The sequence below is a fragment of the Methylotenera sp. genome, assembly GCF_030684185.1.
Taxonomy (GTDB): domain Bacteria; phylum Pseudomonadota; class Gammaproteobacteria; order Burkholderiales; family Methylophilaceae; genus Methylotenera.
Map to the genome: position 1 here is coordinate 57672 of NZ_JAUXOY010000016.1, position 57671 is coordinate 115342.

At 43.7% G+C, this 57671-nt stretch carries 51 protein-coding genes (2 of these 51 cut by a window edge); 25 read left to right on the top strand and 26 right to left on the bottom strand.

Going from position 1 to position 57671, the window contains the following annotated elements:
• From hflC to gltX, 5 genes are all read right to left on the bottom strand, one after another.
• Window positions 1-667, bottom strand: the 5' portion of a protein-coding gene (hflC, locus tag Q8J82_RS07110) for a protease modulator HflC (protein ID WP_304890487.1). It extends 206 nt beyond the left edge of the window; 667 of the gene's 873 nt are visible here — the first part of the coding sequence; its start codon is at window positions 665-667; its stop codon lies off the left edge, out of view.
• Window positions 668-676: 9 nt separating this feature from the next.
• Window positions 677-1870 carry an FtsH protease activity modulator HflK gene (gene hflK / locus Q8J82_RS07115; protein ID WP_305328022.1) on the bottom strand — a complete coding sequence of 398 codons (1194 nt, stop codon included), beginning with the start codon at window positions 1868-1870 and terminating at the stop codon, window positions 677-679.
• Between the two features lie 102 nt (window positions 1871-1972).
• Window positions 1973-3115 carry a GTPase HflX gene (hflX, locus tag Q8J82_RS07120; protein ID WP_305252342.1) on the bottom strand — a complete coding sequence of 381 codons (1143 nt, stop codon included), beginning with the start codon at window positions 3113-3115 and terminating at the stop codon, window positions 1973-1975.
• A 12-nt stretch (window positions 3116-3127) separates the two neighbouring features.
• Complete coding sequence (gene hfq / locus Q8J82_RS07125) at window positions 3128-3364, bottom strand: RNA chaperone Hfq (RefSeq protein ID WP_304890482.1); 237 nt, start codon at window positions 3362-3364, stop codon at window positions 3128-3130.
• Between the two features lie 180 nt (window positions 3365-3544).
• Window positions 3545-4954 carry a glutamate--tRNA ligase gene (gene gltX, locus Q8J82_RS07130; RefSeq protein ID WP_305328023.1) on the bottom strand — a complete coding sequence of 470 codons (1410 nt, stop codon included), beginning with the start codon at window positions 4952-4954 and terminating at the stop codon, window positions 3545-3547.
• Between the two features lie 207 nt (window positions 4955-5161).
• Here gltX and Q8J82_RS07135 point away from each other — a divergent pair, with 207 nt between their 5' ends.
• Window positions 5162-6871, top strand: coding sequence for a hypothetical protein (locus tag Q8J82_RS07135; protein ID WP_304890484.1), 1710 nt, complete (start codon window positions 5162-5164; stop codon window positions 6869-6871).
• Between the two features lie 81 nt (window positions 6872-6952).
• On the opposite strand, the gene Q8J82_RS07140 is transcribed toward Q8J82_RS07135, so the two are convergent.
• Genes Q8J82_RS07140 through Q8J82_RS07150 form a run of 3 tightly spaced genes read right to left on the bottom strand, consistent with a single transcriptional unit; the run spans window position 6953 to window position 12773 of the window.
• A complete protein-coding gene (locus Q8J82_RS07140; RefSeq protein WP_305328024.1) occupies window positions 6953-8392 on the bottom strand; it encodes an efflux transporter outer membrane subunit in 1440 nt (479 codons plus the stop codon).
• Complete coding sequence (locus tag Q8J82_RS07145; protein ID WP_305328025.1) at window positions 8392-11535, bottom strand: efflux RND transporter permease subunit; 3144 nt, start codon at window positions 11533-11535, stop codon at window positions 8392-8394. The genes Q8J82_RS07140 and Q8J82_RS07145 overlap by 1 nt, the downstream gene beginning before the upstream one ends.
• A gap of 5 nt (window positions 11536-11540) precedes the next feature.
• Complete coding sequence (locus Q8J82_RS07150; RefSeq protein ID WP_304908185.1) at window positions 11541-12773, bottom strand: efflux RND transporter periplasmic adaptor subunit; 1233 nt, start codon at window positions 12771-12773, stop codon at window positions 11541-11543.
• Window positions 12774-12996: 223 nt separating this feature from the next.
• On the opposite strand from Q8J82_RS07150, the gene Q8J82_RS07155 reads away from it, so the two are divergent.
• Window positions 12997-13617, top strand: a complete 621-nt coding sequence (locus tag Q8J82_RS07155; RefSeq protein WP_304892112.1) for a TetR family transcriptional regulator — start codon at window positions 12997-12999, stop codon at window positions 13615-13617.
• Window positions 13618-13689: 72 nt separating this feature from the next.
• The gene (locus Q8J82_RS07160; RefSeq protein WP_304908184.1) at window positions 13690-14013 is read left to right on the top strand and encodes a hypothetical protein; all 324 of its coding nucleotides are present in this window, start codon (window positions 13690-13692) and stop codon (window positions 14011-14013) included.
• Between the two features lies 1 nt (window position 14014).
• On the opposite strand, the gene Q8J82_RS07165 is transcribed toward Q8J82_RS07160, so the two are convergent.
• Window positions 14015-14563: a flavodoxin family protein gene (locus tag Q8J82_RS07165; RefSeq protein WP_304892110.1), complete on the bottom strand. Its 549-nt coding sequence runs from the start codon at window positions 14561-14563 to the stop codon at window positions 14015-14017.
• A gap of 129 nt (window positions 14564-14692) precedes the next feature.
• Here Q8J82_RS07165 and Q8J82_RS07170 point away from each other — a divergent pair, with 129 nt between their 5' ends.
• Window positions 14693-15097: a helix-turn-helix domain-containing protein gene (locus Q8J82_RS07170; protein WP_304892109.1), complete on the top strand. Its 405-nt coding sequence runs from the start codon at window positions 14693-14695 to the stop codon at window positions 15095-15097.
• 38 nt (window positions 15098-15135) lie between these two features.
• On the opposite strand, the gene Q8J82_RS07175 is transcribed toward Q8J82_RS07170, so the two are convergent.
• The 3 genes from Q8J82_RS07175 to Q8J82_RS07185 all read right to left on the bottom strand — a co-directional run bounded on the left by Q8J82_RS07175 (window position 15136) and on the right by Q8J82_RS07185 (window position 17964).
• On the bottom strand, window positions 15136-15489 hold the full coding sequence (locus Q8J82_RS07175) for a glutaredoxin family protein (RefSeq protein WP_304892108.1): 354 nt from the start codon (window positions 15487-15489) through the stop codon (window positions 15136-15138).
• A gap of 2 nt (window positions 15490-15491) precedes the next feature.
• A complete protein-coding gene (gene rimO, locus Q8J82_RS07180; protein WP_304892107.1) occupies window positions 15492-16829 on the bottom strand; it encodes a 30S ribosomal protein S12 methylthiotransferase RimO in 1338 nt (445 codons plus the stop codon).
• A gap of 220 nt (window positions 16830-17049) precedes the next feature.
• On the bottom strand, window positions 17050-17964 hold the full coding sequence (locus Q8J82_RS07185; RefSeq protein WP_305328026.1) for a ZIP family metal transporter: 915 nt from the start codon (window positions 17962-17964) through the stop codon (window positions 17050-17052).
• A gap of 166 nt (window positions 17965-18130) precedes the next feature.
• Between Q8J82_RS07185 and ygiD the strand changes: the two genes are divergently transcribed.
• Window positions 18131-18916 (top strand): 4,5-DOPA dioxygenase extradiol, encoded by a 786-nt coding sequence (gene ygiD / locus Q8J82_RS07190; RefSeq protein ID WP_305328027.1) that lies wholly within the window; start codon window positions 18131-18133, stop codon window positions 18914-18916.
• A 9-nt stretch (window positions 18917-18925) separates the two neighbouring features.
• On the opposite strand, the gene pgeF is transcribed toward ygiD, so the two are convergent.
• Window positions 18926-19669: a peptidoglycan editing factor PgeF gene (gene pgeF, locus Q8J82_RS07195; RefSeq protein ID WP_305328028.1), complete on the bottom strand. Its 744-nt coding sequence runs from the start codon at window positions 19667-19669 to the stop codon at window positions 18926-18928.
• Window positions 19670-19672: 3 nt separating this feature from the next.
• Window positions 19673-20767 carry a 23S rRNA pseudouridine(1911/1915/1917) synthase RluD gene (gene rluD, locus Q8J82_RS07200; RefSeq protein WP_304908181.1) on the bottom strand — a complete coding sequence of 365 codons (1095 nt, stop codon included), beginning with the start codon at window positions 20765-20767 and terminating at the stop codon, window positions 19673-19675.
• 40 nt (window positions 20768-20807) lie between these two features.
• Between rluD and Q8J82_RS07205 the strand changes: the two genes are divergently transcribed.
• The 12 genes from Q8J82_RS07205 to moaA all read left to right on the top strand — a co-directional run bounded on the left by Q8J82_RS07205 (window position 20808) and on the right by moaA (window position 36902).
• Window positions 20808-21611, top strand: a complete 804-nt coding sequence (locus Q8J82_RS07205; protein WP_304892102.1) for an outer membrane protein assembly factor BamD — start codon at window positions 20808-20810, stop codon at window positions 21609-21611.
• A 53-nt stretch (window positions 21612-21664) separates the two neighbouring features.
• Window positions 21665-21997, top strand: a complete 333-nt coding sequence (locus Q8J82_RS07210; protein ID WP_304892101.1) for a hypothetical protein — start codon at window positions 21665-21667, stop codon at window positions 21995-21997.
• Between the two features lie 647 nt (window positions 21998-22644).
• On the top strand, window positions 22645-24084 hold the full coding sequence (locus tag Q8J82_RS07215; RefSeq protein WP_305328065.1) for a type IV pili methyl-accepting chemotaxis transducer N-terminal domain-containing protein: 1440 nt from the start codon (window positions 22645-22647) through the stop codon (window positions 24082-24084).
• A gap of 28 nt (window positions 24085-24112) precedes the next feature.
• Window positions 24113-24775 carry a response regulator transcription factor gene (locus tag Q8J82_RS07220; protein WP_304892099.1) on the top strand — a complete coding sequence of 221 codons (663 nt, stop codon included), beginning with the start codon at window positions 24113-24115 and terminating at the stop codon, window positions 24773-24775.
• Between the two features lie 165 nt (window positions 24776-24940).
• Complete coding sequence (locus Q8J82_RS07225; RefSeq protein ID WP_305326502.1) at window positions 24941-26203, top strand: nitrate/nitrite transporter; 1263 nt, start codon at window positions 24941-24943, stop codon at window positions 26201-26203.
• A 17-nt stretch (window positions 26204-26220) separates the two neighbouring features.
• Window positions 26221-27831, top strand: coding sequence for an antiporter (locus Q8J82_RS07230; protein WP_304890868.1), 1611 nt, complete (start codon window positions 26221-26223; stop codon window positions 27829-27831).
• A gap of 77 nt (window positions 27832-27908) precedes the next feature.
• Window positions 27909-31658 (top strand): nitrate reductase subunit alpha, encoded by a 3750-nt coding sequence (locus Q8J82_RS07235; RefSeq protein WP_305328029.1) that lies wholly within the window; start codon window positions 27909-27911, stop codon window positions 31656-31658.
• Between the two features lie 20 nt (window positions 31659-31678).
• Window positions 31679-33217, top strand: a complete 1539-nt coding sequence (narH, locus tag Q8J82_RS07240) for a nitrate reductase subunit beta (protein WP_305328030.1) — start codon at window positions 31679-31681, stop codon at window positions 33215-33217.
• Window positions 33218-33227: 10 nt separating this feature from the next.
• A complete protein-coding gene (gene narJ, locus Q8J82_RS07245) occupies window positions 33228-33746 on the top strand; it encodes a nitrate reductase molybdenum cofactor assembly chaperone (protein WP_304891565.1) in 519 nt (172 codons plus the stop codon).
• A gap of 24 nt (window positions 33747-33770) precedes the next feature.
• Window positions 33771-34469, top strand: a complete 699-nt coding sequence (narI, locus tag Q8J82_RS07250; protein ID WP_304891564.1) for a respiratory nitrate reductase subunit gamma — start codon at window positions 33771-33773, stop codon at window positions 34467-34469.
• A 9-nt stretch (window positions 34470-34478) separates the two neighbouring features.
• A complete protein-coding gene (locus Q8J82_RS07255; RefSeq protein ID WP_304891563.1) occupies window positions 34479-35882 on the top strand; it encodes an alginate export family protein in 1404 nt (467 codons plus the stop codon).
• 9 nt (window positions 35883-35891) lie between these two features.
• Window positions 35892-36902 carry a GTP 3',8-cyclase MoaA gene (gene moaA / locus Q8J82_RS07260; RefSeq protein ID WP_305252629.1) on the top strand — a complete coding sequence of 337 codons (1011 nt, stop codon included), beginning with the start codon at window positions 35892-35894 and terminating at the stop codon, window positions 36900-36902.
• Window positions 36903-37149: 247 nt separating this feature from the next.
• Here the strand turns inward: moaA and der are convergent, their stop codons facing one another.
• The 11 genes from der to ndk form a co-directional block, all read right to left on the bottom strand.
• A complete protein-coding gene (gene der / locus Q8J82_RS07265; protein ID WP_304908358.1) occupies window positions 37150-38604 on the bottom strand; it encodes a ribosome biogenesis GTPase Der in 1455 nt (484 codons plus the stop codon).
• Window positions 38605-38665: 61 nt separating this feature from the next.
• Window positions 38666-39856: an outer membrane protein assembly factor BamB gene (bamB, locus tag Q8J82_RS07270; RefSeq protein WP_305328031.1), complete on the bottom strand. Its 1191-nt coding sequence runs from the start codon at window positions 39854-39856 to the stop codon at window positions 38666-38668.
• A gap of 55 nt (window positions 39857-39911) precedes the next feature.
• Window positions 39912-40535, bottom strand: coding sequence for a tetratricopeptide repeat protein (locus Q8J82_RS07275; RefSeq protein ID WP_305328032.1), 624 nt, complete (start codon window positions 40533-40535; stop codon window positions 39912-39914).
• A 79-nt stretch (window positions 40536-40614) separates the two neighbouring features.
• Window positions 40615-41418 (bottom strand): ATP-binding cassette domain-containing protein, encoded by an 804-nt coding sequence (locus tag Q8J82_RS07280; protein WP_304890553.1) that lies wholly within the window; start codon window positions 41416-41418, stop codon window positions 40615-40617.
• A complete protein-coding gene (locus Q8J82_RS07285) occupies window positions 41415-42338 on the bottom strand; it encodes an ABC transporter ATP-binding protein (protein ID WP_304908355.1) in 924 nt (307 codons plus the stop codon). Before Q8J82_RS07285 ends, Q8J82_RS07280 begins: the two co-directional genes overlap by 4 nt.
• Before the next feature lie 44 nt (window positions 42339-42382).
• On the bottom strand, window positions 42383-43693 hold the full coding sequence (gene hisS, locus Q8J82_RS07290) for a histidine--tRNA ligase (RefSeq protein ID WP_305328033.1): 1311 nt from the start codon (window positions 43691-43693) through the stop codon (window positions 42383-42385).
• Window positions 43694-43744: 51 nt separating this feature from the next.
• Window positions 43745-45061: a flavodoxin-dependent (E)-4-hydroxy-3-methylbut-2-enyl-diphosphate synthase gene (gene ispG / locus Q8J82_RS07295; protein ID WP_305328034.1), complete on the bottom strand. Its 1317-nt coding sequence runs from the start codon at window positions 45059-45061 to the stop codon at window positions 43745-43747.
• 3 nt (window positions 45062-45064) lie between these two features.
• Window positions 45065-46120, bottom strand: a complete 1056-nt coding sequence (locus Q8J82_RS07300) for a helix-turn-helix domain-containing protein (RefSeq protein ID WP_305328035.1) — start codon at window positions 46118-46120, stop codon at window positions 45065-45067.
• Entirely contained in the window at window positions 46117-46902 is a 786-nt protein-coding gene (gene pilW / locus Q8J82_RS07305; RefSeq protein WP_305328036.1) for a type IV pilus biogenesis/stability protein PilW, read from the bottom strand. The genes Q8J82_RS07300 and pilW overlap by 4 nt, the downstream gene beginning before the upstream one ends.
• The gene (gene rlmN / locus Q8J82_RS07310) at window positions 46902-48002 is read right to left on the bottom strand and encodes a 23S rRNA (adenine(2503)-C(2))-methyltransferase RlmN (RefSeq protein WP_304890547.1); all 1101 of its coding nucleotides are present in this window, start codon (window positions 48000-48002) and stop codon (window positions 46902-46904) included. The genes pilW and rlmN overlap by 1 nt, the downstream gene beginning before the upstream one ends.
• Before the next feature lie 145 nt (window positions 48003-48147).
• Window positions 48148-48552, bottom strand: coding sequence for a nucleoside-diphosphate kinase (gene ndk / locus Q8J82_RS07315; RefSeq protein ID WP_304908350.1), 405 nt, complete (start codon window positions 48550-48552; stop codon window positions 48148-48150).
• A gap of 128 nt (window positions 48553-48680) precedes the next feature.
• Here ndk and Q8J82_RS07320 point away from each other — a divergent pair, with 128 nt between their 5' ends.
• Genes Q8J82_RS07320 through Q8J82_RS07350 form a run of 7 tightly spaced genes read left to right on the top strand, consistent with a single transcriptional unit; the run spans window position 48681 to window position 55776 of the window.
• Window positions 48681-49961, top strand: a complete 1281-nt coding sequence (locus Q8J82_RS07320) for a formylmethanofuran dehydrogenase (RefSeq protein ID WP_304890010.1) — start codon at window positions 48681-48683, stop codon at window positions 49959-49961.
• Window positions 49958-51646: a formylmethanofuran dehydrogenase subunit A gene (locus Q8J82_RS07325; RefSeq protein WP_305252633.1), complete on the top strand. Its 1689-nt coding sequence runs from the start codon at window positions 49958-49960 to the stop codon at window positions 51644-51646. Before Q8J82_RS07320 ends, Q8J82_RS07325 begins: the two co-directional genes overlap by 4 nt.
• Before the next feature lie 34 nt (window positions 51647-51680).
• Window positions 51681-52340, top strand: coding sequence for a pyridoxamine 5'-phosphate oxidase family protein (locus Q8J82_RS07330; protein WP_305252634.1), 660 nt, complete (start codon window positions 51681-51683; stop codon window positions 52338-52340).
• 28 nt (window positions 52341-52368) lie between these two features.
• Complete coding sequence (gene fhcD / locus Q8J82_RS07335) at window positions 52369-53292, top strand: formylmethanofuran--tetrahydromethanopterin N-formyltransferase (protein ID WP_304890013.1); 924 nt, start codon at window positions 52369-52371, stop codon at window positions 53290-53292.
• Between the two features lie 13 nt (window positions 53293-53305).
• Window positions 53306-54121, top strand: coding sequence for a formylmethanofuran dehydrogenase subunit C (locus Q8J82_RS07340; protein WP_305328037.1), 816 nt, complete (start codon window positions 53306-53308; stop codon window positions 54119-54121).
• Between the two features lie 60 nt (window positions 54122-54181).
• Window positions 54182-55114: a rhodanese-related sulfurtransferase gene (locus Q8J82_RS07345; protein WP_305328038.1), complete on the top strand. Its 933-nt coding sequence runs from the start codon at window positions 54182-54184 to the stop codon at window positions 55112-55114.
• An 8-nt stretch (window positions 55115-55122) separates the two neighbouring features.
• Entirely contained in the window at window positions 55123-55776 is a 654-nt protein-coding gene (locus tag Q8J82_RS07350; protein ID WP_305328039.1) for a hypothetical protein, read from the top strand.
• A gap of 93 nt (window positions 55777-55869) precedes the next feature.
• On the opposite strand, the gene Q8J82_RS07355 is transcribed toward Q8J82_RS07350, so the two are convergent.
• The gene (locus Q8J82_RS07355) at window positions 55870-57114 is read right to left on the bottom strand and encodes an adenylate/guanylate cyclase domain-containing protein (RefSeq protein WP_305252636.1); all 1245 of its coding nucleotides are present in this window, start codon (window positions 57112-57114) and stop codon (window positions 55870-55872) included.
• 201 nt (window positions 57115-57315) lie between these two features.
• On the opposite strand from Q8J82_RS07355, the gene Q8J82_RS07360 reads away from it, so the two are divergent.
• Window positions 57316-57671, top strand: the 5' portion of a protein-coding gene (locus Q8J82_RS07360; protein ID WP_304891507.1) for a cysteine hydrolase family protein. Its footprint extends 256 nt past the window's final position; 356 of the gene's 612 nt are visible here — the first part of the coding sequence; its start codon is at window positions 57316-57318; its stop codon lies off the right edge, out of view.

A 57671-nucleotide genomic window follows, 5' to 3' on the forward strand; every position in this document is an offset into this window, starting at 1 on the left:
AAGCTTCAGCGATAATCACTTCGCGTTGTTTGTCAGCATCAGCACGAATTTTTTCAGAGGCTGCTGAACCTTCTGACCTGAGCTGATTTGCAAGACGCTTACGTTCTGCAATCATACGATCAAATACAGATTTACTAATTTCTTCAGCATAATCCACGCGTTTTAAACGTACATCAACCACCTCAATACCCATTTGGCGTGCTTCTATATCGGCCTTCTTACGTAAATTATCCATCACAACACCACGCTCACCAGCAATGACATCATGCACGGTACGTTTACCAAATTCGGTACGCAATCCAGCATTTACCACTTTTGAAAGCCTATCTTCTGCCGCAGCCTCGCCGCCTTCTTTGATAGAAACATAGTATCTTGCAGGATCAATAATGCGCCATTTTACAAATGAATCTACCATCATATATTTATTTTCACTGGTAATAAATTTGGCAGGCTGCTCCCAATCCAGGGTAAGAATGCGATTGTCAAAATACTTTAAATTATCAATTAATGGCACTTTGAAATAAAGCCCAGGTACTTTTTTAACAGAAACTATTTCACCCAAGCGCTGCACCAATACATATTGTGTCTGACTTACCGTAAAGGCTGATGCCGACAACAATAAAATTGCAGCAAATATCGCAATAAGAATACTCGTAAAATTTTTCATCATAATCCCTTACCTGGTTTCTCTGTCACGGCCACGAAAAGCATCACGTGTACGATCAGTGGTTGACGCTGACTCTGGTACTGTAGGCGCCTGCGGGTTTAGAGATTGCATTGATTGCGACTGCTGAGATGGCGTATTGCCAGTAGCACCGATTAACTTATCAAGCGGCAGATACAACATGCTGTTTCCTGCTTTTTGATCAACCACGACCTTGCTCACATTAGACAAAATTTGTTCTTGTGCATCTAAAAATAAACGTTGACGAGTGACTTCTGGCGCATTGTTGTATTGCGTTAAAATCTGATCAAAACGACTGGCATTACCTTTAGCTTCACTTTCAATTTTTAGCTTATAACCTGCAGATTCAGCTAATAACCGAGATGCCGTACCGCGCGCTTTTGGTATCACGTCATTGGCATAGGCTTGACCTTCGTTAATCTGACGTTGATTATCCTGATTAGCACGGTTCACATCTTCAAATGCTTCTTGTACCTGCTCAGGCGGTTGAGCACTTTGTAGAGACACACTGATGATTTTGACACCCGCTTTATAGCTATCTAAAATAACTTGCATACGCTCTGATGTGTCTTGCAAACCTTTTTGTAGCAAGTCATCTAACTTATTCTTACCTACCACTTCGCGAATGGCAGTTTCAGCCGCAGACATAACAGCAGCATCTGTTGAGCGGTTCTTGAATAAATAGTCTTTAGCATTTTTAAGGTTGTATTGAACCGCAAATTGCAAATCAATGATGTTTTCATCTTCGGTCAACATCAAAGCTTCTTTTGGCTGCTTGGTTTTACCACCGCCACTCTCGCTACTACTTCTATAACCGACTTCAAGTCTGCGCACCTGCTCCATATTAACCACGGTGACTGTCTCAATCGGGTAAGGTAAATGCCAGCGCGGGCCAGGTTCTGTTGTCTCATCAAGCGCTTTACCAAAGCGCTGCACCACACCCAACGAACCTTGATCAACAATATAAAATCCAGTGGCTAGCCAGATTAAAGCAACAATCACGATAATGGGTAATACTGGCAGATTCACACTATTGATTCTTGGAATGTCTGGCTGACGATTGGGTTGATTACCACCGCCTTTACCGAATAAGCCATTAATTTTGCGGCTTATATCACGCATCACTTCATCTAAATCAGGCGGGCCTTCATTATTTTGTGCTCGCCATCCAGGGAATTTAATCATTTATCACTCCAAAAACTTTCCATTTAATATTTTAAACAATCGCAGCCAGAGCATACCAAAAACCGATATTTAGACCGCTGATAAACTCCGAATACGATTGTTTTACGCGTAAGCGCTTTCTTCTGTACTTAACTTCTGCAGATGCTGGTTGTACTCTGCCATTGCCAGCCTTAACAAATCCATTCCTTCACCCGTTTTAGCAGATGCATGTATAGTCACGATTCTACCATATTCGTCCCGGCTAATAGAGGGCGATAAGCCCACTCTGTCTATTTGGTTGTGAACCAAAATCTGCGGCACATTTGCTGCACCAATCTCAAGCAATACTTTATTCACTTGTGCGATTTGCTCATCGCGGTTACTACTAGCCGTATCTACAATGTGTAATAGCAAGTCGGCCTGAGCCGCCTCTTCTAACGTTGCGCCAAACGCCTCCACTAAAGCATGTGGCAAATGCTTAATGAAACCTACCGTATCTGAAAGTACCACCGCACCACAATCTTCGACATAAATCTTATGGGTTGTGGTATCTAGAGTGGCAAATAATTGATCGGCCACATATAAATCAGCTTTTGTTAAACGATTAAATACCGTAGATTTACCCGCATTGGTATAACCTACCAATGATACTGTCATTACGTTTGAGCGTTTACGGGCCCTACGCTGCATACCACGCTGCGCTTTAAGTTTAATGAGTTTCTCACGCAACTGCCTAACACGCACGCGCAACATACGGCGATCTAGCTCTAGCTGAGTTTCGCCTGGCCCGCCACGCACGCCGATACCGCCTTTTTGACGTTCCAAGTGGGTCCAGCCGCGCACCAATCTTGTAGACAGATGCTCTAGCTGAGCTAACTCAACTTGCAGTTTACCTTCATGGCTCTGTGCACGCTGGCTAAATATATCAAGAATTAAGCCCGTTCTATCCACCACACGCGCTTGTAGCAGCCGCTCTAAATTTCGTTGCTGCGAAGGGGATAAATCATGATTGAATACCGCAATATTAGATTCGCTGGCCTGCATCATTTGTGCAAGTTCATCAGCCTTACCACTTCCGATAAAAAGCTTAGCGTCAGGTGTCGAGCGCTTACCCTCTATTGTGCCGCGTATCGCCAGCCCAGCGCTAATACTCAACTGACGAAGTTCGTGTAGACTTTCTTCGTAATCAGTATCACCAAAATCCACACTCACCATAATGGCAGCATCGCCGTGGCCTGATATATCAGAACCAGGCCTTTCAAACATATCTTTCAACGCTTATTCATCACCTTCTGGCAAACTGATATTTACCATACGTGCAGGCACAATCGTTGAAATAGCGTGTTTATAAACCATTTGAGTAACGGTATTTTTAAGTAGAATCACGTACTGATCAAATGAATCAACCTGACCTTGTAATTTAATACCATTGACGAGATAAATAGATACAGCGACATGTTCTTTACGTAAAGCGTTAAGAAATGGGTCTTGTAACATTTGCCCTTTTTGAATCATGACTTCTCCTATTGCTTGGAGTTAAATAAATAATACGTAGCATCAGCTACATTGCTGATATTACTCTAGTTGAGATTAAGAACAATGCATTTTGTTCAATTACTTCTACCCAATTCCTCTACTTCACAACTGATATGAGGTAATTGACGGTGATTTCAATAGTCTTGAGAAATATAACGTCTAATTTAAAGTCATATTCATTCTTGCAAGCACTTCATCTTTCCCTAATATCGCCATTACCGCATCAATACTGGGTGATTGCGCTCCGCCTGTGAGCATTACACGTAACGGCATAGCCACCTTGGGGAATTTAAGCGCATTGCTGGTCACCGCATATTCTATAGCGGCATGTATAGCTTCAACAGTCCAATCTATACTCACCAATTGCGTTGCCAAGGTGTTGAGTACTGGTAAAATATCTGCAGTAATATGTTTCTCTTTGGCCACTTCATCAATTTGCGGCTTACTATAAAAATACGCAATGCTTTGCGCTAATTCATTCAAAGTATTGGCGCGGTCGCGATATAAAGCAATCGCCTCTTTAATGGCGGGTTGTGTTGCAATCGCTATACCCATGCGCCCAAGACGCTGGGTAATGTCTTTTGCCAACACCTCCAGATTTGCAGCTTTGATGTAATGGTTATTCAGCCAATTCAATTTTTCAGTATTAAATTGCGCTGCAGATGGCGTGATATGGTCTAAATCAAACCATTCTGCGAATTGTTGCTTACTAAACACCTCTTCATCACCATGACTCCAGCCTAAGCGTGCTAGATAATTAATCACAGCTTCTGGTAGATAGCCGTCTTCATCATATTGCATCACGCTCACAGCACCGTGTCGCTTGGATAGCTTTTGACCATCATTACCTAAAATCATCGACAAATGCGCGTATTGCGGAACGATAATAGTTGAATCAATTTCAGCCAATGCCTTTAGCAGGTTAATTTGGCGCGGCGTATTATTAACATGATCATCACCACGAATCACCTGCGTAATACCCATATCACTATCGTCGACCACCACACAAAAGTTATAAGTCGGCGTACCATCGGCGCGGGCAATAATTAAATCATCAAGTTCGCTATTGGAGATTTCGATACGGCCTTTTACCATGTCATCCCAAGCCACCACACCGTCTTGAGGATTCTTAAAGCGAATCACAGGCGGGACATCTTTAGGAACAGCAGGCAAAACCTTACCCGCCTCTGGACGCCATTTTCCCTCATAGCGTGGCTTTTTCTTATTCGCCATTTGCTGCTCACGCAAGGCATCGAGCTCTTCTTTACTGCTGTAGCAATAATACGCACTTCCAGCATCCAACATAGTTTGAATCACTTGCTTGTAACGATCCATACGCTGCATTTGGTAAAAAGGACCCTCGTCATAATCCAATCCCAGCCACTGCATACCATCCAATATGGCCTGTACAGCCTCTGGTGTACTGCGGGCAACATCGGTATCCTCAATGCGTAAAATAAAAGTTCCGCCATGTTTTTTTGCAAAAGCCCAGGAAAATAACGCGGTACGAGCGCCACCTATGTGAAGAAAACCTGTAGGGCTGGGAGCAAAACGTGTGCGAACAATCATATTTAACAGTAATTAACAAAAACAATAATGTTGCTATTTTATCATGGCTGCGAATTTAGCTCTAAGGTAATCATGGCTTTATCGTAAGTCAAAATTTTCGCCTAAAAATTCCTACGCAATAATTGGCACGCCATTTGCTTAATATTACTTTGTTAAGTGTCATAGATCATATTGCTTAAAATAATATACAGATAGAAAGCACTCAAAATGGAATTTCTTCAAAAAATATTTAATCATTCAAAAGCACCAAAACACTTGGACGTTTTGGCTTGGGGCAATGAATTGGATGGGATGGATGATATCTCGGCTATTGAGCATTCCACCAAACGATTAAATGAAGACTCCAAAAAGAATATTTTTCAAGATGATCAATATCTGGAAGCGCTTTTTTCGATTGACGAAAAAACACACATTATTGTCGAGAGAATTACAGCACATTACATCAATATCGACAATATGAGCATTGAGCTTGAAGAGCGCATCGCTAATGCTGTCTTTTTATATTACCGCCAACAGTTTTTAATTTACTACACACTCATTGAAAACCTAGCAGCGTTTCAGCCAAAATCTTTGCTATTAATGTTGGTGCGCGCAATTAACCATGCAACGCAAATGATAAAATGGCGTTATTACAACTATCAGAGCGCCCCCGCAAATGTTTGGTCTCAGCTATCAAAGTTATATTTGATAGCTGAGAAACAAGCAATTCTTGATAGTTACGTTCGCACTTACAACGATCAGGAAATATCTACCATTTCATCAGGCTATATTCAAGCCTGCATGCTTGGCAGTTTAGAAAGCCTAAGCTTTCAGCGCAAGCAGATTGAACTGGTCAGTAAAATGCTGGCCAGCTGGACACCAAAAATTCTTATCCAAAATAAATATGATCAAAATAAACATTTATTTTATGTGGATACTTCTAGTGACAGCCCTGCTAAACGTATTAGAAATTTTAAACCATCCGATAGCTGCCGATACTGGTGTTTTGATAGCGTCAACCTGAAAGTTGAGCTCTGTTTGTCATTGATTGAATACAACATCTCTCCTAAACAACAAGAGATGAAAGACTTTATTACAGATAAATATGCATTAGCCACTTTAGGAATTTTGCGTACTGAGTGGTCTCGCATTGAATATAAACGGCAGCGCAGGAACATTGAGCGGGTAAAGACAACCAAATATGCGACCACCACCTTTGGCTTTGAAGACACTTGCTACCATATCAAACAACATGAAAACATTCGTGTACAACGCTCGGGGAAATCATACCAAGGCAACAAGTCATTTGATGAACGATTAGCTACACATTCGCTGAGCAAAGACCAAACTGAACCTAACGTCATCTACTTAGACTTAGGCGCGGGTCAATCTAAAATTATTGACGAAAGCAGCCAAGGTATTGGCATGTACACAAATAAGCCAGCTCATGAAGTAAGCTTAGGTATGCTGGTTGGCGTTTCAATTACCGATGAAAAAATAGACACTAAAATTGGTGTCATACGCAGCATCAAACCAGTAATCGGACATGAATTACACATTGGGATAGAGTTGTTAAGCACTTCAGCTTTTTGTGTAGAAGCTGAAAATATCAGTTTAACCACGTCTAAATCTTCCGGTGCTACAGGCGCTGGTGATAATAATAACAGTGCAAAAACTTCCAGCTTTACCAGAACCCCCCCTGTGAACTTAAACGGCATTGCTTCAAGTTTCACTTGCTTATTCTTACCTAAAGTGTTCACCAACTCTAAACAAGAATCTATACTTGTGCCACGGCTTCATTACAACAAAAATGATGTATATAAAATCAACCTCTCAGGTAAAGACTTTCAAGTTAAATTTACCGAAACATTGGAGTACCACGATAACTGGTTACGTATTGTTTATGCTGAAGTCGAAGAAAAACAACTTGTCGCATAATGTTCTAATCGAATAAATCTTTTATGGCCAAGCATCTTGTGGTGCTTGGCCGCCAATTATTTTAAGTCAATTCGCAAGCAGCTACTTAACTTGCTGTACATCACTCTCCTGCCAGCCGCCACCAAGCGCTTTAAATAACTCAACTGTCGCAACTAGCCTTACCTGACGACTTTGCACATAAGACAAGGCAGCATCGTTATAAACTCTCTGCGCATCTAGCACATCTAAATAGGCAGAATAACCCGACTGATAGCGATTTTCAGATATTTCTAATGCTTTTTTTGCTGCTTGTTGACTTGTATTGAGTGCCGTTTCTCGTTCAGTGTTTTGACGCAAATTGACCAGCGCATCGTTTACTTCCCTAAAGGCGCTTTGGACTGCGCCCTCGTAACTGGCTAAAGCTTGTTTTTGCTTGGCGCTAGCTTGCTCAACTTTTGAATTCAATCTTCCTGAGTCAAAAATTGGCAAATACAAATTCAAACCACCTGTCCAAATACGTGCAGCTGATTTAAGTATATCGCCCAGTTCCAGGCTTTCACCACCAAGACCTGCTGTAAGTGAGATAGTAGGATACAAGGCAGCTTTTGCCACACCAATTTTTGCATTGGCTGCAATCATCTGCTCTTCAGCCTGGCGTATATCCGGACGTGCTTCTAATAAACTTGAAGGTAAGCCTGCGGGCGGCGTTGGCGGTATTGGTAAAGATTTAATATCAGCGCTTGCGATATTAAGATTTAAGTCCCCTGTCAGCAAAGCTAACTGGTGCAGACTCAATGCTCTCAATCTTGTCAATTCTGCTAATTGAGCACTTAAGTTCGCACTAGCCACCTCAGCCTGATGCACGTCCAAAGCTGATGAAACGCCCCCTTCTAAACGTCGTTTCGTCAATCCAAGACTTGCTTCACGGCTTTTAATATTGTCTTGCAAGATAACAATTTGCGTATCTAAACTTCGCAATATTAAATAATTACTTGCCACCAAACCGGATAATGAAAGTGCGACAGTATCTTTTGCATACTGAGTAGATAAAACTTGCGCACGTGCTGACTCTTTAGCACGGCTTAATTTTCCCCAAAAATCAATCTCAAATGACGTACCCAATTGGGCTTTATAGTTACTTCGTGGGTTACGGCTGACTGGATTGGCGCCAAGTTCTGTGACACGTGTTCGGCTAGCGTCTGCGTTTAAATCTATCTGTGGAAATGTCGCAGCGCCGACCTCGCGCGCCGATGCTTCGGACTCTTCAATACGTGCTACCGCCAACTTTATGTCTGTATTATTCTGCAAGGCTTTATTCACCAGATCATTTAACAGCTGATCTTGATACTGCGTCCACCAAGTATTAGAAATCTTGTTTGGCGCTTGATCTGCAGCCTCGGTAAATTGAGCTGGCACAACCAACTCTGGGCGCTCATAATTTGGCCCTACAATTTGACACGCTGAAAGTAAAAAAGCAGGTATTACCAAGCCAATAAGTTTTATGCCTAATGGCTTGGTTTGATTGAGATATAAACTAAACATCACACAGTTTCCTTTGCTTTGATTTCCATTTCTAATTTACCGTGATGCCTGACATGCTTTCCTGATAACCATGTAAAAAATAAGGGGATAAATATCGTAGCGATAAAAGTCGCTAATATCATGCCACCGAATACGCCTGTACCCATTGAACGGCGAGCCGCCGCACCAGCCCCAGTGGCAAAAACCAGCGGCACGATACCTAACACAAACGCCATCGAAGTCATCACAATGGGTCTAAACCGCATGCGGGCCGCCTCCAAAGCAGCTTGTGCAACAGGCATACCCTGCTCCATTTTCTGGCTGGCAAATTCCACAATTAAAATGGCATTTTTAGCCGCTAACCCTATCAACGTAATCAGCCCAATCTGGAAGTAAATGTCGTTAGGCATACCACGCAATAGCACCGCCAAAAAAGCCCCTGCAAGTGCAAACGGTACAGCCATAATGACGGCTAATGGCAGTGCCCATGTCTCAAATTGCGCTGCTAATATGAGAAACACCATGACAATGGCAAAACCGAAAGCAAACATTGCCGCTGAACCCGTACGTTTCTCTTGATAAGCTTGCGCCGTCCAGGCAATTTGGTAACCATCTGGCAGGCTAACTTTAGCGATTCTTTCAACCGTGCTAATCGCATCGCCAGAGCTTACCCCTGGTGCGCCGCTACCAAACACTTTTGCCGAAAGCAAGCCGTTGTAACGCTCAAGTTGTTCAGCACCAACTATGGTACTCACTTTACTTAAAGCAGAGAGCGGAATCATGTTACCTTCAGGAGACAAAGCACTAGGCTGACTGCGCACATAAACTTTTCCCAAATCCTCCTGCTTCATTCTGAATTGAGGTTCAGCTTGCAGTTGCACTCTATATGTGCGCCCATTTTTATTAAAATCATTCACATAGAATGACCCCATGGTGCTTTGCAAAGTAGCATATATGTCAGAAATTTTAACGCCTAATGAAATCGCTTTCGCTTCATCCACCTCAATTTTCAGCTGTGGCACGGTCGGACGGAAAAAAGTATTTAACCCGGTTAGTTTTGGTTCTGCTCTCAACGCATCTATGAAATTATTCATTATTTGCGCAAGCTTAATCGGGTCAGTGTCCCGCAGGCTTTGCACATACACTTCAAAGCCGCCTGCTGAACCTAAGCCACGAATTGCTGGCGGGTTTACCGCAAAACCCATACCGTCAGGCTGACTCATCCCAATACCAAACAATTTACCTACAATATCGTCTGCAGTAGTTGTACGTTCACTCCAATCTTTAAGCCGCACAAACATGGTAGCGGCATTGGTTTTATTCGCACCAGTCAGCAGTTCCAGACCATTCACGGCAAACTCGTGAGCAACTGCCGGGTCTTGTGCAATGGCTGCGCGAATATTTTCAGTTGTTTTAGTGGTACGGCTTAATGTTGCACCGTCAGGCATCACAACAATCGTCACGACATAACCCTGATCCTCAGCTGGCACAAAGCTACCTGGTACTTTCATAAACAAGAAGATCATTGCAATCAAAATACCACCAAATGCCAAACCGCCAATAATTCTATGCTTGAGTGTTAAACTCACTGTATCTGTATAAAAATGTGTGAACTTATTGAACCCGCTATTAAATTTTTCAAAAAACCAGCTTGTGCGATGCGTTTTCTTCAAAATCAGGGCGCAAAGCGCAGGCGTTAAAGTTAAAGCGACGATCCCGGAAATCACCACAGAAATGGCAACCGTCACCGCAAATTGCCGATACAACTCACCTGCGATTCCGCCCTGAAAAGCGACAGGCACAAATACGGCACACAATACCAGTACAATCGCCACTACCGCTGCTGACACCTGGTGAATCGATTTAATCGCAGCAGACAATGGATCTAGATTTTCCTCCCGCATCAATCGCTCAGTGTTTTCAAGCACCACAATCGCATCATCCACCACGATACCAATCGCCAAAATCATGGCAAAAAGCGTTAGCAGGTTAATAGAAAAACCAAAAACATAAAGTCCAGCAAAAGTACCAATCAGAGAAATTGGCACTGCAATAATAGGAATTAGCGTTGCGCGCCAGCTTTGTAAAAATAAAAATACGACTAAAACGACTAATACCAAGGCTTCGCCGAACGTTTTTAACACCTCTTTAATGGTAGCTTTAACAAAATCACTCGTATCATAAGGAATGGTGTATTGCATGCCCGCCGGAAAGTTGACTTTAAGTTCTTCAATTTTGGCCTTAATACCTTTGGCTGTATCCAAAGCGTTGGCACCACTTTGCAAAAAGATAGGGATAGCCACACCCGGCTGACCATTCAGTGCAGATGTAACATTGTAACTTTGAGCGCCTAGCTCAATGCGTGCCACGTCTTTTAGATAAAGAATTCCGCGCGGCCCATTAGCTTTAATAATAATATTGCCGAACTGTTCAGGGTCGACCAATCGACCCTTGGCAGTCACTGTATATACTAACTGCTGGTCTGCAGGTGCTGGCTCTTGACCAATTTTTCCCGCAGCATATTGATTATTTTGTGCACTAATTGCAGAGGCAATATCACTGGTACTCACCCCTAACTGCGCCATACGGTCCGGGCGCAACCAAACACGCATTGAATAATCTTGCCCACCGAATATCAACGAGTCACCTACGCCTTTAACACGCTTAAATTCATCCAATACGTTTAGTGTGGCGTAGTTACTTAAAAATAAACGATCATGCTTTACATCTTTTGAAGTCAGCATCACCACTAACAAAATATCGTTCGACTTTTTCTGCACAATCAGACCGTTACGACGCACATCATCTGGTAGGCGTGGCGTGGCGATATTCACACGATTGCTTACATTAAATGTCGCTTGGTCAACATTGGTCCCCACTTCAAAAGTGGCAGTAATCACCAGCGTGCCGCTAGAATCTGCGCTGGAATTGAAATACAACAAATTATCAACACCACTTAACTGTTCTTCAATGGGCCCTGCAACGGTTTTAGAAAGCGTTTCAGCACTCGCACCTGGATAGGATGCGGTAATAGTGACAGTAGGCGGCGCAATTTGGGGGTATTGTGCAATTGGCAACTTGAATGCCGCTGCCAAGCCTGCCAATACGATAATGATTGAAAGTACAGAGGCGAAAATCGGCCGCGTGATAAAAAACTTGGTCATGTCTTTTATCCTTTTTTAGCGGGGTTATTTGCAGTTGGCATAGCTGCTGGCGCCGAACCCAATGGATGTGGTTTAACAGCGGCACCTGGGCGAACTTTAATCAAGTTATCAGCAATCACCAGCTCGCCAGCCTTTAAGCCACTCAATACGACCCAATCCTTGCCTTGCCAGCCACCCTCTACAATTGGGCGCATGGCTGCTACAGTTTGACCTTCTTTATCTTTTTCTGCCACAAAAACAAATTTACCTTGATCATTCGTTAATATTGCGGTTTGCGGCAATAAAAACACCCCTTCACGTGTGCCTGTGGCCACACGAATGCGCACGAACTGCCCAGGCAGTAAGCGTTTATCTTCATTTTCGAATGTTGCGCGTAGTTGCTGCGTACCAAGCTGCGGGTCTATTCCACTTGCCGCAAAATTTAATTGTCCTTTTTTATCATACGTCGTTCCGTCAGCCAATACCAAAGTCACATCTTTAACATTTGCAGGGGATACATGGCCGCCAAGTGCCGCAAGCTCACTGTCAGACAAACTGAAACGCACCCATATCGGGCTAATTTGGCTTACTTTTGTGAGTAAGCTTGTATTCGCATTAACCAGTGCCCCTTCAGAAAACTCAAAGCGGCCTGCAATGCCTGACAATGGCGATGTCACAGTTGTATATGATAAATTCAGTTGCGCTTCACGCACGCCAGCATCATATTGTGCAAGCCCTGCACGAGCCATACTATGGTCTGATGATGCATTATCAGCCTCGCGCTTACTAATCGATTGTGATGCTAGCAAACTATCTAAACGTGTCGCTTCGCGCTGAGTCTGTACTACGCGTGCCTCTTGCTGCGCCAATTGTGCCTTGGCATTTGAAAGCGCAATCTGGTATGGCACAGGATCAATTAAAAACATCGCCTGGCCAGCCTTAACAGTCGATCCCTCTTCAAATAGTTTTTTCAGTAAAATGCCACCCACACGCGGACGAATCTCTACTTCTTTAGCACCCTCAGTTTGCGCGACAACTTCCGCACTAATAGGTACGCTGGTTGCCTTCAGCTCTATCACACCAACTGGCATGGCAGGCATAGAGCCTCCCGCTTTCGCTGACGGATCATCCGTTTTACCACAACCAGTTAAAGCCAAACCGACCATCAGGGCTACGGCAGTGGACTTTACTGACCATGCTAAAAATAGAGTATTTATGAGGTTTTTTGAAGGGCGTTGTTGTGCGTTGTCGAATAACATTAATAGCTCCACGTATTAATTAGCTTTTTGCTTATTATGCTGATAATTAATATAGTTAATTTAAATATCTAAGGAATGCACGCTTGCTTACATTCACATTTGTATGTATATTATATACAAACAAGAATGTATGTATATAAGTTTTTACATTTTTCTAAAAAATTTATTTTATAGTTTGCCAATTAAAAACAAGCGAACTATTTGAATGAAAAGAGCAATATAAATGGTAAGAAAAACTAAAGAAGATGCTGAGCTGACGCGAAAACGCATTATTAATGCGGCACGCGAGGTATTTTTAACACGTGGAGTGAGTCGCTCCACCTTAGAGCATATTGCAACACAGGCTGAAGTGACGCGCGGTGCGGTATATTGGCATTTTAAAAATAAAACCGAGATTTTCCATGCAATACGTGAACAAGTATTATTGCCTCTCATCGACCGCATGGACGACAGCCTCACCTTAGAAGGTAATGAAGACCCGCTCACCCAAATTGAATATAGCCTTTGTCAAACTATTGATGACCTCAATGAGAACATCGAAATGCGTCAAACGTATGAAATCATGATGATTAAATGCGAATATGTAGATGAGTTTTCAGCAGTACTTCAACAAATTCTGGATAACTGCTCAAGCATCACAGGAAAAATTAAGCTTGCCTACGAGCGCGCACAAACACAAAATCTTTTAGCTGGTTCACATACCCCCCTTGAATTAGCACTCGATACTCATTTGTTCTTTAGCGGACTACTCCACATGTGGGTTAAAGACTCGGATGGCATCAGGTTTCGTTATCAAGCAAAAGATCTCATCAAATCACATATTAATCTACGTAGAAAGCAATAATTCATAAGCAAAAACTTGTTAATCGCTGATTGCGGCGATAATATAATGATGCACTAAGCTTAGGGGGACATTGTGGAAATTCATATAGGCGAGATTTACGGCAAACAAACTACAGCTAAATTTGTAATGTACAACGTACTAAAGATTAGTAAAGCCGTGGTTACATTGCAAAATATCGATAACCCACTCAGCCTGTTTGAAACCACCGCACAAAAACTTGCAAGTTCAGGCTATATACGCGTCAGTCAAACGCCATTCATTGACCTAGAAGCAACAACTCCTAAGCGTCGCAAAGCTGCAAAAAAACCAACCCGCTGCCCACTCACCGTGGATTTTCTAGAAGAGCGCGCTGACAGTCAGCGCCCCGCCCCCATACACCAAGACTTATTCGCTTAACTTATGCTTTAGCTGCAAATTCAGCAACACGTACACCTAATAGTTTCGCAGTTTCCAAATCACCTTTATTTACCTCATCTGGCGAAGAGTCACTAGGTGAAGTCATTAACGCACCAGAAAAACCTCCTACATAATTCACGTCACCATGCTTGGCTGCTTTTGCATTTGCTGGCATTAAGCCAGTACCCACCCAAACACCTGAGTGCTGCATAGCAAGCGTAATTAAATACTGAATCGTCGAAAATTTATCGCCATTCATCGTGGCAGAATTGGTGAAACCTGCAAATATTTTGTTTTTCCATTTTTGCACGAACCAAGCTTTAGAACTGGCATCCGCAAACTTTTTAAACTGCCAACTGACAGAGCCCATATAAGTTGGCGAGCCCATGATAATGGCTTTAGCAGCATCTAATTTTGCCCAGTCTGCTTCTGTAATATCACCATTCGCATCAATGGCGACTAAATCTGCCTTTGCACCTTCGGCAACTGCTTCGGCCTGTTTTTTCGTATGTCCATAACCACTGTGGTAAATCACTACAATAGCTGCCATGTGATATTCCTTTTTATAGATTGTTTAAAAGATGGAGCAGAGTATAATCCCATTAGTTACTTTAAGTAAGTAGGCACCAAAACATTATATAGGCACTTTTTAGATACCTGTATAAAATAAGGATACAGTATGGACACTACAGAAAACCAATCTACCCAACCGCAGGCATGCGCATTTAATGCAGACTGCCCAACGCGTTTGATACTCAATAGAATTGCAGATAAATGGACTGTACTTGTCATGATATTACTAGAAAGCGAAACCAAACGCTTTAGCAATCTGCAACGTGAAATAGGTGGAATATCGCAAAAAATGCTCACTCAAACTTTACGCGGCTTAGAGCGTGACGGCTTAGTCAGCAGAAAAGTATATGCTACCGTACCTCCAAAAGTAGAATATGCGCTCACCCCGCTTGGGCACACGCTTAAAGATTTACTTTACGCCATTAAAACCTGGTCTGAAACCAATATTGAAGAGGTCTTAACTGCACAAAATAGCTATGATCAGTTAAACACAAAGCAACTCATCGCTTAATGGTGTGTAAGTTAAATAATTTTTGCACGGCCTATTCGCTAATTAATTCTATTTTCATAGATTGCCGCTAGTAAACCATCTTTATCATAGCCAAAAATAACGGCATCCCCGACTTTTATTACAGGGACACCTTTTCCACCCAATGCAGCATGTTGCCTGCGACCCTCTTCGGACTTTTCTATATCGTACTCAGTAAAGGCTATATTTTGTTCTGCTAACAGCTCTCTTGTTTTTTTACAATATCCGCACCACGAAGTGGTGTAAAGAATCACTGGATTCTTTGTGTATGATTGAGTGGCTGAAATTGTTTGTTCATCATTAAACAATGGTTCGATTCTGTACCAGTTTTGATATATCGCAAGCATTGCAAATAAAAATATTATCTTTTTCATGCTCAACTTCTCGGTGGCCCGCCCCGTAAATCATGCCCATCCGCACTATAAATCTCAACCTCAACAAAATCACCCGGCGTTAAACCATCCGCATCTTCCATATACACTACACCGTCAATTTCAGGCGCATCGGCTTTAGTACGGCCTATTGCTTCAATGTTACCTTCAGAATCAGAGACAATTTCATCGACTAACACTGTCTGAATGCTACCGATTTTGCTGTGTAACTTAGCGGCACTAATACGCTCTTGTACCGCCATAAATCGGCTTAAACGCTCTTGTTTAACTTCTTCTGGCACTGGATTAGGCAACTCATTGGCTTTTGCGCCGTCCACCGCAGAATAAGCAAAGCAACCAACTCTATCCAATTGCGCTTCTTCCAAGAAGTCGAGCAATATTTGGAAGTCGTCTTCGGTTTCACCTGGGAAACCCGCAATAAATGTACTTCTTACGGTAATATCCGGGCAAATTTCACGCCATGCTTTGATTCGCGCTAGATTGTTCTCTGCATGCGCCGGGCGCTTCATAGCCTTGAGAATGCGTGGGCTGGCATGCTGAAAAGGTACATCCAGGTAAGGTAATATCAAGCCATCTGCCATTAGAGGAATCACTTCATCTACATGCGGATAGGGATAAACATAGTGCAAACGCGTCCATACACCCAACTCACTCAAACTTTGGCAAAGCTCGGTCATGCGCGTTTTAACAGGGCGGCCATTCCAAAAACCTGGACGATATTTCACATCTACACCATACGCAGACGTGTCCTGTGAGATCACTAAAATCTCACTTACACCTGCCTTCACTAAGTTTTCAGCCTCATTCAACACCTCACCAATCGGACGACTTACTAAATCGCCACGCATGCTTGGAATAATGCAGAAACTACAGCGATGATTACAGCCTTCAGAAATCTTTAAATATGCATAGTGGCTAGGCGTTAAACGTATGCCTTGCGGCGGAACTAAATCAATAAAAGGTTCGTGCAATTTTGGCAAGTTAGCATGCACGGCGGACATCACTTCCTCTAGTGCATGCGGTCCTGTCACGGCCAGAACACTAGGATGCGCCGCTTCAACCACGCCTTTTTTCGCTCCTAAACAGCCTGTGACAATCACCTTGCCATTTTTTTTAATAGCCTCACCAATCGCATCAAGCGACTCTTCAACCGCACTATCAATAAAGCCGCAGGTATTCACTACCACTAAATCAGAATCTTCATAACTGCCTGAAATCTCGTAGCCTTCAGCTCTCAATTGGGTGAGGATACGTTCTGCATCAGAGCCTGCCTTAGGGCATCCGAGCGAGACGAAGCCAACTTTTGGATTTGATAAACTCATTGTTACTCACCAACCTTTAAATTAAATTTATAACTTATGTACATTACTGCAATTGCTTGGCTCTCTGTCACCGTTCTCAGGCAGTAAAAGAAAAACCATCACTTCATACTTGCTGACATTTATATTTTACGGACGATTACCGTGCGCTTTATTACTTTTGATACTTGGCGTAAAGCATCGTCTATTTATTAAAGACAAAAAGCCCTTACTCAAGAACCAATCATTCCAAAACAAGGTGCGCGATCCAGATGGTTCCAACACCAATCGAGATGAGTAACACTTGAGCGATGGTTGCTCTTAATTCCGTACGTTTATGCAGACCTGGAATTAAATCTGCCACGGCTACATACAGCAAGCTGGAAGCTGCCAAAGCTAAAATAATCGGTATCCAGCTTTGTACGTACTGCAGCGCGAAATAGGCGATTAATCCACCCACCAAAGTGGCTACGCTAGAAACCAGATTAAATATTAACGCTTGTTTTTTGCTGTAGCCTGAATGCAGTAAGATTAAAAAATCCCCTACTTCTTGCGGAATCTCGTGCGCGATAATCGCCAATGCTGTCACGACACCTAATTTAATATCTACCGTAAAAGCTGCGGCTATTAAAATACCGTCAATAAAATTATGAAAAGTATCACCTATCATAATCATCAAACCGCTACGCCCGCCATCATGCGCATGTGAATGGGTGTGGCCGCTACTTAGTAGCACAGAAGGTTGCTGGGCGGCTACCGCTTTATATTTTCTGCCGCTATCATCAACGGCTTTTTCCGGGTGAGTGACCGGACAATTCTCTTCAGAATGGATTGCATGCACTTCACAATGATCACCATGACAATGCCGCCAAATCACTAATTTTTCCAAAACAAAAAATAACAATAATCCTAGCAATAAGGTAGCGGAAACTGTTTCTACACTACCCGCAATGCTAAACGCATGCGGTAAAATCTCTAAGAATACAGCGCCTAACATGGCGCCGATGGCGTAGCTCACTAGCATAGGTATCCATGCTGTGCGGACATTAAGGGCAAACAAGGCAGCCAAAGTAACGCTCATCACTCCGCCCAACAGGCTGACTAGAATAATCCATGAGAGTACAGATAATGGTGCCGAAGTGATTGCAAGGTTTAACATAAAATTCTGGGTTCAATATAAATTAAAGATAGTCTAAAACAACTCGCCTAAACTAACTTTTGAAGTGTGTATTATAAACGACCAAAGCCATAGCCGTAATTTATTGCTTGTTAAAGGCAGCTATCAACCCAATATTTAGTTTATGAATGAATAAATCAACATGATCATGAAAAACAAAGAAAACACTACACGTATGCCAGCCATGTTCATTGGTCATGGCAATCCGATGAACGCCATTACAGAAAACCCTTACCGTGAGGCATGGCTAGCGTTAGGAAAAACCTTGCCGAAACCAAATGCGATTCTTTGTATTTCCGCACACTGGCAAACACATGGTACACAAGTATGCGTAGTCGAAAAACCTAAAACCATTCATGATTTTGGTGGCTTCCCTGCTGAGTTATTCGCTCAGCAATACCCTGCGCCTGGCGCACCTGAATACGCAAAAATGGTCCGTGACTTATTTCCTGCTAATACCATCACAACTTCACAAGATTGGGGTTTAGATCATGGTGCTTGGTCGATATTACAATCGCTGTTTCCTGAAGCAGATGCGCCTGCTTTTCAGCTAAGTTTAAATGTAAATTTAGCTTTTGCTGAGCACTTTGCACTTGCCAAGCAACTGGCTAGCCTGCGTGAGCGCAGCGTAATGATCATTGGCAGCGGCAATATCGTGCATAATTTAGCCAGATTGAATATGCAAGGCACAACCCCTGACTGGGCAACAAATTTTGATACCTATATCAAAAATGCTCTTGAGATTAGCGATGAAGCAGCCTTATTAGACATTACTCATGCTGGCGATTCAGCCAAATTAGCCGTACCAACAGACGAACATTACTTACCTCTGTTATATATTGCAGCAGTGCGCCATCAAGATGACCATATGCAGTTCTTAACCGATAGTTTTGATTTAGGAAGCTTAAGTATGCGCAGTGTGATTTATAAATAATTTTTGTGATTATTCCGCTAGCCAAATTAAGCTAGCCATACGCCCCGTGACGTTATCGCGTCTAAATGAGAAAAAGCGCGCTTCATCTGTATAAGTGCAAAAATCTTCATTGCTGCTACCACCGTAAATTTGCGTAACGCCAACTTTACTCAAACGTTGCTGTGCAATCAAATACATATTGCACAGCCATTTATCCCCAAGTTTTTTAAACGCCGATGCAGCTTGATTGTCGTGTTGTATAAATTGCTCACGCACATCATCTCCAACCTCAAAGGCACTTGGGCCGATTGCTGGGCCAAGCCACGCTAAAATCTCGCTTTTTTCTACAGGTAATTTATTCACCGCTGCTTCAATGGCGCCATCACACAGGCCGCGCCAACCAGCGTGCACGGCTGCAATCACAGTACCGGCCTTGTCGCAAAGCAGCACTGGCAAACAATCGGCCGTCATGGTCACACAAACCACATTTGGTTTAGTGGTAAACGAGGCATCAGCATTTTGCAAACAAGTACTTTTAGCTGCATCAATCACTTCAATACCATGCACCTGATTCACCCACACAGGCTCGCTTGGCAAATAAGGGCTGAGCAATTGACGATTTTTAGCAACAGCAATAGAGTCATCATTCACATGCGCACCCAAGTTAAAGCTTGCATACGGCGCATGGCTAACGCCGCCAGTACGCGTAGTTTGCAGCGCTTTTACATTTGCCGGGGCTGGCCAATCAGGAATAATGAAATTCAACTCTTGCACGATTTACTCTTCGTCTTCCAACTCTAAATCATCATCGTCTTCACTAAAGTCTTCATCGTCCTCATAATCTTCATCAGATAAGTACGGTTCCATGCTGAATTCAAATTCTTCCTCATCGTCTTTGCGCGGATCTTCATGACGCATGGCCTCCAGCAAGGCTTTCATGTCGTCTGCCAGTTCAATCTGCCATTCTACAAACTCATTGGTCGCAGGGTGCATTAAACCAAGTTTAATCGCATGCAACGCCTGCCTGTTAAATCGACTCACTTCGTCGCGCAAAGTTTGCGTCATCACGCGAATAGGAATAATGCCTCGGAAACCATAAATAGGGTCCCCCACGATAGGTGCTTTTAAAAACTGCATGTGTACACGAATCTGATGTGTGCGGCCAGTTTCTAAGTTACAGCGCAAATAAGTCTGTACTGAAAAACGCTCCAATATCTCGTAACGCGTAATTGCTGGTTTACCCATACGGTTAATCGCCATTTTGGTACGTGAACGCGGGTCACGCCCAATCGGCTGGTCTACTACGCCGTTACGCCACAACTGCCCCCACACAATAGCTCGATACTCTCGCTTAACGGTTCGTGCCTGTAACTGACGCACTAAGTTAGTTTGTGCTGCTAAAGTTTTTGCAACCACCAGTAAGCCGCTGGTGTCTTTATCCAACCTATGCACAATACCTGCGCGCGGCACATCTGTTAATTCTGGTGCATGAAACAGCAAGGCATTTAACAGCGTACCGCTCCAATTGCCTGCCGCAGGGTGAACCACCATGCCCGCTGGCTTATTGACAACCAAAATATGCTCATCTTCAAATACAATATCAAGCGGAATATCTTCTGCGGTAAATGTATAGTTTTCAGGTTTGGCTTGCACCTGTACAATGACTTGCTCGCCTCCCCATACTTTGGTTTTAGAGGTGCTTAGTTGCATGTCTACTGTCACCAGACCACTTTTAATCCAGGCTTGTAAACGTGAGCGTGAGTGGTCTGGCAACATGCGTTGCAAAGCAACATCAAGACGCAATCCGCCTAAATCATGTGGGATAGTGAGCGTAAGAGTATTACTAAGAGGTTGTTGGGTAGTGTCTGTCATCGGTTATAATTATTACTAATTTCTTAAAGTAGGTTTTGGCATGAAGTATATCTTAATTTTAATGTTTGCCTTGTTAATCAATGGTTGCGCAATATTCGGTGCCCCTACTGAGCTTGACGACACCAAAGGGTTGACGGCTGAACGCATCTACCAAATGGGTGAAGAAAAAATGCGGAATAAAGACTATGATAAAGCCATAGTCTACTTTGGCAAGCTGGAGTCACGCTATCCAAATGGCCGATACGCGACACAGGCCCAGCTTGAAACTGCCTATGCACACTATAAAAAACAAGACCCAGTGTTAGCCGTAGCCGCAGCAGATCGTTTTATTAAACTGCATCCTAACCACCCTAATGTTGATTACGCTTATTATTTAAAAGGTTTAGCTGTATTTAACGAGCGTGGGATACTTGAAAAACTTACGAAACAACAAATTAGTGATCGTGATCCTCGCTCGTTACGTGATTCTTTTGTGACATTCAAAGAACTGGTTACGCGTTACCCAAACAGCCGCTATACAAAAGACGCCACTCAGCGCATGATATATCTAGCGAACAGCTTATCTGAACACGAACTGGACGTTGCACGCTACTACATGAAACGCCAAGCCTACCTAGCCGCCATTAACCGCTGTAAATATGTATTGGAATACTTTCCTCAAACACCAGGCGTTGAAGAAGCGCTGGTCATCATGATTAGCGCTTATGATTTATTGAGCTTGGATGACCTTAAAAACGACACCTTGCGTATTCTTGAAAAGAACTACCCAAACAGTGCCATGCTAGGCAAAGGCGCACCCACCGATGAACGCGTATGGTGGAAATTTTGGGAAGGTTTGTACTGACATATATTCACCTGTAGCAATGAACCTATTTTGAATATGTGAGCCAAATAGCCATGAACTATTTTAACAAGTTATCTGGGTTTACTAGGTCACCCTCTGGCTTTGAATGGGTTTTGCTTAAAAAGATACCTCATATATTTGTTATTAGCGGCGTAATACCATGCGCCATTATGCTAAAACTGTATTTAACTAATGACACATTAAATGCAGATCAGTTAAAAATAATTTACCAATGCCTAGGCGCTCTGTTCAGCATCTGGTTTTTAGTAGGGGCTGCCGCCATTGGCTGCATTGTAGTCATCATTATGAAAGGGCCTGCATACGTTGCAGACCCTTATGAATTGCCAGTTGAGAATAAAAAACTTGAAGATTTTCCGAATCTTTAGTTTTCATGGTGTACGTTTCATGGTGTACGCATTACGTGGCTAACTTGGTCATATATCAGGATTGATAATTTTCAGTTTATGTAGACTGGCAACGCCATTACTCAGAAATAAGAGCAAAGTGTTGGTCCCTATTTTTCTGGAACCATGCTAAAACTCTTAGTCATAGAATTGAATCCATTCATCTTAATTAGTCGACCCAAGCCAACTGCAATTGTTAGTTGCTACGATGCAGCAGTATTAAAATATCGCTCAGTTCAAATAGTTAGAAATCACTAGAACTGCGTTGTTCAGGACCGACTAATCAACGGTCTGTTTTTGTGAATGCCCACAGCAATACTTGAGAATTTCGCCCAGAATTTTATATTTCAGTGCCTGTACTGCGGTTGCAACGACTGCGAGACACTCTTCTTGTAACTTCAAATGCACCTAAGCCAACAAGTATCAAGATACCCGCCTTTTTCAGTGCGACTACAATTGCAGAGGTTCATACATCGATAGCACGACTAACTTGAACTTTAAGTAAGACTGACCAGCATCCGTTGCGATTGAATCAATTAATTCTAATTTTTCATTATTAAATCTAAAATTTGAACCTAGAGACATGCTAAAGTTGAAGGCTAAGTCTACCAAAGAGAATCTTGCTACTTATGATTAGGCTAAAAATCCGTGACAAAATAATCGGCCTATTGGTGTTTTATTTTCTTGTCGCATTAGTGGCAATTGGTTCAACATTGCTAGTCTCATGGCGGCTAGAAGGTGGTGCTGCGGCAATAAATGATGCTGGGCGCGAGCGTATGCGTTCATATCGTATTGCCTATTTACTAGAACAACAGGTTAAGCAACCGACAAAGCAGCTACGTGATGACATTGACCATGAAGTTGTTTTATTTGAGAGAACTTTGAGTGAGTTGGAGTTAGGCAACCCCCAGCGGCCGCTTTCCCTACCAAAAGATATTGATGTTAAAACGCATATGACGCAGCTGCGTCAGGCATGGCAGACCAGTATTCACCCGTACATTATGCAGATTCTTAATACGGCTAGTATCGCCGAACAAGAAGCGCAGTTGATACAGTATCGACCGATGCTTGAGCAGTTTGTTAGCGGCATTAACGATTTGGTGTCCATGGTGGAACGCAGTAATGAGCATGCGACCTCTTTGCTGCGTTTTCTACAGATTGCTTTGGTCAGCTTAGCCCTTGTAGGTACCGTGTTGCTGGTTTATTTGTTTTCGCACATGGTGGTACGCCCAGTGACGCAGTTGCGTGAGGGAATTCAACGCATGGCACAGGCAGATTTTGATGTGCGTTTGCCTGTTACCAGCCATGATGAGCTTGGCGAATTGGCAAGTGGTTTTAATCGTATGGCGGATCAATTGCAGGATATTTACGCCACGTTAGAGCAGCGCGTAGAGGAAAAAACGCGTAGCATTGAAGCTAAAAATAAAGAATTAGCTGCGCTAGATAAAGAAATGGCTGTTTCTGAAGAGCGTAATTTATTGGCGCAGGAGCTACATGACAGCATCGCGCAATCACTGGCGTTCCTTAATATTCAGGTGCAATTGTTACAAGAAGATTTGCAAAAAAACCATATTGCTGAAGCCATGAAGGGTTTAGCGCAAATCCGCGAGGGAGTTCAGGAAAGTTATGATGATGTGCGGGAATTGTTGGTACATTTTCGCACACGCATTGGCAGTACGGATTTGGAAACAGCCATTCGAAGTGCGCTGGAAAAGTTTGAAGGACAAACAGGGATAAAAGCTACTTTTATCACACATGGTAGCGCGCCTAAATTACAACCCGAGCAAGTATTGCAAGTAATGCATATTGTGCAAGAGTCACTTTCTAATGTGCGTAAACATGCAAAAGCCAGCCAAGTTGAGGTGGAAATAGTTTGTGCTGAACAATGTACGATTGACATACGCGACAATGGTGTGGGCTTTGATGCGGCGCGAGATACTGGCGACAGTCATGTGGGGCTTCTCATTATGCGTGAACGCGCTCACCGAATTGGCGCAGCGTTATCTTTTGATTCTGTGCCAAGCGTGGGGACACATATTTCCCTTATACTTCCCAAAGACTTACATTAAAAAATTCTTTACAAGAAAATAAAAGAGTATGAAGCCCATTCGCGTTTTAATTGTTGATGACCATACGCTGTTTCGCAGTGGCATCAAACTATTGTTAGAGCGGCAAGCTGGTTTTGAGGTAGTAGGTGAGGCAAGCGACGGGCTAGAAGGCGTAAAGCGTGCCAAACAACTCAAGCCAGATGTGGTGTTACTGGATTTGCATATGCCAGGCACTGGCGGACTGGCGGCCGTTCCCTTATTGCGTGAAGAAGTACCCCAGACTGAAGTCATCATGCTAACGGTGTCAGAAGACGCTGATGATTTACTAGAAGCCTTGCGCGCTGGTGCTCGTGGGTATTTATTAAAAAACATAGAGACAGATTTTCTGCTGGATTCCATACGCCGCGCGGCTGCTGGGGAATCTGTTATTTCTACACATATGGCAGGAAAATTGGCTGATGCGATGCGTAACCCACAAAATAGCTTAGCTAAAGCAGAATCTAGCTTAGGAAAACTCACGCCACGTGAACGAGAAATTATTGTCATGCTTGCCAGTGGCGCTAGTAACAAGGAAGTCGCCCGCACGCTAGACTTAGCAGAGTCCACCGTCAAAATTCACGTACAAGGTATACTCCGTAAACTCAACTTATCCAGTCGTGTACAAGCCGCAGTTTATGCGGTTGAGCATGGCTTGGTTGATTCAAGCTATTAATTTAAACACCCGCTTAACCAAATGAACTAGATACTAAGCAATGGTAACTAGTTCTTTTGCTTCACCCTTCCTATCCTTTTGATAAGCATGAAATTGATGTAAGTCAAATCTTGTATTTTTGCTATCCGTAAACTTAGCTCATCAATACTTGGCGGGAGAAGGATGATGGCAACGCAACAATACAAAGCTTGGTCAGTAGTCACTGCGAGTACCTTAGCATTTACCGTGTGCTTTATGATTTGGATGATGTTTGCGGTTATCGGCATCCCAATCAAGGAAACTCTGGGACTTAATGAAACCCAGTTTGGCATCCTCATCGCAACTCCCGTACTGACAGGTTCCCTTATTCGGCTTCCGCTCGGCATGTGGACTGATAAGTTTGGTGGGCGCATTGTGTTCTTTATTTTGATGCTTTCCACCGTGATTCCCATTTACCTGATTTCCAGATGCACTGAATACTGGCAGTTTCTGGTAACAGGTTTGTTTGTGGGCGTGGCGGGCGGTTCGTTCACTGTAGGCATTTCTTATTGCGCACGCTGGTTTCCGAAAAATCGACAAGGTTTGGCGATGGGAATTTTTGGCGCTGGCAATACGGGTGCAGCGGTGACCAAACTGGTTGCGCCGCTCATTGTTGTAGGCTTTGGCTGGGCGATGGTGCCACAGATATATGCGGTGTTGATGCTAGTCACGGCTATTTTATTTTGGGTTTTCACTTTTTCCGACCCTGCACACAAAGTGGGCAAAACCATCACCATAGGCGAGCAGCTTGCCGTGCTTAAAGACCCGAAAGTATGGAAATACAGCCAGTATTACTCCATTGTGTTTGGCGGCTATGTGGCTTTGGCACTGTGGATGACCAAATACTACATCGGTGAATATGGTTTTGACCTCAAAACAGCAGCACTCATGGCGGCAGCATTTAGCATACCAGGCGGGTTGCTACGTGCAGTGGGTGGACATTTTTCAGATAAATTTGGTGCGCATACCGTCACTTGGTGGGTGCTTTGGGTGTCGCTCATTTGCTTGTTTTTCCTCTCTTATCCACAAACACAGGTGTCGATTGTTACGATTAATGGTCCACAAACCTTCCACTTTGGTCTTAATGTCACTATGTTCACCGTCATTATGTTCACAATGGGCATTGCGTTTGCCATCGGCAAGGCATCAGTTTTTAAATATATCGCAGACGAGTATCCGCATAACATCGGCGTGATTTCTGGCGTTGTAGGCATGGCGGGCGGCTTAGGTGGCTTCATTCTGCCAATTATGTTTGGTGCATTGTTAGATTTAACAGGTGTGCGAACTTCTGCCTTTATGTTGATGTTCGGCATTATTTGGGTGTCGCTGATATGGATGTACTGGACAGAAGTGCGCCCTGTAAAAATCGCCCGTCATCACGAACGTCAAACAGCAAAACAAGCCGTATAAATTTAGGGAGCGATGATATGTCAACCAATATTGAAAAATGGGATGTAGAAAATAACAGTTTTTGGGAGTCTACAGGTAAGAAAATTGCCTATCGAAATTTGTGGATTTCTGTACCGGCTTTACTGTGCGGCTTTGCGGTGTGGCTTATGTGGGGAATTATCGCGGTGCAGATGAGCAATCTGGGCTTTCCTTTCAGTAAAGATGAGCTATTTACGCTCACTGCTATTTCAGGGCTAGCAGGAGCGACTATGCGAATACCAGCTTCATTTTTCATACGCCTCGCTGGTGGACGAAATACCATTTTCCTTACAACCGCCATGTTGTTGACCCCTGCAATCGGCACGGGCATCGTCTTACAGCATCCAGAATGGCCACTTTGGGCATTTCAACTTATGGCTTTGTGGTCTGGTGTAGGTGGCGGAAATTTCGCAAGTTCCATGTCCAACATCAATACGTTTTTCCCAAAACGTCTGCAAGGGACAGCGTTGGGTATCAATGCCGGTATAGGAAACTTTGGTGTAACTACCATGCAGATTTTGATTCCATTGGTGATGACGGTTGGTGTCTTTGGTGCATTAGGCGGGGAACCTACTGCATTGGTTAAAGATAGCGGTTGGATATTTGGCAAAATTCCTGCTGGTACGCCTACTTTTATTCAAAACGCTGGTTTTGCTTGGGTGTTGTCACTCGTCCCATTGGCAGCCTTGTGCTGGTTTGGCATGAATAACCTTAAGACTATTTCGCCAGATAGCGAAGGCACAATCGCCGCATTTATCAAGATCACCTGGCTGTATACGTTGGCTTTTATCCCCGCCATTGCTGGGCTTTATCTATACTTACCTGCGCCAACTGGCTTGGGATTGCTAAATATGTGGGTAGCAATGCCGCTCATTATTGGTTCAACATTGCTGGTGATGAAGCTCGCTGCATTTGGCACAATGAAAGAGAATATCGCCAAACAATTTGCCATTTTTAAGAACAAACATACATGGTCGATGACAGCGTTATATCTTGTCACTTTTGGTTCGTTCATTGGATTTTCGATGGCGTTGCCACTGTCTATTACCGTGATATTTGGTGAAAAACATATATTGGATGCGGCAACAGGGGTTTGGACGCACGTTAAAAACCCAGCCGCGCCGTCTGCACTCACTTATGCTTGGATCGGGCCATTTGTTGGTGCGCTCATTCGGCCAGTCGGCGGCTGGATTTCTGACAAACTCGGCGGTTCTATTGTTACTCAAGTCATTTCTGTAGTGATGGTAGCGGCATCAACTTACGCCGGCTACATCATGATGCAGGCCTACCATTCAGCCACGCCAGAGATATATTTCACACAGTTTTTATTGGTGTTTGTTGTTCTTTTTGCTGCGACAGGTGTTGGTAATGGATCTACATTTCGCACCGTGGGCGTTATTTTTGACCGTGTGCAGGCAGGCCCTGTGCTGGGCTGGACTTCTGCTGTTGCAGCATACGGTTCTTTCATTGCTCCAGAAGTTATTAAAGGTCAAATTAAAGCGGGTACACCGGAAATGGCGATGTATGGATTTGCTGTGTTCTATGCGCTGTGTCTGATATTGAACTGGTGGTTTTATTTACGTGCGGGCAGTGAAATTAAAAACCCGTAACGATTGATGTAGGGCGGATGAGCATAGTGTTATCCGCTGAATGAAAAACATGCGGCAAAAAACGATAGGAGTAGAAAATGAGTCACTTTCTTGATAGATTAAAATTCTTTGATAAAGTCAAAGAGACCTTCTCTAACAACCATGGCATCGTCACCGTTGAGGACCGTCAGTGGGAAGATGCATACCGCCACCGCTGGCAGCACGACAAAGTCGTGCGCTCCACCCACGGTGTGAATTGTACGGGTGGTTGTTCATGGAAGATTTTTGTTAAAAACGGGTTGGTTTCATTTGAAATGCAACAAACCGATTATCCACGTACACGAGATGACTTGCCAGACCACGAGCCTAGAGGGTGCCAGCGCGGTGCTTCGTTCTCTTGGTATCTATATAGCCCACATCGCATTAAACATCCACTAATACGCGGACGCTTGTTAGACCTTTATCGTACTGAACGCATGACTGGTAAAGACCCTGTTGAGGCATGGGGCGCCATTCAGGCTGACGAGAAAAAACGCAAAGCCTATACAGCCATTCGCGGCTTGGGTGGCTTTGTGCGTACCTCTTGGGATGAGGTGAATGAAATCATGGCTGCCGCCAATGTTTACACCATCAAAAAATGGGGTCCAGATCGCATTTTTGGTTTTTCACCTATACCGGCCATGTCCATGATTTCTTACGCTGCTGGTTCACGATACCTCTCCCTCATCGGTGCAGCTTGCGGTTCTTTTTATGATTGGTATTGTGACTTGCCAGCGGCCAGTCCGCAAACCTGGGGGGAGCAAACCGACGTGCCAGAAGCGGCCGACTGGTATAACTCCACCTACATTATTATCACAGGCGCAAACTTGCCGATGACGCGTACTCCTGATGCGCACTTTGCTTCTGAAGTGCGTTATAAGGGTGCAAAAATTGTCGCTATGGCGCCAGATTATGCTGAGTTTTGTAAATTTTCCGACTTATGGATGCCAATACGTCAGGGTACAGATGCGGCGGCTTTTTTGGCGATGGGACATGTTGCGCTGAAAGAATTCCACATTGATAATCAAGATCCATATTTTCAGGAATACTCGCGCAAATATACCGATTTACCCATGCAGGTAATGCTACGTAAGCATGGTGATGCGTATGTGTCTGATCGATTTTTACGCGCGTCAGACTTTGATGGTGCCTTGGGTGAAACCAATAATCCAGATTGGAAAACCATTGTTTTCGACAGAAAGTCATGCGCATTTGTAGCACCTAATGGCAGTATCGGCTTTCGCTGGGGTGAAGAAGGTAAATGGAATCTCTTGGAAAAGGCTGGCGATCACGAGACTGTTGCCGAACTTACTTGCATTGACGATAGAGATGAAGTGGTTTCAGTAGGTTTCCCACATTTCAACCATGATGAAGCTAACTTGTTATTCCGCAATGTACCCGTGCGCAAAGTGAAACTGTCCAGTGGAGAAGATGCACTGGTGGCTACCGTGTTCGATCTGCAAATTGCCCAATACGGCATCGACCGTGGTTTGGGTGGAGCAAACGTAGCTAAAGATTACAACGATGCCAGTGTGGCTTATACCCCAGCTTGGGCGGAAAAAGTGACAGGCGTGAAAGCGGCTGATATTGAGCGCACTGGCCGTGAATTTGCCTACAACGCTTCAAAAACCAAAGGTAAATCCATGGTGATTATGGGCGCTGCCATTAACCACTGGTACCACAATGACTTAGCCTACCGCGCCATCATGAACTTGCTGCACATGTGTGGTTGTGTGGGGCAGTCAGGTGGCGGTTGGGCGCACTATGTCGGTCAGGAAAAGCTACGCCCCCAAGCAGGCTGGGCGCCTATTGCCTTTGCGCTGGACTGGATGCGACCACCGCGCCATACCAACTCTACGTCTTACTGGTATTTCCATACCGACCAATGGCGTTATGAAACGCTCAATGCGGATAGCCTGTTATCCCCAGCAGGTAAAGGTAAAAACCGTGGCAATTCAATTGCTGATTACAACGTTAAAGCGGCACGTATGGGCTGGCTACCATCCATGCCTAACTTTAACCGTAACCCGATTGAGTTGGCAGAGGAAGCGATAAAGAGTGGTGCTACTGATGAAGCCTCCGTGGCGCAGTATGTAGCCGCAGAGTTAAAATCTGGCAAGTTGGATGTGGCTTATGCCGACCCGGATAATCCCGTCAATTGGCCGCGCAATCTGTTTGTATGGCGTGCTAATCTCATTGGTTCTTCTGCTAAAGGCCACGAGTATTTCCTTAAACACTTACTCGGCGCACAAAATGGCGTGTTGCAGGAGTCAGGCGCAGGAAGTGAAAATAAAGAGGTGAAATGGCATGAAGATGCGCCGATTGGCAAGCTGGATTTAATGGTGGATATTAACTTCCGCCTCAATTCCACAGGTGCGTATTCAGACATTATTCTGCCAACCGCGACTTGGTATGAAAAAAATGACCTGAATACCACGGACATGCACCCGTTTATTCACCCGCTTTCTGAAGCCGTGTCACCAGGCTGGGAATCTAAATCTGACTGGCAAATTTTCAAAACGCTGGCTAAAACTTTTTCGCCACTGGCTGAAAAACATTTAGGCACTAAAAAAGAGGTCGTGGCATTGCCTATGCAACACGACTCAGCAGCAGAGCTGGCGCAACCTTTTGGCGAAGTGAAAAACTGGAAAGAAGGCGATTGTGAGCCAATTCCAGGTAAAACCATGGCGATTATTAAGCTGGTTGAGCGTACTTACGGGGATACTTATCGTAAATTTATTGCGCTCGGGCCTTTGATGACCAAGCTTGGCAATAACATCAAAGGCATTGATTGGAATACTGATGATGAATATGAGCAACTAAAAAAACACAACAGCACTGTAAAAGAAGCTGGCATTTCATTTGGTATGCCGTCGCTGGCTGAAGACATTGAAGTGTGCGATTCCGTGATGCGTTTAGCTCCTGAAACCAATGGTGAAGTGGCACATAAATCATGGACTGCACTCTCTAAAAAAACAGGCATCGATCATCATCATCTCTATGCGGGTCGCCATGAAGATAAATTTACGTTCAAAGACATTCAGGCTCAACCGCGCAAAATCATTACCGCACCGACTTGGTCTGGCATTGAGTCTGAGCATGTGTCTTACACGGCAGGTTATACCAATATCCACGAGCATATTCCGTTCCGTACCCTCACTGGTCGCGCGCATTTCTACCAAGACCATGAATGGATGCTGGACTTTGGCGAGGGTTTTTGCACTTACAAGCCGATGGTGGATTTAGGCGAGTTAAATGCGCTACCAAAAGCCGTCACAGATAAGCCTCATTTAGCGCTGAACTGGATTACACCGCATTCCAAGTGGGGTATCCATTCTTCTTATCAAGACAACTTACGCATGCTGACTTTGTTCCGTGGCGGGCCTTATGTATGGCTATCTGAGGACGATGCTAAATCTGTAGGCATTGAAGACAATGACTGGGTGGAAGCGCTGAATCATAACGGTGCGACGGTGGCACGTGCAGTAGTTTCGCAACGAGTACCGCGCGGCATGGCCATGATGTACCACGCGCAAGAAAAAACCATTAATGTGCCGGGTTCGCCTACCACCAACAAACGCGGCGGTATTTTGAATTCAGTCACACGTGTGATTATGAAACCGACCAATATGATCGGTGGTTATGCACAGCTTTCTTACGGCTTTAATTATTACGGCACGGTAGGTTGCCAACGCGACACCATGGTGGCGTTACACAAGATTGCTGATAAAGATGTGGATTGGTTAGAGCGTCCGCTCACGCCAGAACGCGAAGCACAACTTAACCCCGTTGGCGTTGGTGCCAAATAAAAGGACATAAGGAGAACATTATGAAAGTACGTGCCCAATTCGCCTTTGTCTTTAACTTAGATAAATGCATCGGCTGTCACACCTGCTCGGTTACCTGTAAAAACGTGTGGACTAACAGAAAAGGCGTGGAATACGCTTGGTTTAATAACGTGGAATCAAAGCCTGGCGTAGGTTACCCAAAACAATGGGAAAACCAGGATATTTGGAACGGCGGCTGGGAGCTTAAAAACGGCAAACTGGAATTAAAATCTGGCAGTCGTACCAACAAACTTCTCAATATTTTCGCCAACCCGGATATGCCTGAAATTGACGATTATTATGAGCCGTTTACTTACAACTACGCACATCTGAAAAACGCACCATTGTCAGAGGCCACGCCTACTGCTAGACCCATATCGCAAATCACAGGTGAGAGTATGGAAAAAATCACTTGGGGGCCAAACTGGGAAGATGACTTGGCTGGCGAGTACCACAAGCGTAGTAAAGACAAAAACATGGATAACATCCAAAAAGAAATGTATGGTCAATTTGAAAATACCTTTCACATGTATTTGCCACGTATTTGCAACCATTGCTTGAACGCTTCTTGCGTGGCGGCTTGCCCGTCAGGGTCTATTTACAAACGTGAAGAAGATGGCATTGTATTAGTTGACCAAGACAAATGTCGTGGTTGGCGTATGTGTGTAAGCTCTTGCCCCTACAAAAAGGTGTTCTACAACTGGGAGTCAGGCAAAGCTGAAAAATGCGTGGGTTGCTATCCACGCGTGGAATCTGGTATGCCAACTGTGTGTTCAGAATCATGCGTGGGGCGCATACGCTACAACGGCATTATGCTATATGACGCTGACCGTATTGAAGAGTTTGCCAGCATGGAAGACACGCAAGATTTGTACGAAGCACAGCGTAGTATTTTCTTAGATCCGAACGATCCTGAAGTGATTAAAGCCGCACGTGCAGAAGGGATTAATGAAGATTGGTTGGATGCTGCGCGTAAATCACCGATTTGGAAAATGGTGATGGATTGGAAAATCGCCTTCCCTATTCATCCTGAGTTCCGTACCTTACCAATGGTGTGGTACGTTCCACCACTATCACCTGTGCAATCACAAATTGACCAAGGCAACTTACCAGTTGGGCCTGATGGCGCAATTCCAGTGGCTGGTGCCATGCGCTTACCGGTGCAGTATTTAGCTAATCTGCTCACCGCAGGTAAAGAAGCGCCGATTGAAAGTGCGCTCAACAAATTGATTGCCATGCGTAGCTATCAACGCTCAATCCACGTAGAAGGTGTTGTTGATACACGTGCGATTGATGCAGCGGGATTAAGCGAAGATCAAGCCAAAGAAATGTACCGTTATTTAGCCATTGCTAATTATGAAGACCGTTTTGTGATTCCGACTGGACATACTGAAGAAACGCTGGACGACTCTTTCGGCTTTCAAGGTCAAAATGGTTTTACTTTTGGCAATGATACTTCACACGGGGTTTCGAAAATCACGCTGTTCCCTCGCCGCCGTAAAGACACGGTAGAGCCTAAAGAAGAAGCGCCTAATAGTTAAGGAAAATATCATGCAAATCTATAAATTATTATCTGCTTTACTCGATTATCCAAACCAAGAATTGCTTGAGCATCTGCCAGAGTTACAAAATTTTGTGGTGCAAAATCAAGAAATAGACCATGCCGAGCGTGAGGCTTTGCAGAGCTTTCTAAGCCACTTGCAAAGTATGTCTGTGACAGAGCTACAAGCGGATTATGTACAAACGTTTGATATGACAGCGGAACACAGTTTGCACCTGACGCATCACTTATTTGGTGATGATAAAAATCGGGGCCCTGCGTTGATTGATTTAGGTGAGCTATACAAGGATTATGGCGTAGAAGTGGTGACCAATGAGTTGCCCGACTATCTGCCGCTAGTGCTTGAATTTGCTGCTTATATGGATGACAACGAAGCCACTGTGTTTTTATCAGACGCTAAGAAAGTGCTAGGCGTGTTGACCGAAAATCTTCAAAAAGCTGAAAGTCCTTATGCGACACTGCTTTCTATCATTGAAAATCGGGCAACGCTAACTAAATTGGCTGCTTAAGCTAAAGACATTAAGGAGAACAAAATGAATCTACACAATTTTCTATATGGCGTGTATCCCTACGTTGCGCTTAGTGTGTTTTTGCTAGGCAGCCTGTTACGCTTCGATCGCGAGCAATACACATGGAAGAGCGATTCCAGCCAATTGTTATCCAAAGCAAATATGCGCCTTGGTAGCAACTTGTTTCATGTAGGTATTATTGCAATATTTTTCGGTCACGCTGTTGGTTTGCTTACGCCGCATAGTTGGTTTCAAGCCTTGGGCATATCTGACATGGCACACCAAATGGTGGCGATTTGGGCAGGGTCTATTTTCGGTGTTATGTGTTTAATTGGCGGGGCAATTTTATGGGTGCGTCGCATGTTTAATGCGCGGGTGTCAGCTGCAAGTCGCGGCTCTGACAAGTTTATTCTCAGTTGGCTGCTCATTACACTCATCCTTGGACTCTCGACCATTCCCGTGTCTATTGGACACGCTAATCACGATAATCCTGCCGTGATGATTGCGCTGGCGGAGTGGGTGCAAAGCATTGTTTACCTACACCCAGACCCATCATTGTTAAACGGCGTGGATACCATTTTCAAAGTGCATCTGTTCTTTGGCATGACCGTGTTTCTGGTGTTTCCGTTCACACGCATGGTACACGTATGGAGCGCGCCGTTTGGCTATGTTAAGCGTCCTTATCAAATCGTGCGTAGCAAACGTAAATTCTTAAAAAGCTAGGAGATGGCAATGAATCGTCGATTAAGTATTTCTGTATTTTCCGCCTTATTAGCGATGTGGGCATTACCAGCTTTGGCAGATGAGGCTGCTAAACCTGCACCGCCTGAAACCCTGCTTGAAGCTATCAAGCAAGGCAAGCCAATGACCAGTTTTCGGTTGCGTTACGAGAATGTAGATCAAGAAGCATTTCAGCCAGCCCCAAATACAGCTAAAAAGCTCGACACAGGCGAAGCCTTTACCTTACGCAGCTTAATCGGCTGGCAGACAGCACCATTTAATAATTTCAGTTTTGCTGCACAAATCACCGATGTGCATGAGTTTAATGATAGCTTTAACGATAGGCGTAACAATTTAAGTGAGCCAGGCAAAGCCAATTACCCCAACATTGTTGACCCAGGCTACACTGACATCAATCAACTGTATGTGGACTGGACCGGTATTAAAAACACCAAACTGCGCTTGGGTCGCCAACAGCTTAATCTGGACAATGTACGCTTTATCGGCGACATCGGCTTCAGGCAAAACATGCAAGTGTTTGATGGTATTTCTGTGTTGAATAAAAGTATCCCTGATGTGGAAATCTTTGCCGCACACTTTGACAAAGTCCGCCAGATCACCACCAAACTACGTGATGGCAACATTGATATGGTGAATGCCAAATACCGCATCTCACCGACAGAATCACTAATAGGCTATGGATACTTCGTTGATGTAGCCAACTTGGGGCAAAATGGCCAGCCTGCCGGCGGTCCAAGCGCGGCAAGCTATGTAGTGAGCGGCGGCAATGGCTTGGGTGCCAGCCAAGACTCCACACCAGCAGCCACTACCGATGCCAGTAGCAAAACCTTTGGCCTGCGCTTAGACGGCGCACGTAAAATCAGCGAAGACTGGAAACTGCATTACACCGCAGAGTATGCCAAACAGGATGACTACCGTGGCGGCAGTTCACTGATTGATGCACACTACTTCAAACTCGGTGGCGGGGCAGGATATGGTGCATGGTCATTGCGTATCGATCATGAAAAGCTTTCCAGTAACAATGGTAAATACGCCTTTCAAACTCCATTGGGCACTAATCACCTGTTTCAAGGCTGGGCAGATGTATTTTTAGCCACACCACGTCAAGGCATGGAAGATACTTTCATTACATTTTCTGGCAGTATCGAGAAAGCCAAGCTGTATGCGGAATACCATATATTTAAGTCGGATGAGAAATACCAATCTATTGGCAAGCTTGGTGACAAATACGGCACCGAGTTGGATGTCAGCGTGACTTACCCGTTCAGCAAAGAGCTGATGGGCAAGGTGGAATACGCCAAATTCAATGAAAGCGATGTTTATGGCACTTTGGCGGGTGCAGCACGTAAGGGCGATAAGGAAATATTCTGGGTCACAGGAATGTACACTTTCTAGTTTTAACCCATGCATAAAAATAACACTTACCCTACAACTTTAATTGATAGCTTCGGCCGCAAGGTGGATTATATTCGCCTGTCAATCACGGATAGATGCGATTTTCGCTGTGTCTACTGCATGTCGGAAGACATGACTTTTCTGCCGCGAGATGAAGTATTGTCGCTAGAAGAATGTGCGCGATTAGTAAAAGTCTTTGTCTCGTTAGGCGTAAGTAAAGTTCGCATTACAGGCGGAGAGCCTCTGGTGCGTAAAAATGCGCTCCAGTTATTTGAAGAAATCGGGCAGTTGCAAGGTTTGCGCGAACTGGTTTTAACAACCAATGGCTCACAATTAGCACATCAAGCATTCGCCTTAAAACAAGCAGGTGTGCGCCGCATTAACATTAGTCTTGATAGTTTGGACGCAACACTATTTCGTAAAATCACCCGTGTCGGTGAACTAGATAAAGTGCTGTGCGGTATTGCCGCTGCCAAGCAAGCAGGTTTTGAAAACATTAAGCTCAATGCCCTGCTAATGCGCGGCATCAATGATGATGAAGCGCTACCTTTAACAGCGTTTGCGGTGGAGCAAGGCTTAGACATCTCATTTATTGAGGAAATGCCGCTAGGCGAAGTGCAACATTCCCGTAGCGAAAGTTATGTAAGCAATGAAGACACGTTAAAGCTGCTGAGAGCACGCTATGATTTAGTCAGTAGCGCAGAGACTACAGGCGGCCCCGCACGCTATTGGCGTATTCCAAACTCATCTACAAAAATCGGCTTTATCTCCCCGCATAGTCATAACTTTTGCGAATCATGCAATCGTGTACGCATTACCTGCAAAGGTGAGCTATATCTTTGTCTGGGACAAGAGAATAAAGTTGACCTAAGACCCTTGTTAAGAGAATTCCCACATGATGATAAACCTCTGATACAAGCGATTGTTGACAGTATGCAAGCAAAACCCAAAGGTCATGACTTCAATGTAAAGCGTGCGGCGCCGGCTGTGATACGCTTTATGTCGCACACTGGTGGTTGATAGTAAGCTCATAGCTAGAGAGATTACTCATTGAGTATCCGCTATAATGTGTCGGAGCTGTTGGTTGTCGAGTGGCAGGTTCAGGACAAGCTAACCTCTGAGTTAATTGACTCAATCATTTGATTTATTTGCTTAGCCTCAACAAAATTCAAAATAAATCACGGAATACTGATGCCCGTTTTTATAAAGAGTAATTGAAAAGATTAATACCAGCCTACTAACTCAGTTTATTATCCAGCCAGATTTACTATCGCTTTTTAGCACTTCTATCTTTATCTTCCACCACTTTTTTAGCTTTTAATTCAGCACGGTGTGCAGTTTTGCGGCGTCGCATACTCACGATACCTTCGCCTGGTTTGCGTTTATCTTCATCTTCGGCAAATGGGTTGCTGCCTTGCTTGTATTGCACACGCAGTGGCGTGCCTGATAGCTGGAATGTTCTGCGGAAGGTTTTTTCCAAAAATCTGGTATAAGCATCTTTCACGCCATCTACATGGTTGCCGTGTATTACCACAATAGGTGGGTTGCTGCCGCCTTGGTGCGCATAACGCAACTTAGGGCGTATGCCTTTGCTAATCGGCGGTTGATGCTGTTGTAGAGCATCTATCAGCACGCGTGTGAGTTGTGGAGTAGATAGTTTGGCAAACGCTGCTTTAAATGCTATGTCGACAGATTTAAATAGTTCTGGCAGACCTTTTTTACGCAGCGCCGAAATGTAATGGAACTCAGCAAAGTCTAAAAACATTAACTTACGGTCTATTTCGCGCTTAATCCAGTCACGTTCTTCTTCTTTTAGGCCATCCCATTTGTTAATGGCTACCACCAATGCACGCCCAGCTTCTAATATATACGCAGCTACGTGGGCATCTTGCTCAGTAATGCCTTCTTGCGCATCAACCACCAAAATTACCACGTTGGCCTCTTCAATAGACTGTATGGTTTTAATGACCGAGAATTTTTCAATCGCTTCTAATACTCGACCACGCTTACGAACGCCAGCGGTATCTATCAGCGTGTAATGCTTACCGTTTTTTTCTAAATCAATACTTATAGAATCACGGGTAGTACCAGGTTCATCAAACGCAATAACGCGGTCTTCACCTAATAGCGCATTGACTAGGGTTGATTTACCTACGTTAGGCCGACCAACAATGGCGACTTTAGGTACTCTTTCACCTGTGTAATCTTCTTCAGGCTCTTCTTCAACTACATGAAAACTCTCAAGTGCCAAATCAATAATATCTTTTACGCCCTCACCATGCGCAGACGAAATAGAAAGCGGGTCACCCAAACCTAATTCATGGAACTCAGCACTGACAACGGCTTTATTCATGCCTTCAGTTTTATTCACGGCCAGTAAAACTGGACATTTACACTTACGCAGGCGATTAGCAATTTCCATGTCTTGCGGCGTAGCACCTTGGCGACCATCCACCAAAAAAATAATCACATCAGCTTCATCAATCGCTAATAGCGTTTGCACTGCCATGGCTTTAAGAATACCGCTGTCAGTATTAGGTTCGAACCCGCCAGTATCAACCACTAAATAAGGCTGGCTTGCACCGACACCTCGGCCATAATGACGATCACGCGTGAGCCCAGGTAAATCCGCGACTAATGCGTCACGGCTTTTGGTCAGGCGATTAAATAAAGTGGATTTGCCGACATTGGGTCGACCAACCAAAACAACGGTAGGTAACATACGAGCCTTCTAAATATTTTTTGAGCTAAATGGCTCTATGGCTAAGGCTATTTTAAAACAATCACTTAACCTGGATTGCATAAACTCCGCCATCACGTGTTTGTGCTAACACGGTAGAACTATTGATTGATGCCATTAAGGGCATAATCGGGCTATTAGCTGTTTTGATTCTAGAGGCTAAAGCACCGTCATCTCGGCTTAAGAAGTGAACATAGCCTTCTAAATCACCAACTACAATCAAATCACCCAACGGTACTGGTGCTGTTAGTTGTCTATTTTTAAGCGCAGCCTGGCGCCAGAAAGTTTTACCTGTTGTATAGTCAAGCGCATAAATTGAGCCAGCCGCATGCGACACAAAAATACGCCCATCCTGAACATTCAACCCAGATAAACTGGAAATATCACGATTCCAAACAACGCGTCCCGTTGTCCTGTCAACCGCAGCTATTTTACCCTGATAGGCAACTGCATAAACTAAAGGGCCATCCACTACTGGCAAACTTGTAATATCTGCAATACGCTCAATTTCAGTTACGCCTTTGGGTTGTGCAACAGAGGCTTCCCATAAGATTTTACCGTTGTCTGCTCGCACTGCAACCAGTTTACCGCCACCAAAACCAGCATAAACTGCACCGCCATCAACGACAACTCCTGCGCTACTGCGCAAAGTAAGTGCTGGGCTTGTACGGTCATAAACCCATTTTCGACTGCCATCATCGGCATTAATACCGTAAATGCGGCTATCACCGGTTCGGGCAATGACAACGCCATCAAAATACTTTGGTGCACTTAGCACTTCGCTACTTAGCTTAGATTTCCATTGAAGTTTGCCTGCATTATCATAAGCATAGACAATACCTTTTTGTGTACCTACCATCACCAAGCTGCCACCCACACCAACACCGCCTGACAGCTTTTCGCCCGTTTTCACGCGCCATATTTGGCTGCCGTTAGTCACATCTAATTTAACAACCTCACCGCTTGCACTTGCGGCGTAGGCAAAGCCCGCTTCGACTACGGGAGAAAATTCAAAGTCATCTGCAGCACCGACTTTGGCTTGCCATAGCAGCTTGGTAGCAACCGTTTCCTTAATCTCAGCTAACGGATCTGGCGCATCTGTAGCCACACGACCAAAGATTTTATCAGACACGCTTGTTTTCAAGTCCCCGATGGTGCTGCATCCAGTCATCATCAACAGGCTAATAACAGCAAGAAAATTTAATGATGCTTTTTTATATTGGTGTGAGAACAATACAATGCTCCAACTTATTTTAAATGTTGCGAATTAAACTAAAACGCGGCAATTGTTAACCTAGCGCTTCAAGTTTTTGCTGAGTGATAGCACGAAATTTTCCTTGTGGTTCTAATTTAATTAGCGCCTCTTCATAAGCAGCTTTCGCCTCTGGGTTTTTACCCTGACTGACTAAAATATCACCTTTAAGATCCGCAAATAATCCATCAAAACCAGCATCATGTGGGGCGTTAAGTAACTTTAATGCCGCTTCATAGTCTTTTTCTTCTGCCAGGATATTCGCTAATTGTAAGCTGGCTAAGGCACTTACTGATGTTTCTATAGCGTTTTTAATTGTCCATTCTAATTGCGCTTTTGCACTTTTAATTTCATTAGCTTGATAATTCGCTTTGGCTGATAACAAAGCTGCACGCCCAGCGTACGGTGTTGCACCAAATTTCTCCATCAATACGGCAGATTTTTCCTGAATTGCCTTTAGATCTTTTTCCTCTGTAACTAACAGGTCCTGGTATTGTGTAGAGGCCTCTACAGCTTGCTTGTTTTGATAGTAATGCCAACCTTGATAGGCCGCATAAGCCACTAACAGGCCAATGACCAGCGTGCTAATTAACTTACCATTTTGCTTCCACCAAGCTTTTAGTTCATCAATCTGTTCTTGCTCTTCTAAATCGTATGCCATTGCTTTTTCCTAAACTATCTTTAAATCAAATTAATTTAATTAAACTGTTTTCTATCTATTTAATATTTAAGCCAAAAAACTAGCTATTCACCGCTTTTTTACCGGGTATCGCCGCCAGTAAATTCTGAGTGTACTCATGTTGTGGCTGTAGATAGATATCCACCACCGACCCTTGCTCAACCACCTTACCCTGATGCATCACCACAATATCATCTGCAATGTGTCGTACCACACGTAAATCATGACTGATAAACAAGTAGCTCAATGCCATTTCCTGTTGCAACTCCTTGAGTAACAACAAAATTTGCGCCTGGATTGATACATCCAATGCAGATACAGGCTCATCGCACACTACCACTTTCGGCTGCAATACTAAAGCCCGTGCAATACCTACCCGCTGCCTTTGCCCACCTGAAAACTCATGTGGATACTTCTGCATATCGGCTTCAGTAAGCCCCACGCGCTTTAACATAGCGACTACTTTTTGTTGCTGTGCTGTTGCGTTACCAATCTTATGAATAAGCAATCCTTCACCTACAATCTCACCCACACGCATACGTGGATTAAGCGATGCGAAAGGATCTTGAAACACCATTTGTAAATTTTTACGAACCGCACGCAAATCTGCGCCACTCATTTTTGCAAGGTCTTGACCTGCAAATAGCACTTCACCGCTATCCAAGGGTTGCAATTGTAACAGACAACGTGCCAACGTGGATTTACCGCTACCAGATTCACCTACAACCGCAAGTGTTTTACCTTCGATTAAACTTATACTTACGTCATCTAAAGCTTTGACTATAGTAGTGCCAAAACCAAACTTTCCACTACGTTGCGTATAAGTTTTAACTAAATGATTGGCTTGCAAGATGATGTCGCTCATGCCGCTTTATCCTGAGTTAGATCAGTTTCATTTAACTTAGCGTCATTTAACTTAGCTTCATTTAACCAGGCATAATCAATAGGTTTGAGCGGCTTTTTACCTTCTACATCCGGCACACATGCAAGTAAGGCTTGAGTGTAAGGATGTTGTGGATTACCCAGCACCTCATCTTTAGTGCCAGACTCGACAATTTTACCCCTAAACATCACTACCACATTATCAGCAATATCAGCCACCACACCAAAATCATGGGTAATAAACAGCATACCCATGTTCATGCGTGTTTTAAGTTCATCCAATAACTTAAGTATTTGCGCCTGCACGGTTACATCCAATGCAGTGGTCGGTTCGTCGGCAATCAATAAACGTGGTTCACAGGCAATACTCATTGCAATCATCACGCGCTGACGCTGACCGCCTGATAATTCATCCGGATAACTATTGGCACGACTAGGCGGGATGCCAACCATTTCTAACAAACTGGCAATTTTAGTTGTTAATAACAACCCTTTAAGTCCTAAATGAGCAGTTAAACTTTCACCGATTTGATAACCTACTGTCAACACCGGATTAAGCGAAGTCATGGGCTCTTGAAATATCATCGCGATTTTAGCGCCGCGAATTTTCCGTAAACTAGCTTCATCAAGCTTGGTTAAATCTTGCTCGCACGATTTAGCGCCATTTAAAAAATCCCCATCGTTAAACAGCACTTTGCCAGAGGTTAATTGCAACTGCTTAGACAATAAGCCCATCACAGACAAGGCAGTTAGACTCTTTCCGCTACCAGATTCGCCGACCACACAAGTGGTTTTTCCTGCTTCAATATTAAAGCTCACGTCATTGACCAACAGTCGAGATTGCATTTTTTTAGGGGCAATGCTCACATGCTGCAGTTGTAATAACGGACTAGCTTTATTCATGTCAGGGCTCATTTAAATTCGCTCAATTTTGAATATTACGTTAATTAATTTTTACTAGCTGTTATATAGGCAATGGCTGCCTCAATGCTCAATTGCTGTTGCTCGCCTTTTACTGTAGCTAACATCGGCTTTAATGTTACCTGGCTACTTGCAACTTCATCGTCACCCAATATCAAGGCAAACTTCGCCTGGCTTCTATCCGCTTTTTTCATTTGTGATTTAAAACTGCCGCCACCCGCATGCAAAAGTACTTGAATGTTGGCATTGCGTAACTGCTCGGCAATACTAAAAGCAGCTTGTTCTACGTTCTCTCCCACGTTCACTAAATACACATCAGGCGCGTCATCTGCTGTAATGCCGTATTCCTGCATCAATAAAAATACGCGCTCCAAGCCTATACCAAAGCCACAGGCAGGAGTTGCATCGCCACCTAGCCGTTCAACCAAGGTATCGTATCGCCCGCCACCTGCAATCGTGCCTTGTGCACCCAGTTTAGTCGTTACCCATTCAAATACAGTACGATTATAGTAATCCAAGCCACGTACCAGTCTTGCATTCACTTGATATGCCACGCCAGCGGCATCTAACAACTTACACAGACCTTCAAAATGCGCACGAGTTTCCTCGCCTAAACAATCAATCAGTTTGGGCGCGGCCTCGCACATCGCCTGCATATGCGGGTTTTTAGTGTCCAGAATACGCAGTGGGTTAGTATGTAATCGGCGTTTCGCATCTTCATCCAGTAAATCTGCATGTTGTTCAAAATAAGCAATCAGCACGGTGCGATATTGGGCACGCTCGTGCGCATCCCCTATGCTATTGATTTGTAACGCGACATCTTGAATTCCCAGCTCACGCCAAAGTCTTGCTAATAAAACAATTTGTTCGGCATCTACCTGCGGGCTATCATAGCCAAATGCTTCAACGCCAATTTGGTGAAACTGACGCTGACGGCCTTTTTGCACGTTCTCATGTCTGAACATCGCACCGCTATACCACAGTCTGACTGAGCCGTTATAGGTTAGGTTGTTTTCTACCACAGCGCGAACACAACCTGCAGTACCTTCAGGTCGCAATGCCAATTTATCGCCATTCAGTGCGTCTTCCCAGGCGTACATTTCTTTTTCGACAATATCGGTATGCTCACCCACAGAGCGCACAAATAAATCGGTAGGTTCTACCAAAGGCATACGAATGTTTTTATAGCCATACTGCGCAAGTACGCGTCGAGCCGTATCCTCTAACCTAAACCACAATGGCGTGTGCTCTGGCAGAATATCGTAAAAACCTTTGATGCTTTGGAAGCGCGAATTTGGAAGTTTAGTCGGTTTATTTTTTGTTGAATTTTCAACCATAGTTAACTACTTTAATGACTTATTAATAAGTATTTTCTAAATTACAGCTAATTAATTCACTGCTTGAATTGGTATGGTTTTTTGCGAGGCTTTGTCTTGAGGAGGATTGACGCGCAATTTCCCACCTTCAACATAATGTGTTTGCACGTAAGTCTCGACTATCGCTTGAAATTCCTGTGCAATATTATCGCCTTTTAACGTCACAGTTTTTTCGCCGTCGACAAACACAGGTGCGACTGGCGTTTCACCTGTGCCAGGTAAGCTAATGCCAATATTGGCAAGCTTTGATTCACCAGGGCCATTTACCACACAACCCATAACAGCCACACTCATATTTTCAACACCTGCATATTGCCCGCGCCAAACTGGCATTTGGTTACGCAGATAACTTTGAATTTGCATGGCTAACTCTTGAAAATAAGTTGAGGTCGTTCGACCGCAACCTGGGCACGCGGTAACCAAAGGTGTAAAAGAACGAATACCCATCGTTTGCAAAATCTCTTGTGCAACAATCACTTCTTTTGTGCGTGATTCATTCGGTTCAGGCGTTAAAGAAACGCGTATGGTATTGCCTATACCCTGCTGTAATAGCAAAGCCAATGCAGCGGTTGAAGCGACAATGCCTTTTGAACCCATACCCGCTTCAGTTAACCCTAAGTGCAATGGATAATCGCTACGTGTAGCCAATTCAGCATAGACCTTAACCAAATCCTGCACATCGCTGACTTTACAAGAAATGATAATTTGATTAGGCGACAGACCCAATTCCACTGCTTGCGCTGCACTTTCAAGTGCTGATTGTATCAATGCTTCGCGCATCAAAGCATCTGACGACAGTGGTTCTGCAAGCTTAGCATTATCGTCCATCATCTGCGCCATTTTGGCTTGGTCTAAACTACCCCAGTTTACACCTATACGCACTGCTTTTTTATACTGAATAGCCGCTTCTATCATTGAAGCAAACTGCTCATCGCGCTTAGAACCTTTACCGACATTCCCAGGATTGATGCGGTATTTAGCCAACGCTTCTGCACAAGCAGGATACTGCGCGAGCAATTTATGACCGTTGTAATGAAAGTCGCCTACCAGTGGCACATTACAACCTAAAGCATCTAAACCACGACGAATATTGCCGACTTGTGCTGCTGCCTCTGGGGAGTTCACAGTAATGCGCACCACTTCGCTGCCAGCCTGCCATAGCTCAAATACCTGATTAATGGTTGCCTGTGCATCTGCGGTATCGGTATTGGTCATGCTTTGCACAACAACAGGACTAGCAATAGTTCCAGCCAAGCCACCACCTACCGGCACATGGGCAATCATTACCTGTAATGTATTGCGCGGTTGTTTAAGTAATGAAAGACTCAATGATTACTCCAAGGTAACACGCGCAACATTGTTTTTTATTTTGTCTGTTAAATCAACAGGTTGACCTGAAAACGTGAGCTTAGTGCCTTTTGCATTACCTATCAGCACCTTAAAGGGTGGCAAGCCATTAAAACCATCTTCACTATTCGGCTGTAATATTTTTTCATACACCACAGCACCCGTTTTATCACTTATACGCACCCAAGTTTGCTCTAAAACTGAGATGCTTACACTCTTAATACCCGCAATCGAATTGTCGACCTTAAGGCCACTTTTCGCAGAGTCTGTTTCTGTCACTTGAACAGCTGTCGCTGTCTGGGAAATTGCAGGTACTTGCAACGTACGTGCAGCATTTTCTTTTAATGTATTGGCATCTACAGTTGCCTCTTTGGGTAATTGAATGCCCTGCGTTGCCACCTCAGTCCCTGTTGCTTTTTGGTCCACTTGAGAAGTATTTGGAGCAGCTGTATTTACATCTTCGCTCTTCTCAACATCTGCACTTGCTATAGCACTACCTTCAGGCAGACGTTCCGCTGCTGGCAATGCAACTTCCGGTAACGCAACAGTTTCAGCATTTGAAGTATCTCCAGATGACTCAGTAATGATTTCAGCAGGCTCAATTACTGTTTTTGGTATGAAATTCGTATATAAAAACCAAGCCAATAGCATCAATAACACTAAAGCAATCACTAAACTAAATTTCAACTTTGGCTGATTATTTCTACTTAGCAATATTCGATGCGAAGTGGTTTGTACGTTTAATGCACTCGGCAGGACTTCAGGCACACGTGCACGATAACTCTCAAGCAATGGCTCAGCATCCAGCTCCAACAAACGCGCATAATTGCGAATAAACCCTCTTGTAATCATAGGCTGAGGCAAGCCATCAAAGTCGTTATTTTCTAAGGCTTCAATTTGTTTAATACTCAAACGTAAATTGTTAGAAACGTCTTTTACTTCGAGTTTTTTAGCATTTCTCGCCGAGGCTAATACTTCACCCATAGGAGAAAAACTGGCTGGCCCTGTTTCGGAAGGGTTGTTAGTCACTTCATCAGTCATTGATAATTCTCACCCTGTAATAACTTGGCTTGCTCAGAATCTGGATATTGACGCCTTAACTCTAAAGCATAACTAGCCTCTGCATCTCTAGCCCCCACCGCACGTTCAATTTGAATCGCCAGCCATAACACTTCAGGGCTGGGCCTGCTCAACATCACATTCTGTAGTGTTTTTTTAGCGGCAACTGCATCATTTCGCTTAAACTGAATTGAGGCAAGTTGATATGCTGCACCTTGTGATAAGGGTTCAATCTGCAAAGCTTTTTGTAAATAAGTTTCAGCATTCGCCATTTTATTGCCACGCATAGAACAAATAGCGGCATTAGTGTAAGCCATTGCCGGCGTAGCATATAGCGGATTTTTAACCGCTGCCAAAAATTCAGTAATCGATTCGTCTATTCTATTTCTGGAACACAAAAAACTACCGTAATTATTGCGCACCTCAGAATTCTCGGAATCCAACTGTATCGCTTTTCTAAAGTTAGCGTCAGCCACATCGTCTCTTCCAAGCTGCGCATTCACTAATCCCAACCCGTTATAAGCTGATGAAAAATTTGGGTCTATCTTCGCCGCAAGTGTAAACTCCTCCAAGGCGATTTCTAATTTTTTTTGCTGAAAGTAAACTGCACCTAAATCAGTATGCGCACGTGCGCGCGCTTTTAAATTCTCAGCATCTCTTTCTTGCTGCTGCTGATTGACGCATCCTGTACTGATTAAACCTATAATACACAACATCAATACCAGACTTATTTTACTTGCATTTAAGTGCTTATTGAATTTCATCAAATCGCCTCAATTGGAATTCTATTAGAAGTACGCTTGGTTTTATCTAACACCTTACCTGCTAACTGCCCACAAGCTGCATCAATATCTTCACCACGTGTTTTACGAACCGTCACCACATAACCAGCCTGCATCAAAATATCACGGAATACACGTATATGACTGGCTTTCGAGGTGTCATATCCGCTGTTAGGAAATGGATTAAAAGGAATTAAATTAAATTTACAAGATACGTTTTTGACTAAGTCTAATAATTGATGCGCATGTTCAACAGTGTCGTTCACACCATCCAACATCACATATTCAAACGTGACAAAATCACGAGGCGCTTTTTCTAAATATCGATTACATGCCGCCATCAGCTCTTTAAGTGGGTATTTTTTATTGATAGGTACAATCACATCACGTAGCGCATCATTAGGGGCATGCAGGCTCACTGCCAACGCTACAGGACAATCTTCCTTTAATCTATCCATGGCTGGCACTAATCCGCTAGTTGAAAGCGTCACGCGACGACGACTCAAGCCATACGCGTTGTCATCCAGCATAATCTGCATGGCCGTTACTACGTTATCGTAATTGGCGAGCGGTTCGCCCATCCCCATCATCACCACATTACTGATGATACGATCATTTGCAGAAAGTAAATCGTATCCACTTTCTTGCCGCAACGACTGGTTAGCGATTGAAAGCTGACCAATAATCTCTGCGACACTTAAATTTCGGTTAAAGCCTTGACGGCCTGTACTGCAAAATGTGCATTCCAATGCACAGCCCACTTGCGATGAAATACACAAAGTTCCGCGGTCATCCTCAGGAATGAACACGGTTTCGATACTATTAGCAGTATCAGTACCAATCAACCATTTACGTGTACCATCATTGGATATTTTTTCCAATTGCACGGTCGGCAAAGTAATCTCCGCTTGAGTGACCAACTTCTCACGTAAGACTTTGGCAATATCAGTCATCTGCTCAAAATCATGCACCCCGAAGTGGTGCATCCAGCGCATCAATTGCTTGGCGCGAAAAGGCTTCTCGCCTTGTTCGGCAAACCATTGTGCCAGTTGTGGCTGATTGAAATTGAGCAAATTGACCAAAATTGTTGTTACCTTTTTACATCCAAATAATTTAAGCCTCTAAATTAGGCAAAGCGTGAATAAAAAATAGTGACGCGGCATACATGAAGTATGTAAGGAAATTATTTATTATTCGCAACGAAGCATAATAACGAAGATTGAATTATTAACCGAAGAAATATTTGATTTCGATAGCAGCATTTTCCGCTGAATCTGAACCATGCACTGCATTAGCGTCAATGCTTTCAGCAAAGTCAGCGCGAATAGTGCCGGCAGCCGCTTCTTTTGGGTTTGTAGCGCCCATTAAATCACGGTTTACCTGAACTGCATTTTCGCCTTCCAAAGCCTGAATCATCACCGGACCTGAAATCATAAATTTTACTAAATCATTGAAAAAAGGACGTGCCGCATGAACCGCGTAAAAACCTTCAGCTTCGGCTTGTGTTAATTGTGCCATTTTTGCTGCAACAATTTTTAAACCTGCGTTTTCAAAACGGGTGTAGATTTTACCGATTACATTTTTTGCAACTGCATCAGGTTTGATGATAGAAAGCGTGCGTTGAACAGCCATAACAACTCCATTTAATTAACTTATTGAAAAGAACGATAAAATACCATTTTTAGCGCTTAAAATAAACCACCATTTACATGTTTAATTGATGTATAAAACTTCTCACAATGTGGCAGAATTACATTTAGATGAAAACTATTAGTAATACAACTGTAGATAAAGCTTGCAGCTGCCCCGCCTGTGGTTTGCTCTGTGATGACATCGTCTTGGCTGAAACATCAACATTTACCACAAAAAATACTTGCTTAAAAAGCATAAGTTTTTTTGAAAAATCTTTTTCTGCACATTCAACAAGCCCGCAAGTCGCTGGCAAGCCAACAGATTTAAATGTCGCAATTGAAGCTGCCGCTGATATTTTACGCAAAAGCAATCAACCATTATTTGCTGGCTTAGGCACTGAAGTGCAAGGAATGAGGGCATTGATGCGTTTAGCAGAAAAAACCCGCGCCACATTAGACCATATGCATTCAGAAGCTACAGTGCGTAACACTCTAGCCATGCAAAATAGCGGTTGGCAAACCACAACGCTTACCGAAGTAAAAAATCGTGCCGATGTGATTTTTGCGATTGGTACTGATATTGCAAGCAGTCACCCACGCTTTTTTGAAAAAATCGTATGGAATACCGATAGCCTATTTAACAAACCTACGCCTGAAGTGATTTATTTGGGCGTTGCTACAGAAAATACCAAAGCAGGCATTTCGCCGGATGGAAAACTTCCGTTAGTGATTCCCGCAGAAACTGCAAAACTACCTGAAATCATTAATGCACTCAATGCTTTAATGTCCAATAAAAATCCGTTAGTTAAAAAATCAGGGGGCGACCTTATTGGCGGCGTTGCGATATCATCGCTAAACTTGATTTTAGAAAAACTAAAATCTGCACAATATGCAGTGGTGGTATGGTCGGCCAGCAACTTAAAATTTGCACATGCTGAACTCACCATACAAAGCATCACACAGCTCATTGCCAGATTAAACGAATCCAATCGCGTAGCTGGCCTGCCACTCAATTCTGGCGACGGCGACTCTAGCGTTAACAACACCAGTACTTGGCTAAGCGGCTATCCTACAAGAAACCGCTTCGTCAACGGCCATGCTGAGTACGATGCTTATCATTTTTCAAGCAAGCATCAACTAAGCAATTGCGATGCGCTATTATGGGTAAGCACATTTAATGCACATCAGCCACCAGATTGTAATGCTCCAAGCGTCATCATCGGCCACCCAAACATGCAGTTTGATAAGGTGCCAGATGTATTTATTCCTGCTGGTATTCCAGGCGTAGACCATGCTGGCACGATGTTTAGAATGGATAGCTCAGTTGCAATGCCGCTTAAAAAATTACGGGAATCACACTTGCCAAGTTTAAGTGAAATTATCGGCCAGATTGAGGCGAAACTATCATGATTACGCACCTTAAAAATGGCAGGCTATTCGACCCGACACATAATAAAAACGGTGTAGTGGAAGATATTTACATTTTTCAAGGTCGCATCATTCCTAAACCGCTAGATGCTGGAAAAATTACGAAATCATTTGATTTAACAGGTAAGGTCGTTATGGCGGGTGCGATTGATATGCATAGTCACATTGGCGGCGGCAAAATCAATATTGCGCGCATGATGTTACCAGAGTTTCAGGAAAGCAAAAAATATAGCGAGCCAGAAGCGCATATTTGCACACCCAACTGTAGCCACTATGCCACCCACATGGCAACCCCCAGCACCACCGACACAGGCTTTCGCTACATTGAGATGGGCTATACCGCCGCCTTTGAGCCAGCACTGATGCCTATTAATGCTCGTCAAGCGCATTTAGAAATGGCTGACACGCCGATGATAGATAAAGGCGGTTACGCCATGCTCGGTAATGACGATTACTTTTTGCGTATGCTAGCGAGCAAAAAAGATCAAAAAGCCATTAATGACTACGTGGCATGGATACTGCATGCCACACAATCAATAGGCATCAAAGTAGTGAACCCCGGCGGCATTAACGCGTTCAAGTTTAATCAACGCAGATTAGATTTAGACGAAAATAACCGCCATTACCAAGTCAGTCCGCGAGAAATATTAAAAAGTTTAAGTACAGCAGTGCATCAGCTTGGCATTGCCAAACCATTGCACGTACACTGCAATAATTTAGGTGCGGCTGGTAATTTTCAAACCACGCTGGATACCATGGGCGCCTCTGATGGTTTGCCTATGCATCTGACGCACATTCAGTTTCATAGTTATGGCACAGAAGGTGATAAAAAGTTTTCATCTGCGGCTGCTCAAATTTCAGAAGCGTTAAATAAAAACAAACACATCACCGCCGATGTAGGCCAGATTCTATTTGGGCAAACTGTGACCGCTTCTGGTGACAGCATGATGCAGCAACTCAACGCGAAACACGCAAACCCTAAAAAATCCGTGATTATGGACATTGAATGTGACGCAGGTTGCGGCGTAGTGCCATTTAAATATCGCGACCAGAACTATGTGAACGCCTTGCAATGGGCGATAGGCTTGGAATTATTCTTATCCGTTGAAGACCCATGGCGCATTTTTTTAACGACTGACCACCCTAACGGTGCGCCGTTTACCAGCTATCCACATCTAATTCGCCTGCTGATGGACAAAAGCTTTAGAAACGAAGCTTTTGCCAAACTTAACCTAGATGCACAAGCCATGAGCAATTTAACATCACTAGATCGCGAATACAGTCTGTATGAAATTGCCATTATGACGCGTGCAGGTGCGGCCGGCCTGATAGGATTGAATGACCGCGGACACCTAGGAGTTGGCGCAGGAGCAGACATTACCGTATACACCGACCAGCCTGACCGCGAGGCCATGTTCGCCAAACCTGATTATGTATTTAAAGATGGTGAACTAGTAGTTAAAAACGGCAAGATAGTAAAAGTAGTTTGGGGCGCAACCCACACTGCCAAGCCTGCTTTCGATATGAATGCAGAAAAAGACTTAAAAGATTATTTCGATAAATATCACACCATGCAATTAGATAATTTTAAGATTGATGACGACGAAATAAGCAATGATGGCCGTGGTAGCATCATCGTCCATGAAGGCAAGCAAACACCACACTAATCAAAATATGGAACCCAAATTAAGGGATTAAAAGATGAGTAGATTGTATGGAGAGCAACACCGTAAAATTCAGGATGAATTCGGCACTAGAGGCATGGCGGACCGAGTAGAAGACTTGGTGTGCAGAACCGAGTTTGATGATGGTGCAAAAGGCTTTATTTCAAGTGTGAACATGTTCTTTTTATCATCTATCGACCATCAAGGACGCCCTACCACTTCATACAAAGGTGGCGACCCCGGCTTTGTCAAAGTGCTTGACAACACTACATTGATATTCCCAAGCTATGACGGCAATGGTATGTTTTTTTCTATGGGTAATATCAGTACTAATCCAAATGTTGGTTTATTATTCATTTCTTTTGAAACACCTAATCGCTTGCGAGTGCAAGGGTCAGCAACCATTTCAAAAGATACTGCATTAATGGCGCATTATAAAGAGGCTGATTTTGTAGTCACGGTAACACTTTCTGAATTCTGGCAAAACTGTCCACGTTACATTCCAAAAATGGAAAAAGTACGTGATTCGCGCTATGTGCCACGCGAGCATTGCGAAACACCTTTGGCCGGCTGGAAACAAGTAGATTTGGTACAAGATATTCTGCTAGAAGCCGATGCTAAAAAAGCGAAAGAAGTGGGCATTATTCCAATCGAAGAATGGGTTGGCAAGATTATATCCGGCGATGAAAACGCTTAATCATTTAAAAAGTCCCTGCTAAAAACCAATGATAATTAACGGCGTACAAATTGATGACACCTTTGCTGAAGCGTTTAACATGCGCGGCACGCGGGTTATCATCACTGCTCAAAATCTGAAATGGGCTTATCACGCCGCGAACGCCATGACGGGGTTTGCGACTTCAGTGATTGGGTGCGGCGTAGAAGCAGGTATTGAACGCGAATTATCCGAACATGAAACGCCAGATGGCAGACCTGGCGTCAGTATTTTAATGTTCGCAATGGGTAGCAAAGTACTCATGCAGCAATTAGAAACACGCATGGGGCAATGCATACTCACCTGCCCCACTGCAGCCGCCTTTGCTGGCATTGCGAGCGAAGATAAGATTAACTTAGGCAAAAATTTACGTTTCTTTGGTGACGGTTATCAAACCTCTAAACTATTTCGTGATGCGAATGGAATAGCCAAACGCTACTGGCGCGTGCCAGTCATGGATGGCGAATTTTTATGCGAAGAAACCACAGGCATGGTGCGCGCTATAGGCGGCGGTAATTTCTTGATTCTCGCAACATCACAACCAGCTGCACTTGCTGCCGCTGAAGCCGCCATTGTAGCCATGAAAAAAATTCCTAACGTCATCATGCCTTTCCCCGGCGGCGTAGTGCGGTCTGGCTCAAAAGTAGGTAGTAAATATAAAACCATGTTTGCATCAACCAATGATGCATTTTGCCCGACTTTAAAAGGTACAACTAATACCGAGCTTTCACCTGAAATTGAAAGCGTAATGGAAATTGTGATTGATGGGATTGGGTTTGAAGATATAGCAGAATCAATGCGTGTTGGCATACAAGCTATTTGTGATTTAGGTAAGTCTAGCGGTGTTAAACGTATATCAGCAGGTAACTATGGCGGTAAACTAGGGCCGCATCATTTTAAACTGCATGAGATTATGGGTAATCCTACATTATGAGAAAACCTGCATCATGACCGCGCTCACCTTCACATTAAATAAGCAACTACTATTTAACATCAATTGCTCGGCAGTTAACCCTAGCAATTTAGCTAAAAAATCAATGTCTGAAATCGCTAGCATACTGATTAACCATGGTAAAAATCAGTTACGGGTAGATGAGATATTTGAAATCACTGGCAAAGATACACAAAACATACTCTTCAAAAACACAAATAACAAGCTCGATTATCTGGGTGCAAATATGACTTCTGGATGCGTCACTGTAGAAGGTGATGCGGGTGCATATTTAGGATTTGGTTTAAAAAACGGCAAAATCCATTGCAAAGGTAACACTCAAGCGTTTGCAGCCTGCAACATGATTAGCGGCTTAATTCAAATTGATGGTAATACAGGTGACTTTTTAGGGGGCGCCTCATCTGGCCTTCGCAAAGGCATGCGCGGCGGTACGGTGATTGTAAAAGGCAATGCGGGCGACCGCACGGGCGACCAAATGCGCCGCGGCTTGATTTTAATCGAAGGCGATGCGGGTGACTATTGCGCTAGCCGCATGATTGCAGGCACTATAGGTGTGTTGGGCGAAGTAGGTGACTACGCTTGCTTTAACATGAAACGCGGCACATTATTACTCACCAGGTTACCAACACTGCATGCCACTATTCAAGACTGCGGTTCGCATACCTTGCCGTTTCTAAACTTGATGTTTAAATCTTTTGCGCCGTTCAATACAAAATTCTCAAACATCGAAAACCCAAGAGTACAGCGATTTGTGGGTGATGCCGCATGTAACGGTAACGGCGAAGTTTTACTGCTTTTGCAAGGACAATAATTCACATTTAAGCAATCCGCCAGCAAGTGATAAAATAGCTTTTTATTACAGTTTACCGATATGTCTAAGTATTTAACCGCCGCGCTTTATAAATTTGTCAGCCTGCCTGACTATAAATCCTTGCAAGATCCAATTCTAGTTGCATGTGTTAGCAATCACATTAAAGGTACACTTTTACTTGCCGAAGAAGGCATTAATGGCACCATCGCCGGGTTTCCTGAAGACATACACCGCTTTCTGCATTTTTTGCGCACCAATCCTTTGTTTGAAAACCGCTTTGCCGATTTAGAGCACAAAGAGTCTTTTGCCTCTGAACATCCGTTTTACCGGATGAAAGTTAAGCTCAAAAAAGAGATTGTTACGCTGGGTGTTGCTGGCGTAAGTCCAACCAAAAAAGTTGGGACTTATATAAAACCCGAAGATTGGAATGCGCTGATTTCTGATCCAGATGTAGTTTTAATCGATACTCGAAATGATTATGAAGTAGATATCGGCACCTTCAAAGGCGCCATCGACCCAAAAACCACTACATTTCGTGAGTTTCCAGAATACGTAGCCAGGCATTTTGATAAGACAAAACATAAAAAAGTCGCCATGTTTTGCACTGGCGGTATACGCTGTGAAAAAGCCTCTTCTTACATGATGGATAAAGGCTTTGAAGAGGTTTATCACCTTCAAGGTGGTATTTTAAAATACCTTGAAACCGTGCCTGAAGCAGAAAGTATGTGGCAAGGCGAGTGCTTTGTATTTGACCAGCGCGTGGCTGTTAAACATAATTTAGAAGTCGGCGAATTTGACCAGTGCTATGCCTGCCGCCACCCGCTTTCGCCCGCTGAAATGCAAAGCCCGCAATATAACGCTGGCATTTCTTGCCCATACTGCTATGACAAAATTTCTGAAGAAAAACGTGCCCGCCTGACTGAAAGGCAAAAACAAGTGATTTTAGCTAAGCAGCGTGGTGAAGTGCATATTGGTGAAAAGCAGAAAAAATAAATAAATCAATGAATCTATCTCGTGAAAAAGAAGCCGTCAGCGCTTACTTAAAGCTTTTGCAATCTAAAGGTGCTACAAGTAACGTACTGTATAAACGCTCGCTATTTTTAGATCAATTAAGCATAATTCTTGCTGATAAAGCTTTAGATACCCATGAATACAGTCGGGCTGTAGATGCTATTATGGAATCAATTCCAGCAGACGATTGGCACGTAAACCTAAATACTGCACGTGAGTTTTATCCATTTTGGATGAAAGATATCAAAGCGATTGCCGCTTTTAGCTTAAATTATGGTTTTGATGTCGAGGCAATTCAATGGAAACCTCTGGCGACTTCATTAAAATCATTAACGGATAGTCTGGAACATGAAAAATTTGACACCTCTGAAAACTGGCCATTAAAAGCCTATTCACAGGTCATGCGTTTTGAAGGCGCAGACCAGTCTTATGTAGATACGCGTATTAAATTAGCGAAAATTATATTGCTCCGCCTTCGCGATGCCCCCATAAAAAATCATAAATCTTACCGCACCGCCGCCGACCTTACCTTGCCCCTGTTTAAAATTCATGAAGCTAAAAAGCTATTTTTGTCAGTTGTACGTGAGTTTTATAATTTTTGGACTGGAAACCCGAATGCAGCAAGCATGCTTTTAAAAGAGTAGTAAAACATACCAGCAGAAACTCTTCTGGAATCTCTCGCCTGCAGCCTTTGAAAAGCTAAAAAGTTAATCGCTTACTTAGTTATTCAGGAACAGTTACTTACGTGCAAGTAAGAAAAATGTTTCCACGATACCTTTACCCTTCACATCTACGCTAAATTTTTCAGAAAAAAGGTAGGTATTTTTGATTAACTGCCGGGTTTCCTTTGTCACCTGGATAGCATTCGGCTTGCTGGTACTTTCCATGCGGCTCGCCAAATTAACGGTATCTCCCCACAAGTCATAGCTAAACTTAGCGCTACCTATCACGCCAGCAACCACTGGTCCGGTATGAATGCCAATACGCATATTTAAATCCAAGCCAGTTTTAATCGCAACTTCTTGTAAAGCAACTTTCATATCAAAAGCCATTTCAGCAATTCTGTGTGCATGATCATTACACGCTACGGGTGCTCCAGAAACCACCATATAGGCATCGCCTATAGTCTTAATCTTCTCTACCTGATATTTTTCTGCCAGCTGGTCAAACCTCAAAAATACCTGAGATAGCAAATCGATTAATTGCAAAGGCGGCATTTTTTCTGACATTTGTGTGAAATTGATTAAATCGGCGAACATGACGGTTACCGAATCATAGTGATCAGCAATGCGCATATCATTGGCTTTAAGCCGTTCAGCTATCGCTGCTGGCAAAATGTTCAGCAATAATTTTTCAGAGCGCGCCTGCTCTAATTCTAACGATATCATCACACGTTCTTTTTGCGCCTGAAAGTAACGTAACACCCCATACAAAATTGAGGCCGTGCCAGTAATATTCATCAAGAAAAAGGCATCTTTGACATTGCCAGGAATAGGCATGGCGTTACCAGCAAAATAATGATTGAGCTTCCATGAAATAAAAGCCAAACCAACAAACAACAAAAACCACGGCGTTGATTGGCGAGTACCCAAAATCATTAACGCGCCTACAGGCGACAATATGGCCCAGATTGCAACGCCACTTGAAGCTGCAAAGCCGCCGATGGCCCATTGCATGACGAATGGCATCACCAGCAACATGACTAGCTGAGTGAAGGTGAAATATTCGAAGCGTTTAAAGCGATAAAATAAAAATAAGCTGACATAAGAAATAATAAGGTACACATAGGGCACTGCCGCAATCACTGCGTAACCTTCACCCAGGCTAGATAACGTGAATATCCAGAAAATACAAACGAGGCTTTCTGCGATCACCAGCAAAGACATAATCGACCGGCCTAACGATTCAGGCGTAGGATTAGAGAACTTGCGCCAAAATTCACGCGTCAATACAGAGGAAGCCGGGACTGAAATTTCTGACATTTTTAAGTGGTATTTTATTTTGCTTTATTTATAGCTCAGCGATGTACTATAGCTCAAGATGAATGCTTTTTCTAGACCGCCGCAATAATAAGCATGGCGTTATGCTTGTTAATTGAACTAGTTAGGTACGAGCAATGACATACGTGTTTCATGCTTTATTTAAAAATCATTATTTATAAATCATTATAAGGAGTTTTTATTATGGCCACAGCTTCTCAAACACTGAGAGATATTACTGGTATGGGCTACCACCCGGCCAGTTTGAAAGACTCGGCACTGATTTTAATCGATATACAAAATACTTATCGGCAAGGCCTGATGCAGCTTACAAACGTTGAACCAGCCATTATTGAAGCACAAAAACTACTCAAAATCGCGCGTGAACTAAAAATACCCGTCATTCATATTCAACACGATGCTGGCGTGGGCACCCCTTATGACGTTTCTGCAGAAATCGGGGCGATTGCTCATGAAGTTGCACCAATTGCTGGCGAAAAAGTCATTATTAAAAATTACCCCAATGCTTTTATTCAGACATCATTAGATGCTGATCTAAA

What these genes read in the sequence shown, in the direction of transcription:
- Q8J82_RS07275 (WP_305328032.1), bottom strand. Translation starts at nt 40,535, where the DNA reads ATGGCATACGATTTAGAAGAGCAAGAACAGATTGATGAACTAAAAGCT.
- Q8J82_RS07220 (WP_304892099.1), top strand. Translation starts at nt 24,113, where the DNA reads ATGAAGCCCATTCGCGTTTTAATTGTTGATGACCATACGCTGTTTCGC.
- Q8J82_RS07300 (WP_305328035.1), bottom strand. Translation starts at nt 46,120, where the DNA reads ATGACTGATGAAGTGACTAACAACCCTTCCGAAACAGGGCCAGCCAGT.
- Q8J82_RS07230 (WP_304890868.1), top strand. Translation starts at nt 26,221, where the DNA reads ATGTCAACCAATATTGAAAAATGGGATGTAGAAAATAACAGTTTTTGG.
- ndk (WP_304908350.1), bottom strand. Translation starts at nt 48,552, where the DNA reads ATGGCTGTTCAACGCACGCTTTCTATCATCAAACCTGATGCAGTTGCA.
- Q8J82_RS07340 (WP_305328037.1), top strand. Translation starts at nt 53,306, where the DNA reads ATGACCGCGCTCACCTTCACATTAAATAAGCAACTACTATTTAACATC.
- ygiD (WP_305328027.1), top strand. Translation starts at nt 18,131, where the DNA reads ATGAAAAACAAAGAAAACACTACACGTATGCCAGCCATGTTCATTGGT.
- hfq (WP_304890482.1), bottom strand. Translation starts at nt 3,364, where the DNA reads ATGATTCAAAAAGGGCAAATGTTACAAGACCCATTTCTTAACGCTTTA.
- Q8J82_RS07325 (WP_305252633.1), top strand. Translation starts at nt 49,958, where the DNA reads ATGATTACGCACCTTAAAAATGGCAGGCTATTCGACCCGACACATAAT.
- Q8J82_RS07285 (WP_304908355.1), bottom strand. Translation starts at nt 42,338, where the DNA reads ATGAATAAAGCTAGTCCGTTATTACAACTGCAGCATGTGAGCATTGCC.
- Q8J82_RS07350 (WP_305328039.1), top strand. Translation starts at nt 55,123, where the DNA reads ATGAATCTATCTCGTGAAAAAGAAGCCGTCAGCGCTTACTTAAAGCTT.
- Q8J82_RS07345 (WP_305328038.1), top strand. Translation starts at nt 54,182, where the DNA reads ATGTCTAAGTATTTAACCGCCGCGCTTTATAAATTTGTCAGCCTGCCT.
- rimO (WP_304892107.1), bottom strand. Translation starts at nt 16,829, where the DNA reads ATGAGTTTATCAAATCCAAAAGTTGGCTTCGTCTCGCTCGGATGCCCT.
- der (WP_304908358.1), bottom strand. Translation starts at nt 38,604, where the DNA reads ATGTTACCTACCGTTGTTTTGGTTGGTCGACCCAATGTCGGCAAATCC.
- hisS (WP_305328033.1), bottom strand. Translation starts at nt 43,693, where the DNA reads ATGGTTGAAAATTCAACAAAAAATAAACCGACTAAACTTCCAAATTCG.
- Q8J82_RS07205 (WP_304892102.1), top strand. Translation starts at nt 20,808, where the DNA reads ATGAAGTATATCTTAATTTTAATGTTTGCCTTGTTAATCAATGGTTGC.
- Q8J82_RS07280 (WP_304890553.1), bottom strand. Translation starts at nt 41,418, where the DNA reads ATGAGCGACATCATCTTGCAAGCCAATCATTTAGTTAAAACTTATACG.
- Q8J82_RS07135 (WP_304890484.1), top strand. Translation starts at nt 5,162, where the DNA reads ATGGAATTTCTTCAAAAAATATTTAATCATTCAAAAGCACCAAAACAC.
- Q8J82_RS07320 (WP_304890010.1), top strand. Translation starts at nt 48,681, where the DNA reads ATGAAAACTATTAGTAATACAACTGTAGATAAAGCTTGCAGCTGCCCC.
- pilW (WP_305328036.1), bottom strand. Translation starts at nt 46,902, where the DNA reads ATGAAATTCAATAAGCACTTAAATGCAAGTAAAATAAGTCTGGTATTG.
- Q8J82_RS07185 (WP_305328026.1), bottom strand. Translation starts at nt 17,964, where the DNA reads ATGTTAAACCTTGCAATCACTTCGGCACCATTATCTGTACTCTCATGG.
- Q8J82_RS07330 (WP_305252634.1), top strand. Translation starts at nt 51,681, where the DNA reads ATGAGTAGATTGTATGGAGAGCAACACCGTAAAATTCAGGATGAATTC.
- narJ (WP_304891565.1), top strand. Translation starts at nt 33,228, where the DNA reads ATGCAAATCTATAAATTATTATCTGCTTTACTCGATTATCCAAACCAA.
- hflK (WP_305328022.1), bottom strand. Translation starts at nt 1,870, where the DNA reads ATGATTAAATTCCCTGGATGGCGAGCACAAAATAATGAAGGCCCGCCT.
- Q8J82_RS07210 (WP_304892101.1), top strand. Translation starts at nt 21,665, where the DNA reads ATGAACTATTTTAACAAGTTATCTGGGTTTACTAGGTCACCCTCTGGC.
- Q8J82_RS07150 (WP_304908185.1), bottom strand. Translation starts at nt 12,773, where the DNA reads ATGTTATTCGACAACGCACAACAACGCCCTTCAAAAAACCTCATAAAT.
- gltX (WP_305328023.1), bottom strand. Translation starts at nt 4,954, where the DNA reads ATGATTGTTCGCACACGTTTTGCTCCCAGCCCTACAGGTTTTCTTCAC.
- Q8J82_RS07165 (WP_304892110.1), bottom strand. Translation starts at nt 14,563, where the DNA reads ATGGCAGCTATTGTAGTGATTTACCACAGTGGTTATGGACATACGAAA.
- rluD (WP_304908181.1), bottom strand. Translation starts at nt 20,767, where the DNA reads ATGACAGACACTACCCAACAACCTCTTAGTAATACTCTTACGCTCACT.
- narH (WP_305328030.1), top strand. Translation starts at nt 31,679, where the DNA reads ATGAAAGTACGTGCCCAATTCGCCTTTGTCTTTAACTTAGATAAATGC.
- Q8J82_RS07170 (WP_304892109.1), top strand. Translation starts at nt 14,693, where the DNA reads ATGGACACTACAGAAAACCAATCTACCCAACCGCAGGCATGCGCATTT.
- narI (WP_304891564.1), top strand. Translation starts at nt 33,771, where the DNA reads ATGAATCTACACAATTTTCTATATGGCGTGTATCCCTACGTTGCGCTT.
- hflX (WP_305252342.1), bottom strand. Translation starts at nt 3,115, where the DNA reads ATGTTTGAAAGGCCTGGTTCTGATATATCAGGCCACGGCGATGCTGCC.
- Q8J82_RS07255 (WP_304891563.1), top strand. Translation starts at nt 34,479, where the DNA reads ATGAATCGTCGATTAAGTATTTCTGTATTTTCCGCCTTATTAGCGATG.
- Q8J82_RS07215 (WP_305328065.1), top strand. Translation starts at nt 22,645, where the DNA reads ATGATTAGGCTAAAAATCCGTGACAAAATAATCGGCCTATTGGTGTTT.
- moaA (WP_305252629.1), top strand. Translation starts at nt 35,892, where the DNA reads ATGCATAAAAATAACACTTACCCTACAACTTTAATTGATAGCTTCGGC.
- Q8J82_RS07355 (WP_305252636.1), bottom strand. Translation starts at nt 57,114, where the DNA reads ATGTCAGAAATTTCAGTCCCGGCTTCCTCTGTATTGACGCGTGAATTT.
- Q8J82_RS07225 (WP_305326502.1), top strand. Translation starts at nt 24,941, where the DNA reads ATGGCAACGCAACAATACAAAGCTTGGTCAGTAGTCACTGCGAGTACC.
- fhcD (WP_304890013.1), top strand. Translation starts at nt 52,369, where the DNA reads ATGATAATTAACGGCGTACAAATTGATGACACCTTTGCTGAAGCGTTT.
- Q8J82_RS07145 (WP_305328025.1), bottom strand. Translation starts at nt 11,535, where the DNA reads ATGACCAAGTTTTTTATCACGCGGCCGATTTTCGCCTCTGTACTTTCA.
- Q8J82_RS07175 (WP_304892108.1), bottom strand. Translation starts at nt 15,489, where the DNA reads ATGAAAAAGATAATATTTTTATTTGCAATGCTTGCGATATATCAAAAC.
- Q8J82_RS07155 (WP_304892112.1), top strand. Translation starts at nt 12,997, where the DNA reads ATGGTAAGAAAAACTAAAGAAGATGCTGAGCTGACGCGAAAACGCATT.
- Q8J82_RS07235 (WP_305328029.1), top strand. Translation starts at nt 27,909, where the DNA reads ATGAGTCACTTTCTTGATAGATTAAAATTCTTTGATAAAGTCAAAGAG.
- Q8J82_RS07140 (WP_305328024.1), bottom strand. Translation starts at nt 8,392, where the DNA reads ATGTTTAGTTTATATCTCAATCAAACCAAGCCATTAGGCATAAAACTT.